The sequence below is a fragment of the Shinella zoogloeoides genome (assembly GCF_033705735.1).
Classification (GTDB): Bacteria; Pseudomonadota; Alphaproteobacteria; order Rhizobiales; family Rhizobiaceae; genus Shinella; species Shinella zoogloeoides_A.
Genome location: NZ_CP131130.1, coordinates 3,297,501 through 3,354,039 on the forward strand (window position 1 = coordinate 3,297,501; position 56,539 = coordinate 3,354,039).

Here is a 56,539-nt window from a genome sequence, read left to right on the forward strand (position 1 = left end):
TGGTAGGCTTGAAGCAGGGACGCCAGTTTCTGTGGAGCCATCCTTGAAATACCACCCTTATCGTCATGGATGTCTAACCGCGGTCCGTTATCCGGATCCGGGACCGTGTATGGTGGGTAGTTTGACTGGGGCGGTCGCCTCCGAAAGAGTAACGGAGGCGCGCGATGGTGGGCTCAGACCGGTCGGAAATCGGTCGTCGAGTGCAATGGCATAAGCCCGCCTGACTGCGAGACTGACAAGTCGAGCAGAGACGAAAGTCGGTCATAGTGATCCGGTGGTCCCGCGTGGAAGGGCCATCGCTCAACGGATAAAAGGTACGCCGGGGATAACAGGCTGATGACCCCCAAGAGTCCATATCGACGGGGTTGTTTGGCACCTCGATGTCGGCTCATCGCATCCTGGGGCTGGAGCAGGTCCCAAGGGTTTGGCTGTTCGCCAATTAAAGCGGTACGTGAGCTGGGTTCAGAACGTCGTGAGACAGTTCGGTCCCTATCTGCCGTGGGTGTAGGAGGATATTGACAGGATCTGTCCCTAGTACGAGAGGACCGGGATGGACATATCTCTGGTGGACCTGTTGTCCTGCCAAGGGCATAGCAGGGTAGCTATATATGGAATGGATAACCGCTGAAGGCATCTAAGCGGGAAACCAACCTGAAAACGAGTATTCCCTTGAGAGCCGTGGAAGACGACCACGTTGATAGGCCGGGTGTGGAAGCGCAGCAATGTGTGAAGCTTACCGGTACTAATAGCTCGATTGGCTTGATCGTTCTCATTGTTCATGCTCATCGGCCCTTTAAAAAGGGCGATGAAGCCAGACGTGTTCACAAAAATAAGACAAACGAAGGCTAAGCCTTCTACCAGCTTCTCAAAAGATTGCCCTTAGCCGACCTGGTGGTTATGGCGGGGTGGCTGCACCCGTTCCCATTCCGAACACGGCCGTGAAACGCCCCAGCGCCAATGGTACTTCGTCTTAAGACGCGGGAGAGTAGGTCGCTGCCAGGTCTGCTAAAGGCAATCAAATCTTCTCAAAACAATCCTCGGCCCAAGCCGAAATCGGGCCGCCCTCAAAGCGGCCCTTTTGCATGCAAAAACATAACGCGGGGTGGAGCAGCCCGGTAGCTCGTCAGGCTCATAACCTGAAGGCCGCAGGTTCAAATCCTGCCCCCGCAACCAATATCAAAAGCCCCGATGACAGAAATGTCTCGGGGCTTTTGGCGTTGCCCACATCAGACCCCAGCCGACCACAGCCTCGATATCGGTAGACGTGCGTGAGGCCGCCAGCTGAAGTGCGCTTTCGTCGTCCCAATTCAGTGACAACGTCATTATGACGCTATTGATATGAAGCGATCCGGATTGATGATTTGACTGTTATGTGAGTTCCGCGCTTCCCTGTGGATCACAGGGAGGATGGCGATTTGCGCGCGAGCGCGCGTTCCGCATCGCCCGCAGAACAGAAAGCAAGGCACGACAATGACATTCAAACCCTCCCCCTGGCCGCGCAAGCTGCGTTCGCAGGAGTGGTACGGCGGCACCTCGCGCGACAACATCTATCACCGCGGCTGGCTGAAGAACCAGGGTTACCCGCACGACCTGTTCGACGGGCGCCCGGTGATCGGCATCCTCAACACCTGGTCGGATCTCACTCCCTGTAACGGCCACCTGCGCGAGCTTGCCGAGAAGGTGAAGGCGGGCGTCTGGGAGGCGGGTGGCTTCCCGCTGGAGGTTCCGGTTTTCTCGGCCTCGGAAAACACCTACCGGCCGACGGCCATGATGTACCGCAACCTCGCCGCGCTCGCGGTGGAGGAGACGATGCGCGCCCAGCCGATCGACGGCGCGGTGCTGCTCGTCGGCTGTGACAAGACCACGCCCTCGCTTCTGATGGGTGCGGCCTCCACCGACATCCCTTCCATCGTCGTCACCGGCGGGCCGATGCTGAACGGCTGGTTCCGCGGTGAGCGCGTCGGTTCGGGCACGGCGCTCTGGCAGATGTCGGAGGCCATCAAGGCCGGCACGATGAGCAAGGAGGACTTTCTCGAGGCCGAGCAGGCGATGAGCCGCTCGTCGGGCACCTGCAACACGATGGGCACGGCCTCCACCATGGCCTCCATGGCGGAAGCCCTCGGCATGGCGCTTTCCGGCAATGCCGCTATCCCCGCCGTCGACAGCCGCCGACGCGTGATGGCGCAGCTCACCGGTCGGAGAATCGTGCAGATGGTCAAGGACGACCTGAAACCCTCCGACATCCTCACCCGCGAAGCCTTCGAGAACGCCATCCGCACCAACGGCGCCATCGGCGGCTCGACCAATGCCGTCGTGCACCTCCTGGCGCTCGCCGGCCGTGTCGGTATCGATCTGACGCTCGACGACTGGGACCGCCTCGGCCGCGACGTGCCGACCATCGTCAACCTCATGCCGTCGGGCAAGTACCTCATGGAGGAGTTCTTCTATGCGGGCGGTCTGCCGGTGGTGCTGAAGCGCCTCGGTGAGGCGGGTCTCCTCCATAAGGAGGCGCTCACCGTTTCCGGCGAGAAGATCTGGGACGAGGTCAAGGACGTCACCAACTGGAACGAGGATGTCATCCTGCCGACGGAGAAGGCGCTGGCGCAAGCCGGCGGTATCGCCGTTCTCAAGGGCAACCTCGCGCCGAAGGGTGCGGTGCTGAAGCCCTCCGCCGCCACCCCCTCGCTGATGGTGCATCGCGGCCGCGCGGTGGTCTTCGAGGATATCGACGACTACAAGCGCAAGATCAACGATCCCGATCTCGACATCGACGAGACCTGCGTGATGGTGCTGAAGAACTGTGGTCCGCGCGGTTATCCGGGCATGGCCGAGGTCGGCAATATGGGCCTGCCGCCCAAGGTGCTGAAGAAGGGCATTACCGACATGGTGCGCATTTCCGATGCACGCATGTCCGGCACTGCCTATGGCACCGTCGTGCTGCACACCAGCCCGGAAGCCGCCGCCGGTGGGCCGCTCGCCATCGTGCGCGACGGGGATTTCATCGAGCTCGACGTGCCCAACCGGCGCCTGCATCTCGATGTGCCGGAGGGTGAGATCGAGCGCCGCCTTGCCGAATGGAAGAGCCCGGTCGAGCGCCCCGCGAGCGGCTACGGCATGCTCTACCATGACCACGTCACCGGGGCCGATACCGGCGCCGACTTCGATTTCCTGCGCGGCGCCCGCGGCAATGCCGTGCCGAAGGATTCGCACTGACCGGCCGGGCGATCCTGTAGGATCGCCCTTTGCCAATGCGGCGGCCACCTCCACCGGCCGCCGCCCCGTTGCAAGCTTTTCGAAGTCGCGTTTTCCCCGCCTTCCGCCGCCCTCCTATACTCGTCCCGAACCGACAGGACTGGAGCCGGACGAAATGGACGCGACCGAAAACCTCAACCTTCCCTATATCCTGCCCGCGCAGGCGCAGAAGCACGTCACCCATAACGAGGCGATCAAGGCGCTGGATGCGATCCTGCATCTCGCTGTCCTGAGCCGCACGCTTTCGAGCCCGCCGGCAAGCCCGGCGGGCGGCGAGCGCTATCTCGTGCCGGCGGGTGCGACGGGCGCCTGGACCGGCCAGGCGAAGGCGGTCGCCGCCTGGCAGGACGATGCCTGGACCTTCTATCCGCCGCGCGCCGGCTGGCTTGCCTATGTCCTCGACGAGAATGTCATGCTGGCCTTCAAGGACGGCGACTGGGCGCCCGCCGGCTTCGATATCGTGCTGCCCGACCGGATCGGCATCAACGCGACGGCGGATGCGACGAACCGGCTGGCCGTCGCCGCGCCGGCCTCCCTCTTCACCAACGAGGGCGCGGGGCACCAGATCAAGGTCAACAAGGCCAGTGCCGGCGATACGGCCTCGCTGCTCTTCCAGACGGGCTGGTCCGGCCGCGCCGAGATGGGGCTTGCCGGCAGCGATGCCTTCCGCGTCAAGGTGAGCGCGGACGGTGCGTCCTTCGTGGATGCCATGGTGGCGGACCCGGCGACCGGGCGCGTCCGCTTTCCCGCGGGCGTGGAAGGCTTTCGCCCGCAGCTTTCCGCAAGCCGCACCTATTACGTCGCGCCCGGCGGCAGCGACGGCAATGACGGCCTGACGCCCGGCACGCCCTTCGCCACCCTGCAGAAGGCGGTGGACGCGGCGCACGCGCTCGATTGCGCCAGCCATGACGTCAGCATCCAGCTTGCCGACGGCAGTTACGCCGGGGCGATGGTCGCCCGGCCGCTCCTCGGCGGCGGCACGCTCTTCATCAAGGGCAACGAGACGACGCCGGCCTCCGTGGTCTTCACGGGCGGCCTCGTCTTTTCCAACGGCGCGCAGGTCCGCGTCTCCGGCATCCGCATCGCCATCGCGACGGACCTCGTGCACGGGCTTTCCGTCGGCAACGGCGTCACCCTTCGGCTCGGCAAGATGGAATTCGGTGCGATCGGGGCGAATGCCGATCACATCTTCTCCGACAATCCGTGCAGGATCGTGCTGGAGGAGAATTACACCATCAACGGCGGTGCGCGCCGGCACATGAACATCGGCGCCGGCCTTCTCACCGGGGAGGGGCGCACCTTCACGCTGACCGGCACCCCCGCCTTCACCCAGTTCGTCGCGGCCCGCAATGCCGGCATCGTGTCGCTGTCGAGCCCGGTGATCGTCGGCAGCGCCACCGGCAGCCGCTACCTTGCCGAGACCAACGGCGTCGTCAACACCTTCGGCAAGGCGGCGACCTTCCTGCCCGGCTCGACGGCGGGCACCACCCCCTCCGGCGGCATCTATGCCTGACGGCACCGACGCGGCGGCTCTTGCATAGGGGCCGCCGGTCTGGTTATGACAGGCCATGTCGCTCGAATCCGTCCGCACCTTCTTCGCCCGGAATGCTCCCGATATCGACGTGCTCGTCACCGAGCAGAGCTCGGCGACCGTGCCGCTCGCCGCCGAGGCGCATGGCGTCGAACCCGCGCAGATCGCCAAGACGATCTGCCTGCGTGTCGGCGAGGAGATCGTGCTCATCGTCGCGGCCGGCACGGCGCGGCTGAGCAACCGCAAGTTCAAGGACCGTTTTTCCGCGAAGCCCCGCATGCTCGGCGCGGAAGAGGTGGTGTCGGCGACCTCCCACCCGGTCGGCGGCGTCTGCCCCTTCGGCCTTCCCTCGGCGCTTCTGGTCTATTGCGATGTGTCGCTGCGCGCCTTCGACGAGGTGGTGCCGGCAGCCGGTGCGACCAATGCGGCGGTTCGCATCGCGCCGGACCGCATGGCGGGTCTCGTCGGCGGGCAATGGGTCGATGTCTGCGATTGAGGCGGTGGCGGGCGCCGCCCGCCGTGAAAGAGTTTCGCTAAAATCCGGGGAAATCCCCGGCTGGCGCGGTTGCACGGGAAATCGCAATATAACGAAGCTGTGATCACCGGTGGCCCGTCTCTTGCGGACCGCCGTGCACAGGCGCGGAAGGAGCCGCGAACGGGCTGCTGGAGGAGCATCTGGCCCGGATCTATCGCACGGCGACGCGACCTGCGTCCGCCAGGGGGAGAAAATATGTTTGAAAAGCTTTTCAAGCTGAGTGAGCACGGCACGTCGGTTCGCACCGAAGTGATCGCGGGTCTGACGACCTTCCTCACCATGTCCTATATCATCTTCGTCAACCCGGACATCCTGTCGACGACGGGCATGGACCGGGACGCCGTCTTTGTCGCGACCTGTCTTGCCGCGGCGCTCGGCTCCATGGTCATGGCGCTCGTCGCCAACTGGCCGATCGGCATGGCGCCCGGCATGGGCCTCAACGCCTTCTTCGCCTTCACCGTCGTGGCGGCGCTCGGCTTCACCTGGCAGCAGGCGCTCGGCGCGGTCTTCATCTCCGGCACCATCTTCGTCATCCTCACGGTGACGGGCGTGCGAAGCTGGCTGATCGAGGGCATCCCGCATTCGCTGAGAAGCGCGATTGCCGCCGGTATCGGCCTCTTCCTCGGCATCATCGCTCTGAAGAGCTCCGGCATCGTCGTCGACAACCCGGCGACCCTCGTCGGCCTCGGCGACCTCAAGCAGACCGGCCCGCTTCTGGCGATCCTCGGCTTCTTCGTCATCGCCGTGCTCGATGCGCTGCGCGTTCGCGGCGCCATCCTCATCGGCATCCTCGTCGTGACGGTCCTCTCCTGGATCTTCGGCGTCAGCGAGTTCCGCGGCATCGTCTCGGCTCCGCCGTCGATCCTGCCGACCTTCCTGCAGCTCGACATCGTCGGCGCGCTGCATGGCGGCCTGCTGCATGTCATCCTCGTCTTCGTGCTGGTCGAGGTCTTCGACGCGACGGGCACGCTGATCGGCGTCGCCAAGCGCGCCGGCCTCATCCAGGAAGGCCAGAAGAGCCGTCTCGGCCGCGCGCTTCTCGCGGACAGCACGGCCATCGTCGCCGGCTCGCTGATGGGCACGAGCAGCACCACCGCCTATGTCGAGAGCGCCTCGGGCGTCCAGGCCGGCGGCCGCACGGGCCTCACCGCCTTCGTCGTCGCCATCCTGTTCCTCGCCGCTCTCTTCATCTCGCCGCTCGCTGCCTCCGTGCCGAGCTACGCGACGGCTCCGGCGCTGCTCTACGTCGCCGGCCTGATGATCCGCGAACTGACGGAAGTCGACTGGGAAGAACTGACGGAAGCGGTTCCGGCCGCGCTCACCGCGCTCGCCATGCCCTTCACCTATTCCATCGCCAACGGCCTTGCCTTCGGCTTCGTCAGCTATGTCGTGCTGAAGCTCTTCACCGGTCAGTGGCGCCAGATTCACCCGGCAACCGCCATCGTCGCCATCCTCTTCGTCATCCGCTTCGCTTTCTTCGCGGAATAGGAAGGGACGCATAAGACGGGAAAGGGCCGCGCGACGAGCGCGGCCCTTTTCGTTTGGGATGTAAGGATAGAAAGATCGCCAGGAGCGGCGATCTCGCCGCACCGTCCTCCGCGCTCTGCACCTGCCCGCCCACCTCCCGTCCGTCATGGTCGGGTTTAACCCGACCACCCACCCCCCGCTCGCGGGTGGGTTCTCGGCCCAAGGCCGAGCATGACGTTGATGGGTAAAGGTCCCCGAACACGAAAGGGCCACGCTCGTCGCGCAGCCCGTTCCTTCATGGTTCACAAAATCCGGATACGAAAAAGCCGGCCCGTGGAGGCGGGCCGGCAGATCCGTGAGGCCGGTGGAAGTCTCAGCGGATCAGAAACGCTTCCTCGTAGAAATGCTCCTCGAGGTTGACGCCTTCGCCGCCGCGGTCGACCACGGCGAAGTCGGAGGGCTTGTCGAGCGGGGTCAGGATGCCGTGCCAGACGTTCCGGCCGATATTGACGCCCTGGCCCGGCGCGGTGCGGAAGGCGATCGGCTCGGCCGGGCCGTTCTCCGTCTCCTCGGCGACGACCACCAGGAAGGTGCTGTCGCTAAGCGGAATGAAGGCCTGGCTGCCGAGCGGATGCCGCTCGACCATGTTGAGTTCCAGCGGCAGCGGATAGGGCTCGCCGCGCAGGAGGCTGATCATCGGCCGCGCCTTCTCGCCGGTCGTCTCGATATGCGCAAGGTCGTGGTAGCGCACGCACTTGCCCGCATTGATCGGGAAATTGTGGGCGCCGTCCTGTTCGATGACCTGGCCGAAAGGCGCGAAAGCCTCGCGGGTCAGCGGTTTGATCTCGATGGTCTTCATGGATTTCCTCCCTCGGCCGGAATGGCCGGATACGCTTGCCGGCGACAGGCCGTGCTGGTGAACGTTGCGGCGGGACAGGGTGGGGAGGCTCCCCGTCTCGCCAAGGTTTATCATATTCCGCTCAGGCGGGAAGCAGCGCCTTCAGCCGGAGCAGGGCGATCCGCTCCACCTGGCGGCAGGCGGTGGCGAATTCGGTGTCGCGGTCGTTCGCGATGCGCTTTTCGAAGGCCGCAAGGATGCTCGCCTTCGTGTTGTCGCGCACCGCGATGATGAACGGGAAACCGAATTTCATGACATAGCGCTCGTTGAGTTCGGTGAAGCGTGTCCGCTCCTCGTCCGTCAGCGCGTCGAGGCCGGCGGAGGCCTGCTCCTCCGTCGAGCTTGCCGTCAGGCGCCTGGCCTCAGCCAGCTTGCCGGCAAGGTCCGGGTGGGCGACGAGGACGCCGAGCCGCTGCTCGTCGCTCGCCGCGCGGAACTGGAAGGTGAGCGCGGCGGCAAGGCCGACGGCCGTGTCGTTCGCCGGCGAGAGCTCGTCCGCCCATGCCCGGCGGGCCACCCAGTCGGAATGCTCGAAGATGCCGCCGAAGCGCTCGACGAAGGCCTCCTCGCTCATCTGCGACGGCCGCTCGGCGGGCAGGCGCGGCGGATGGGTCTTCGCCCAGTGCTCGGCGATGTCGACGCGCCGGGCGATCCAGACCTTCTCGTGGCTCCTGACGTAGTCGATGAAGCGGGCGAGCGCCATGACGCGGCCGGGCCGACCGATCAGGCGGCAATGCAGGCCGATGCTCATCATCTTCGGACTGCCCGACGTGCCTTCGGCATAGAGCGCGTCGAACGAATCCTTCAGGTAGCTGAAGAACTGGTCGCCGGAATTGAAGCCCTGCGGCGTGGCGAAGCGCATGTCGTTGGCATCGAGCGTATAGGGAATGATCAGCTGCTGCCGGCCGCCATGTTCGTACCAGTAGGGCAGGTCGTCCGAATAGGTGTCGGAGATATAGTCGAAGCCGCCGGCCTCGGTGACGAGATCGACCGTGTTGACCGAACAGCGGCCCGTATACCAGCCGCGCGGTCGCTCGCCGGTGACGAGCGTGTGCAGGCGGATCGCCTCGGCGATGGCCTCGCGCTCCTCCTCCGGCTTCATGTCCTTGTGCTCGACCCATTTCAGGCCGTGCGAGGCGATTTCCCAGCCGGCCTCGAGCATCGCGGCGACCTGGGCGGGCGAGCGCCGGAGGGCGGTCGCGACGCCATAGACCGTCACGGGAACGCTCTTTTCCGTCAGCAGCCGGTGCAGGCGCCAGAAGCCGGCGCGGGCGCCGTATTCGTAGATCGATTCCATGTTCCAGTGGCGCTGGCCGGGCCATTGCGCGGCCCCGACGATCTCGGAGAGGAACGCTTCGGATGCCGCATCGCCATGCAGCACGCAGTTCTCCCCACCCTCTTCGTAATTCAGCACGAACTGAACGGCGACGCGCGCTTCGCCCGGCCATGCGGCCTTTGGCGGGGTCTCTCCGTATCCGTGCATGTCACGGCGATATCGCATGGAACGCTCCTCCAAACGTTTTCGATGGCGCATGTCTAACCCGAAAATCGCGTGTGCCATTCCCCCGGAAAATTTGAAAGTCTCGAACGATCTTTCTGCTTTTCAGTGGAAACGGGCTGGCGGATAGTGATTGCAGGCGCATTGTGCTCGGGAGGAAAACATGCAGTCTCATTCGCACGGAGCCGGCCGGCTCACGACCCACGTTCTGGATACCGCCCGCGGCAAGCCGGCGGAGGGTCTGCGCATCGATCTCTACCGGGTCGAAGGCGATGTGTTCCGCCACCTCAAGACCACCGAGACGAACGATGACGGCCGCTGCGACGCGCCGCTGCTGTCGGGCGAGACGATGAAGGCCGGCACCTACGAGCTGCGCTTCCATGCCGGCGACTATCTCGGCCGCACGGGCGACGGCCCGCTCTTCCTCGACATCATCCCAATCCGCTTCGGCCTTGCCGACGAGGGCGCGCATTACCATGTACCGCTTCTCGTCTCGCCCTTCAGCTATTCCACCTACCGCGGGAGCTAAACCATGGCGGCCGTGACGATCCGCTCGGAATTGCGTTTCATCCTCAATGGCAAGGACGTGTCCCTGCGCGACGTCGCGCCGGACCAGACCCTGCTCGACTGGCTGCGCCTCTCCCGCCTGCTGAAAGGCACGAAGGAAGGCTGCGCCGAAGGCGACTGCGGCGCCTGCACCGTGCTGGTGGGACGCCTGACGCCGGAAGGCGGGCTCGTCTATGAGGGCGTCAATGCCTGCATCCGCTTCCTCGGCTCGCTGGACGGCTGTCATGTCGTGACGGTCGAGCATCTGGCCGCCGCCGACGGGCGCCTCCATCCCGTGCAGCAGGCCATGGTGGATTATCACGGCTCGCAATGCGGCTTCTGCACGCCGGGCTTCGTCATGTCGCTCTATGCGCTCTGGATGACGACGCCGAACCCGAGCGACCGCGAGATCGAGACGGCCCTGCAAGGCAATCTCTGTCGCTGCACCGGCTACGAGCCGATCCTGCGCGCCGCTCGCGCCATCTCGTCCTATGGCGGCACGGACAAGGATCCGCTGCTGGCCGAGCGCGAGACCATGATCGCCCGCCTCAAGGACCTGCGCGACGGCGCCCGCGTCGAGATCGGCGAGGGCAAGCACCGCTTCGTCGTTCCCGCCGGCCTCGACGACTTCGCCGCCGTGCTGGAGGCCTCGCCGAACGCGACGGTCGTCGCCGGCTCCACCGATGTCGGCCTCTGGGTGACGAAGCACATGCGCGACATCGCGCCTGCGGTCTTCATCGCCGGCCTCGATGAGCTGAAATCCATCACGGTGAAGGACGGCACGGTCTCCATCGGCGCCGGCGTCACCTATAGCGAGGCGGTCTCGGTCCTCGCGCAGCATATTCCGGTGCTGGAGCCCCTGATCCACCGCATCGGCGGTCAGCAGGTGCGCAACATGGGTACGATCGGCGGCAACATCGCCAACGGCTCGCCCATCGGCGATACGCCCCCCGCGCTCATCGCGCTCGGCAGCACGCTGACCTTGCGCAAGGGCGCCGAACGGCGCACCATCTCCCTGCAGGACTTCTTCATCGCCTATGGCAAGCAGGACCGCCAGCCGGGCGAATTCGTCGAGGCCGTGCATGTGCCGGTGCCTGCGGCCTCCGAGAAGGTGGCCATCTACAAGGTGACCAAGCGCCGCGACGAGGACATTACCGCGACGCTCGGCGCCTTCCGTCTGGCGCTTGCCGACGACGGCACGGTGGCGGCGATCACGATCGCCTATGGCGGCATGGCGGCGACGCCGAAGCGCGCCTTCGCCGTTGAGGCCGCGCTCCTTGGGAAGCCCTGGACCGAGGCGACCGTGGAAGCGGCCATGGAAAAATACGCGGAAGACTACGCGCCGCTGACCGACATGCGTGCGACCGCCGAATATCGTGCGCTGGCGGCGAGAAACCTGCTTCTGCGGTTCTTCGTGGAAACCACATCCGGCGCGGCGAGCGCGCAGGTGCAACGATACGAGGCAGCGTGAGCCATGAACAAGCATACGACCGACCTCAAGGCCGAGAAGATCACCGGCGGCGTGCATTCCAGCCCCCGCCATGACTCCGCCCACAAGCATGTCGCCGGCACCGCCGTCTATATCGACGACATCACCGAGCCCGCCGGCACGCTGCATGGCGGCCTCGGCCTCTCCACCGTCGCCCATGGCGTCCTGAAATCCGTCGACCTCTCGGCGGTGCGCGCCGCCCCCGGCGTCGTCGCGGTGCTGACGCACGAGGACATTCCCGGCGTCAACGACATCTCGCCCTCGGGCATGCATGACGATCCGGTGCTTGCCGCCGGCAAGGTGGAGTTCCACGGCCAGCCGATCTTCTGCGTGATCGCCGAGACGCGCGAGGAAGCCCGCCGCGCCGCCCGGCTCGCGAAGATCGAATATGAGGAACTGCCGGCCGATATCGACATCTGGGATCTCGACCAGTCCACCCACCGCCAGGTCTTTCCGCCGCTGACGCTGAAGCGCGGCGATGCGGCCACCGCGCTCGACGGCGCCCCGCGCCGCGTGAAGGGCCGCATGCGGCTCGGCGGGCAGGACCATTTCTATCTCGAAGGCCAGGTCTCGCTCGCCGTACCGGGCGAGGACGACGAGGTCATGGTCCATTGCTCGACCCAGGGGCCGAGCGAGACGCAGCACATGATCGCCCATGCGCTCGGCGTGCCGAGCCATGCCGTGGCGGTGGAAGTGCGCCGCATGGGCGGCGGCTTCGGCGGCAAGGAAACGCAGGCGAACCAGTGCGCGGCGCTCGCCGCCATCGCCGCCAAGAAGCTGAACCGCGCCGTGAAGGTACGGCTCGACCGCGACGAGGACATGGTCGCCACCGGCAAGCGGCACGACTTCGCCATCGACTACGATGTCGGCTTCGACGAGGAGGGCCGCATCCTCGCCGTGGACTATACCTTCGCGCTTCGTGCCGGCTTTTCGGCCGACCTGTCCGGCCCGGTGGGCGACCGGGCGCTGTTCCACTGCGACAACGCCTATTTCTTCCCGCATGTCCATGCCAAGACGGCGCTGCTGCATACCAACACGGTCTCGAACACCGCCTTCCGCGGCTTTGGCGGCCCGCAGGGCATGGTGGGCGCCGAGCGCGTCATCGACGAGGTGGCCTTCGCCGTCGGCAAGGACCCGCTCGAGATCCGCAAGCTGAATTTCTACGACGAGATCGGCGTCGAGGGCACCCGCAACCTCACGCCCTATCACCAGAAGGTCGAGGACTGCATCATCCAGCGCATCGTCGCCGAGCTGGAGCAGAGCGCCGACTATGCCGGCCGCCGCAAGGCGATCGCCGAATTCAACGCCGGGAGCCGCATCGTCAAGCGCGGCATCGCGCTGACACCGGTCAAGTTCGGCATCTCCTTCACCAAAACCGAATCCAACCAGGCCGGCGCGCTGGTGCATGTCTATACGGACGGCTCCGTGCACATGAACCATGGCGGCACGGAAATGGGCCAGGGCCTGCATCTGAAGGTGGCGCAGGTCGTGGCGGAAGAGTTCCAGATCGATCTCGACCGGGTGAAGATCACCGCGACGACCACCGCCAAGGTGCCCAACACCTCGCCGACCGCCGCCTCCTCGGGCGCCGACCTCAACGGCATGGCGGCGCAGAATGCCGCCCGCCAGATCAAGGACCGGCTGATCGATTTTGCCGCGGAAAGCCATCAGGTCCCGCGCGACCAGGTCGTCTTCCTGCCCAACCGGGTGCGCATCGGCAATGCCGAGATCGCCTTCAACGATCTGGTCAAGCAGGCCTATATGGCGCGCGTCCAGCTCTCGGCGGCCGGCTTCTACAAGACGCCGAAGATCCACTGGGACCGCTCCAAGGGCCGCGGCCACGCCTTCTACTACTACGCCTATGGCGCGGCCTGCTCCGAAGTGTCCGTCGATACGCTGACCGGCGAATATGTCGTCGAGCGCACCGATATCCTGCACGATACCGGCCGCTCGCTGAACCGGATCATCGACATCGGTCAGGTCGAGGGCGGCTTCATCCAGGGCATGGGCTGGCTGACGACGGAGGAATTGTGGTGGGACGGCAAGGGGCGGCTGCGTACCCACGCGCCCTCCACCTACAAGATCCCGCTCGCCTCGGACCGCCCGAAGATCTTCAACGTGGCGCTTACCGACTGGTCGGAAGCCTACGAGCCGACGATCCACCGCTCCAAGGCGGTCGGCGAACCGCCGCTGCCGCTGGGTCTTTCCGTGCTGCATGCCCTGTCGGATGCGGTGGCGAGCGTGGCGGATCACAAGGTCTGCCCGAAGCTCGATGCTCCCGCGACGCCCGAGCGCGTGCTGATGGCCATCGAGCGGCTGAAAGCCGGTAAAAAGGGGTGAAACGATGCCTGTCGCGCGCGAAGATATCAGGGATTTCCTTCGCCGCGAGCGAGCGGTCATCCTTGTCGAGGTGACGGGAGCCGCGGGCTCCACGCCGCGCGACACCGATGCCTGGATGCTCGTCTCCGAGCGGGCGATCTTCGCGACGATCGGCGGCGGGCAGCTTGAATACATGGCCATCGACCAGGCAAGGCGGGCGCTGCGCTCCGGCCTTGCCGCCGAGCCGATGAACGTGCCGCTCGGCCCGGAGATCGGCCAGTGCTGCGGCGGCAGGGTCGGCCTTGCTTTCACCGCGGTCGGGCCTTCGCTGGCAAGCGACCTCGTCGCCCGCAGCGAGCGGGAAATGGCGGCGCGCCCGCATGTCTATGTCTTCGGCGCGGGCCATGTCGGCGATGCGCTCGCCATGGCGCTCTCGCTCGCGCCGCTGCGCGTCATCCTCGTGGATACGCGGGAGGACGAGCTGATGGCCTCCACGGTGCCGCGCATCGAGACGTGCCTCACCCCCATGCCCGAGGCCGTGGTGCGCGATGCGCCCGCCGGCAGCAGCTTCGTGATCCTCACCCATGACCACGCGCTCGATTTCCTCATCGCCGCCGAGGCGCTGAGGCGCACGGATGCCGCCTATGTCGGCATGATCGGCTCGAAGACGAAGCGTGCCACCTTCCGCAACTGGCTGTCGCGCGAAAGCGGTTCGCCCGGCCTCTTCGAAAAGCTCGTCTGCCCCATCGGCGGCACCGCCCTCAAGGACAAGCGCCCCGCCGTCATCGCCACGCTTGCCGCCGCCGAGATCATGACGGCCGCGCTGTCATGGACTGCGGAGCAGGTGAAGGCTGCCGAAACGTTCAGTCGATAGTTTCCTCGAGCGCCGCCGGCTCCTCGTCGAGCAGCCTGCCGATCAGCCGCTGACAGCGCTCGGCCATGAAGTCGATCATCAGGCGGACCTTCGGGTCCTGGAAGCGCTTGTGCGGGTAGATCGCGGCGAGCTGCACGGAGGCGGGCGGGCTGTCCTTCAGGATTTCGATGAGCCTTCCGTCCTTCAGGTGGCTGTTCACCTCGAAGCGCGGCTTGTTGATGATGCCGCGGTCCTCCAGCGCCCATTGGGTGAGCACGTCGCCGTCGTCGCTGTCATAGGGGCCGGCGACCTCGAACTTGCGCGGGCCTTCGGGCGTCACCAGCGTCCAGAAATATTCCTTCGAGCCGGGATAGCGCAGCAGGAGACAGTCGTGCTTGTCGGTGATTAACGCGTCTGCATTCGCGGGCATGCCGCGGCGCGCCAGATAGGCGGGCGAGGCGCAGAGCACGCGCTCGCATTTGAGGATGCCGCGCATGCGCAGGTTCGAATCCTCCAGCACGCCGAGCTTGAAGGCGACATCCACGCCCTCGGCGAGGATGTCGACATTGTGGTCCGACAGGCGCACGCGCACCTCGATGTCGGGATACTTGTCGTGGAATTCGGGAATGCCCGAGGCGATGAGCCGGCGGCCGATGCCGAGCGGAGCGGTGATGCGCAGCGACCCCTTGGGGTTGCGCGAAAGGTCCGCGATGGCCGCTTCCGCCTCGTTCACCGCCTCGATGATCTTCACCGCGCCCTCGTAGAAGACGCGGCCGTGCTCGGTCGGCGAGAGCTTGCGCGTGGTGCGGTTGAAGAGGCGCACGCCGAGATGGCGCTCCAGCTCCTTGATGCGATTGCTGGCGACCGCAGGGGTGACGCGCTGGTCGCGCCCTGCCGCGGAAAGCGTACCGAGTTCGACCACGCGAACGAAGACGCGTACATTATCGAGATAGGACATGGCCCTTTCTACCACATCGGCGTATGGAGCAAAGTGGGCTTCATCTTTTAGTTTTTTTTGAAAGTGTTGGTGATTCACCGGGATTTCCGGGAAAATCACTTGATGGCAAACAAGCCCATGGAAAATGGGAGGAGGTCCCTATGTACGAATACGCCATTGCCTGGGACTGGGTCATGTTCGCCGTCCGCTGGCTGCACGTCATCACGGCGATCGCCTGGATCGGCTCGTCATTCTATTTCGTCGCCCTCGACCTGGGCCTGAAGAAGCATCCCGATCTGCCGCCGGGCGCCCATGGTGAGGAATGGCAGGTCCATGGCGGTGGCTTCTACCACATCCAGAAGTATCTCGTCGCGCCGGCCAAGATGCCCGAGCACCTCGTCTGGTTCAAATGGGAAAGCTACGCCACCTGGCTCTCCGGCTTCGGCATGCTCTGTCTCGTCTATTACGCGGGCGCCGACCTCTACCTCATCGATCCGAACGTGCTGAACGTTTCCAAGCCGGTGGCGATCGCCATCTCGCTCGGCTCGCTCGGCTTCGGCTGGATCATGTACGACCTGATCTGCAAGTCGCCCTTCGGTAACGACAACACGCGGCTCATGGTGGCGCTCTATTTCATCCTGGTCGTCGTCGCCTGGGGCTATACGCAGCTCTTCACGGGCCGCGCGGCGTTCCTGCATCTCGGCGCCTTCACGGCGACGATCATGTCGGCGAACGTCTTCTTCATCATCATGCCGAACCAGCGCATCGTCGTCGCCGACCTCATCGCCGGCCGCACGCCCGATCCGAAATACGGCAAGATCGCCAAGCAGCGCTCCACGCACAACAACTACCTGACGCTGCCGGTGCTGTTCCTCATGCTGTCGAACCACTATCCGCTGGCTTTCGGCACGCAGTTCAACTGGATCATCGCCTCGCTCGTCTTCCTGATGGGCGTCACCATCCGCCATTACTTCAACACCCGCCACGCCAATGCCGGCAACCCGACCTGGACCTGGCTCGCCACGGCCCTGCTCTTCGTCGCCATCATGTGGCTCTCCACGGTGCCGAAGATTCTGACGGGCGAGACGGCCGACGCGAAGGTTTCCGCGACCGCGCAGCCCTTCATGACGGCGGAAGCCTTCCCGAAGGTGCGCGACACGGTGCTCGGCCGCTGCTCCATGTGCCATGCCAAGGAGCCCGGCTGGGAAGGCCTGATCGCGCCGCCGAAGGGCGTGGTTCTCGAAACGGACCACGATATCGCCAACCACGCGCGTGAAATCTACCTGCAGGCCGGCCGCTCGCATGCCATGCCGCCGGCAAACGTCACGCAGGTCTCCGACGAGGAGCGCAAGCTCTTCGTCGCCTGGTACGAAAGCGCCGTCAGCGGGGAGAAGACGCAATGAGCGATCTCCTGATCCGCGGACGGGTGCTGACCTTCGTCGCCGAGCCGCAGGGCATCGACGACACGGCTGCCTACCGCTACTTCGAGGACGGTGCCGTCCTCGTGCGTGGCGGGAAGGTGGTGGACACGGGCGATCATGCTGTCATCAGCAAACTCGCCGGCGCGGATGTCGAGGTGGCCGATCACCGGCCGAACCTCGTTCTGCCGGGCCTTATCGATACGCATCTGCACTTCCCGCAGACCCAGGCCATCGCTTCCTACGGTGCGCAGCTTCTCGAATGGCTGAACACCTACATCTTCGTCGAGGAGCAGAAATTCGCCGACGCCGCCCATGCGGGCGCCGTGGCGGACCGCTTCTTCGACGAGCTTCTGTCGAACGGCACCACCACCGCCGTTGCCTATTGCTCGGTGCATCCCGAGAGCGTCGACGCCTATTTCTCGGCGGCCGAGGCGCGCGGCATGCGCATGGTCGGCGGCAAGGTGATGATGGACCGCAACGCGCCCGACGCGCTGCGAGACACGCCGCAGAAGGGCTATGACGAGACGAAGGCGCTGATCGGGAAATGGCACGGCCGCGGCCGCGCGCATTATGCGATCAGCCCGCGCTTCGCCATCACCTCGACGCCGGAGCAGATGGAGATGAGCCAGGCGCTCGTCGCCGAAAATCCGACCTGCTATGTCCAGACCCACCTTTCGGAAAACCACGACGAGATCGCCTTCGCGACCTCGCTCTATCCGGACGCCAAGGACTATACGGACATCTACGCCCGCTATGGTCTCCTGAACGAGCGCATGCTGCTCGGCCATTGCATCCATCTCAGCGACCGGGAAATCGGCGTGCTCGCCGAGACCGGCAGCGTCGGCGTCTTCTGCCCGACGTCGAACCTCTTCCTGGGGTCCGGCCTCTTCGACCGCGACCGTTTCGACAAGGCCGGCGCGCGCTGGTCGGTGGCGACGGATGTCGGCGCGGGCACCAGCTTCTCCATGCTGGAGACGATGGACGAGGCCTACAAGGTGCTGCACCTTCGCGGCCAGAAGCTGACGCCGTTCAATTCCTTCTACCGCATGACGCTCGGCAATGCCCGCGCGCTCGGGCTGGAGAAGCATATCGGCTCGCTCCATGCCGGGGCGGATGCGGATATCGTCGTGCTCGATTCGAGCGCCAAGACGGCGATGGAATACCGCATGCGCACGGCGAAATCGCTACTGGAGGAGCTCTTCATCCTCCAGACCATGGGCGACGACCGCTGCGTTGCCGAAGTCTATGTCGCCGGCAAGGCGATGAAGGGCAAGGGCGCAAAGCGCGCGGCGGCCGCAAGCCGTCTGCTCGAAACGGCCTGACCGCAGGCCATCGCCGAGCATATCCACGCCGCCGCATTCGAGAGGATGCGGCGGCGTTTCATTTGGTCCCGAGCCGTCCGCCCATCGCCCGCGTCACGCCCTCCGCCGCCGCGCGAACCACGGGGCCGAAGGCGTCCACCTTGCTGTCGGGAAGCCGCACCGCCGGGCCGGACACCGAGATGCCGGCAACCGCCTCGCCATATTCGTCGAAGATCGGCGCCGCCACGCAGCGCATGCCGAGCGTGTGCTCCTCGTCGTCGATCGACCAGCCGCGGGCGCGGATCCTGCCGATATCCTCCAGCAACGTCGGGATCGTATCGCGGGTCTTGTCGGTGAAATGCTGCAGCGTGCGGCCGGTAAGCAGCGCTTCGATCCGGGCGTCGGGCCAGGTCGAGAGAATCGCCTTGCCGATGCCGGAAGCATGGATCGGCCCGCGCCGGCCGGGGCGGAAGAAGGCGCGCATCGGCGCATGGCTTTCGACCTGCGAGATGAAGACGACGTCGCCGTCATCCTCGATGGCGATATTGGCGGTCTCGCCGCAGCCCTCCATCAATTGCTTGAGGAACGGCCGGCTGATCGTGCCGAGCTTGCGGAAGCGCAGATAGGCGGTGCCGATCTCGAAGGCCTTGACGCCGATCGTCCACGCGCCGGTCTCCCCGTCATGCGTCACCATGCCGTGCTGGGCGAGCGAGGTGAGCAGCCGGTGCACGGTGGAGGGCGCCATGCCGGAAGCGTCCGCAAGGTCCGTCAGCGCCGCGCCGTCGGCTGCCGCCACCAGATCGAGCAGCTTCAGGCTCCGGTCGAGCACCTGCACCGAGGACGGCGCCGCATTTTCCGCCGGCTTCCGGCCGGGCCGTCCGCGCGTCTTTTCCTGATGCTCTGCCATGATGGTCTTCTCCTGCCTGCCTTGCCATTCCCATAGCCGGCCCGGAGCGATTGTTCCAGTTTCGTTGAAAATGTTTATTTCCGTATAATGGGATTGATTTCCATTTTATGATTGCGCCGAAACGCGGATGCGCTACCTTCCTTCTCGAGAGACGGAGGAAAACCCATGGCTAAAATGCGTGCTGTCGATGCGGCGGTGCTGGTTCTGGAGAAGGAAGGCATCGATTGTGCCTTCGGCGTTCCGGGCGCTGCGATCAATCCCTTCTATTCGGCGCTGAAGGCGCGCGGCTCGGTCCGCCACATCCTGGCCCGCCATGTCGAGGGCGCAAGCCACATGGCCGAAGGCTATACCCGTGCCCGTGCCGGCAATATCGGCCTTTGCATCGGCACGTCCGGCCCCGCCGGCACTGACATGATCACCGGCCTCTATTCGGCTTCCGCCGATTCGATCCCGATCCTCTGCATCACTGGCCAGGCGCCGCGCGCCCGCCTCGACAAGGAAGACTTCCAGGCGGTCGACATCGCCAAGATCGCTGCGCCCGTCACCAAATGGGCCGTCACGGTCATGGAGCCGGGCCTCGTGCCTTACGTCTTCCAGAAGGCGTTCCATACGATGCGCTCCGGCCGCCCCGGCCCGGTCCTCATCGACCTGCCGATCGATGTCCAGCTTGCGGAGATCGAGTTCGATATCGATGCATACGAGCCTCTGACGCCCTACAAGCCGGCCGCGACCCGCGCCCAGGCCGAGAAGGCGCTCACCATGCTCAATGAATCCGAGCGCCCGCTGCTCGTCGCCGGCGGCGGCATCATCAATGCGGATGCCTCGGACCTTCTGGTCGAGCTTGCGGAAATCACCGGCGTTCCCGTCATCCCGACCCTGATGGGCTGGGGCGTCATCCCGGACGATCACCCGCTGATGGCCGGCATGTGCGGCCTGCAGACCTCGCACCGCTACGGCAATGCCACGCTGCTTGCCTCGGACTTCGTCTTCGGCATCGGCAACCGCTGGGCAAACCGCCACACCGGCAATATCCCGACCTATACGGAAGGCCGCAAGTTCATCCACGTCGACATCGAGCCGACGCAGATTGGCCGCGTCTTCACGCCGGATTTCGGCATCGTCTCCGATGCCGGCGCCGCCCTGCAAGTCTTCGTCGAGGTCGCCACGGAATGGAAGGCGGCGGGCAAGCTGCGCGACTGGTCCGGCTGGGCCGGCGAATGCCGCGAGCGCAAGCGCACCATGCTGCGCAAGACCCATTTCGACCAGATGCCGCTGAAGCCCCAGCGCGTCTACGAGGAGATGAACAAGGCCTTCGACCGCGACACCTGCTACGTCTCGACCATCGGCCTCAGCCAGATCGCCGGCGCGCAGTTCCTGCATGTCTACAAGCCGCGCAACTGGATCAATTGCGGCCAGGCCGGCCCGCTCGGCTGGACGCTGCCGGCAGCGCTCGGCGTGCGCGCCGCCGACCCGGACCGTCCGATCGTCGCGCTGTCGGGTGACTACGACTTCCAGTTCCTCATCGAGGAGCTTGCGGTCGGCGCCCAGCACAAGCTGCCCTACCTGCATGTGGTCGTGAACAACTCGTATCTCGGCCTCATCCGGCAGGCCCAGCGCGGCTTCAACATGGACTTCGAAGTCTCGCTCGCCTTCGACAACATCAACGCGAATGCCGACTCGGAAGCCGGCTACGGCGTCGATCACGTCGCGGTCGCCGAAGGCCTCGGCTGCAAGGCGATCCGTGTCCGCAGCGCCAACGAGTTCCAGGAAGCCTTCAACACGGCGCAGAAGCTGATGAAGGAGCATCAGGTTCCCGTCGTCATCGAGTTCATCCTCGAGCGCGTCACGAATATCGCCATGGGCGCCGATATCAACGCTGTCGTCGAGTTCGAGGAACTGGCAGAACGCGGCGAGGATGCGCCGACGGCAACGCTGGCCGCCCTGCTGGATTGAGTTAGAGGGAGAATACAATGCCGAAATTTGCGGCCAACCTGACCATGCTCTTCAACGAGGTGCCCTTCATGGAGCGCTTCGCCCTGGCCGCCAAGGCCGGCTTCGAGGGGGTCGAGTATCTCTTCCCCTACGATTTCGACAAGGAAGCCCTGCGCGCCGAATTGAAGAAGCACGGCCTCACCCAGGTCCTGCACAACCTGCCGGCCGGCAACTGGGCCGGCGGCGAGCGCGGCATCGCGGTGCTGCCGGATCGCGTCGATGAGTTCCGCCGGGGCGTTGCCTCGGCCATCGACTATGCGATGGCGCTCGGCTGCAAGCAGGTCAACTGCCTGTCGGGCATCGCGCCGGCCGGTGTGCCGGACAGCGTGCTGCGCACCACCTTCGTCTCCAACCTCAAGCTGGCGGCGTCGGAACTCGGTAAGCACGGTATCAAGCTGCTGATCGAGCCGATCAACCATTTCGACATTCCCGGCTTCTATCTCAACACGCCGGATCAGGCGGCCTCGATCATCGCCGAGGTCGGCTCCGACAACCTCTATATCCAGTACGACCTCTACCATCAGCAGCGCACCGAGGGCGAGCTGATCGGTACGTTCAAGAAGCACCAGGCGCAGATCCCCCACGTGCAGCTTGCCGACAATCCGGGCCGCAACGAGCCGGGCACCGGCGAGATCGCCTGGCCCTTCGTGTTCAGGACGCTCGATGCGCTCGGTTACGACGGCTGGATCGGCTGCGAATACAAGCCGCGCACCACCACCGGGGAAGGCCTCGGCTGGCTGGCCGAAGTCGGCCGCTGAGCCTCAAACCATTTCAAGACTGGGAGTTAGATCATGGCAAATATCGGTTTCATCGGCCTCGGCATCATGGGCACGCCCATGGCGCGTCACCTCCAGGATGCCGGCCACACCGTCATCACCTCGAAGTTCTCGATCGCGCCGCGGCAGGAGCTTGTCGATAACGGCCTGAAGATCGTCGACAGCCCGAAGGCGCTCGCCGAGACCGTCGATACGATCATCCTCATGCTGCCGGATACGCCGGAAGTCGAGGACGTGCTCTTCGGCGAGAACGGCGTCTCCTACGGCCTTTCGGCCGGCAAGCTCGTCATCGACATGAGCTCGATCTCGCCGATCGCGACCAAGGAATTCGCCAAGAAGATCCGCGCGACCGGCGCCGAATATGTCGACGGCCCGGTCTCGGGCGGCGAGGTCGGCGCGAAGAACGCCTCGCTCTCCATCATGGCCGGCGGCTCGCAGGAAAGCTTCGACAGGGCGCTGCCGCTCTTCCAGCTCATGGGCAAGAACATCACGCTCGTCGGCGATTGCGGCGACGGTCAGGTGACCAAGGTCGCCAACCAGATCATCGTGGCGCTCACCATCGAGGCCGTCGCCGAAGCCCTCGTCTTCGCCTCCAAGGCCGGCGCCGATCCGGCGCGCGTGCGCGCGGCGCTGATGGGCGGCTTTGCCTCCTCGCGCATCCTCGAAGTGCATGGCGAGCGCATGGTCAAGCGCACCTTCGATCCGGGCTTCCGCATCTCGCTGCACCAGAAGGACCTCAATCTGGCTCTCCAAGGGGCCAAGACGCTTGGCGTCGCGCTGCCCAACACGGCATCCACGCAGGAGCTTTTCAATCAGTGCGCGGCCCACGGCGATGCGGGCCTCGATCACTCCGGTCTCGTCACCGCGCTGGAGCGCATGGCGAACCACGCCGTCGCATGACGGCCTGACCGGGCGGGGAGGGGAGCCCCGCCCGGTCACCCCATCCTGAGGAGGAGAGACAGCCCCTCGTCCCGCCGCGCCGTCTTGGAGGAGAGGGCGCTGGCTTGCGGATGAGGGGCTGTGTTTATATGAGCTACCCGCAGACCCGGAGGAACCCCATGCCCATCATCGCCGACCCGCGCGCCTTTCTCGAACATCTCTTTTCCGTCGCGGTCGATGCGGCAGATCCTGAAAAGGTGCTGGCCGCCAACCTGCCGGAAAAGCCGAAGGGCCGCACGGTGGTGATCGGCGCCGGCAAGGGCGCCGCGCAGATGGCCCGCGCCTTCGAGCGCCTGTGGGACGCGCCGCTGACGGGCGTCGTCGTCACGCGCTACGGCTATGCGGTGCCCTGCGAGCGCATCGAGGTGCTGGAAGCGGCCCATCCGGTGCCGGACGATAGCGGCCTTCTCGCCTCCGGCCGGCTGATGGCCGCCGTGCGGGGCCTCACCGAGGACGACCTCGTCGTCGCCCTCGTCTGTGGCGGCGGCTCGGCGCTCCTGCCCGCGCCCGCCGGCGACCTGACGCTCGCCGACGAGATCGCCGTCAACAAGGCGCTGCTCGCCTCCGGCGCGCCGATCAGCGCCATGAATGCCGTGCGCAAGCAGGTCTCGCGCATCAAGGGCGGCCGGCTGGCCGCGCTCGCCCATCCCGCCCGCGTCGTCTCGCTGGTCGTCTCCGACATTCCGGGCGACAATCCCGCCCTCGTCGCCTCCGGCCCGACCATCGCCGACGAGACGACCCGCGCCGATGCGCTCCGCCTCATCGAGCGCTACCGCCTCGACCTGCCGGAGGCCGTCATGCGCCATATCGAGGGCGGCACGGACGAGCCGCCATTGCCCTCCGATCCGCGCTATGCCCGCAACGAGGTGAGGCTCGTCGCCTCCGCCGCCGTCTCGCTGGAAGCCGCCGCCGCCGCCGCGAAGGAAGCCGGCATCGAGGCCGTCATCCTTTCCGACGCCATCGAGGGCGAAGCCTGCGAAGTCGGCCGCGTGCATGCCGCCATCGCCGCGGAAGTCGTGCGCCGCGACCGGCCGTTCCATAAACCCGTCGTCATCCTCTCGGGGGGCGAAACCACCGTGACGATCAGGGGCAAGGGCAAGGGCGGCCGCAACGGCGAGTTCCTGCTCTCCTTCGCCTGCGCCACTGACGGCCTCGAAGGCCTTTATGCGCTCGCCGCCGATACGGACGGCATCGACGGCTCGGAGGACAATGCGGGCGCCTTCGCCGACGGCACCACGGTCTCGCGCCTCGCCGACAAGGGCAAGGACGCCGCCGAGTTCCTGTCGCGCAACGACAGTTGGACCGCCTTCGACGCCCTCGGCGACCTCTTCGTGCCCGGCCCGACCGGCACCAACGTCAACGATTTCCGGGCGATCCTGATTCAGTAGCCCAGGCGGGAAAGCTCCGGCACGCCGGAGCCTTTAACCTCGCTCCACCCGCTGTCGTCATCCTCGGCCTTGTGCCGAGGATCTGCCAACGCATTGAAATATCGAGACGTTGCAGATGCTCGGGACAGGCCGGGCATGACGGAGGAGAGGTTCGCGGTTCTATTGAACATGCAAAAAAGCCCCGGCGCTGCCGGGGCTTTTCGTTTGTCTCCCAAGGTCTCAGCCTTCGAAGAATTCCTTCATCCGGGCGAAGAAGCCCGCCGATTCCGGATTGTTCTCCTTCGAGGAAATCTCCTCGAATTCCTTGAGCAGCTCGCGCTGGCGCTTGGTGAGCTTCTGCGGCGTCTCGATCTGGATCTGGATGTAGAGATCGCCGACCTGGCTGGAGCGCAGCACCGGCATGCCCTTGCCCTTGAGGCGGAACTGCTTGCCGGCTTGGGTGCCCTCGGGCACCGAGACGCGCGACTTGGTGCCGTCGAGCGTGGCGACGTCGAAGGTGCCGCCCAGCGCCGCCGTCGTCATCGAGATCGGCACGGCGCAGTAGAGGTCCGCCCCGTCGCGCTGGAAGAATTCGTGCGGCTTCACCGACAGGAAGATATAGAGGTCGCCCGCCGGTCCGCCGCGAACGCCGGCCTCGCCCTCGCCGGAAAGGCGGATGCGCGTGCCGTCCTCGATGCCGGCCGGAATGTTGACCGACAGCGAGCGCTCTTCCGTGATGCGGCCATTGCCGTGGCACTTGGTGCAGGGATCGCTGATCGTCTGGCCGCGGCCGTGGCAGGTCGGGCAGGTGCGCTCGATGGAGAAGAAGCCCTGTGCGGCGCGCACGCGGCCGGAGCCCTGGCAGGTGGCGCAGGTCTTGGGGCTGGTGCCCGGCTTGGCGCCGGAGCCGGTACAGACGTCGCAGGTGATCGACGTCGGCACGCGGATCTGCGCGGTCTTGCCGGCATAGGCCTCTTCGAGAGAGATCTCCATGTTGTAGCGAAGGTCGCCGCCGCGCTCGCGTCCACCGGAGGAACGCCGCTGGCGCCCGCCGCCCATCATCTCGCCGAAGATATCCTCGAAGATGTCGGAGAAACCGCCGCCGCCGAAACCGCCACCGCCGAAGCCGCCGCCACCCATGCCGCCGTGTTCGAAGGCCGCATGGCCGTAGCGGTCGTAGGCTGCCCGCTTCTGCGGGTCCTTGAGCATTTCATAGGCTTCGTTGACGTCCTTGAACTTCTGTTCTGCGGAGGCATCGCCCGGATTCTTGTCGGGGTGGTACTTCATCGCCATCTTGCGGAAGGCGCTCTTCAGCTCCTTCTCGTCGGCGGTCCTGGAGACACCCAGCGTCTCGTAAAAATCAGCTTTTGCCATTCGGGTTCACGTCCGTTTCGCGGGAACGGTCTTGTTATTATGGATGGGGAAGCTTGCCTTGGCCTCACGCATGCGAAAGGCGGAAGCCGGGCGAAGGGAAGGCCATGACGTCATCGCCGCGATAAACGGGAGTGATCATGCTGCCTTGTTTCCCTTCGTGCTGACTTCCGCCTTTTCACTATCCGTTGCACCGGCCGCGTCGGACGCGGCCGGCATGTCAGGAGGCTCAGGCCGACTTCTTGTCGTCCTTGACTTCCTCGTAGTCGGCATCGACGACATTGTCGCCGGCCTCATCCGAGGAGGAGGCGGTCTCTTCGGCCTGCTGGGCCTCGTAGATCGCCTGACCGAGCTTCATGGAGACTTCCATGAGCGTGTTGGTCTTGGCCTTGATGTCCTCGGCGTCGGGCTCGGAGGCTTCGACCGAGGTCTTGAGGGCGGCGATCGCCTCCTCGATGGCCTTGCGGTCGTCTTCCGTGACCTTGTCGCCGTATTCCTTGAGGGACTTCTCCGACGAATGGATCAGGCTTTCGGCCTGGTTCTTCGCCTCGACGCCCTCGCGGCGCTTCTTGTCGGCCTCGGCATTGGCCTCGGCATCCTTGACCATCTTCTCGATGTCGGCGTCGGAAAGACCGCCGGAAGCCTGGATGCGGATCTGGTGCTCCTTGCCGGTGCCCTTGTCCTTGGCCGAGACCTGCACGATGCCGTTGGCGTCGATGTCGAAGGTGACTTCGATCTGCGGCATGCCGCGCGGTGCCGGCGGAATGCCGACGAGGTCGAACTGGCCGAGCAGCTTGTTGTCGGCGGCCATTTCACGCTCGCCCTGGCTGACGCGGATGGTCACGGCCGACTGGTTGTCCTCGGCGGTCGAGAAGGTCTGGCTCTTCTTCGTCGGGATCGTCGTGTTGCGCTCGATCAGACGGGTGAAGACGCCGCCCAGCGTTTCGATGCCGAGAGACAGCGGGGTCACGTCGAGGAGGAGAACGTCCTTGACGTCGCCCTGCAGAACGCCGGCCTGGATGGCGGCGCCCATGGCGACCACTTCATCCGGGTTCACGCCCTTGTGCGGTTCCTTGCCGAACAGCTGCTTGACGGTTTCCTGCACCTTCGGCATGCGGCTCATGCCACCGACGAGAACGACTTCGTCGATCTCGGCCGCCGTGACGCCGGCATCCTTGAGGGCTGCCTTGCACGGAGCGACGGTGCGCTGGACGAGGTCGTCGACGAGCGCTTCGAACTTGGCGCGGGTCAGCTTCATCGTCAGGTGCTTCGGGCCGGAAGCGTCCGCCGTGATGAACGGCAGGTTGATTTCGGTCTGCTGCGAGGAGGACAGCTCGATCTTGGCCTTTTCGGCAGCTTCCTTGAGGCGCTGCAGGGCGAGCTTGTCGTTCTTCAGGTCGATGCCCTGGTCCTTCTTGAACTCGTCGGCGAGGTAGTTGACCAGACGCATGTCGAAGTCTTCACCGCCGAGGAAGGTGTCGCCGTTCGTCGACTTCACTTCGAAGACGCCGTCGCCGATTTCGAGGACCGAGATGTCGAACGTGCCGCCGCCAAGGTCGTAGACGGCGATGGTCTTGCCGTCCTTCTTGTCGAGGCCGTAGGCGAGCGCGGCAGCCGTCGGCTCGTTGATGATGCGGAGCACTTCAAGACCCGCGATCTTGCCGGCGTCCTTGGTTGCCTGGCGCTGCGCGTCGTTGAAGTAGGCCGGAACCGTGATGACGGCCTGCGTGATGGTCTCGCCGAGGTAGGATTCGGCGGTTTCCTTCATCTTCTGCAGGATCATCGCGGAGATCTGCGAGGGGGAATAGCCCTTGCCGCGGGCGTCGACCCAGGCGTCGCCGTTGTCGCCCTTGACGATCTTGTAGGGAACGAGCGCCTTGTCCTTCTCGACGAGCTTGTCGTCGTAGCGGCGGCCGATGAGGCGCTTGACGGCGAAGAGGGTGTTTTCCGGGTTGGTGACCGCCTGGCGCTTGGCCGGCTGGCCGGTCAGCCGCTCACCGTCTTCGGTGAAGGCGACCATGGAAGGCGTCGTGCGCGCGCCTTCGGCATTTTCGATGACTTTCGCGTCCTTGCCATCCATGACGGAGACGCAGGAATTGGTCGTTCCGAGGTCGATACCGATTACTTTAGCCATGTCATTCTCTCCTTGAAGCGAACTGCCGGAACCCATTCAGGCATTCTTTTGGCAGCCCCTAATGGTATGGTCTTGTCGAAAGCGCCGGTCTGAACCGAAGCTTTGCGGGGTATATAAGGACCCCTCCAGACGACTGCAAGACATGGACGAGGCGCAAAGCGCGCAAAATCAGCGTGTCCGGCAAGGTGAAAGGGTCGCCGCCGGCAATGTGGTGAGCTTGCCGGCGGGCGTCAAGCCGGCAGAACGGTCCGTACCGCGCGGTGCAGGTTTTACGTGGACGTCAGCCGCCCATCAGGATGTCGAGAAGTGTCGTGCGGTGCGTGGCCGGCCGGCCATCGCCGCCGACCTCGGCCGGCGGGATCATCCCGTCGTCGAGCGGCCCGTCATCGAGCGGCACGGTGCCGGTCTGCTCGTTGGCGACGGCCGCGCCGGTGTCCGTGGGCCGTTCGTCGGTGCCGAGCGTGCGCGAGATGATGTCGAAGAGCTGGTCGCCTTCCGGCGCCGGCTCGGTGGCCTGCAGCGGGTCGCCGCCCGCCGTGCCGAAGAGCGGCGAGGGCGAGAGGCCGGCATGGGCCGCCGTCATGAACTGGCTCCAGGCGCGCGCCGGGAGTCCACCGCCCGTCACCTTCTTCATCGACTTGCCGTCATCGTTGCCGAACCAGACGCCGGTCGTCAGGTTGCTGGTATAACCGACGAAGAGCGCGTCGCGGAAGGACTGCGTCGTGCCGGTCTTGCCGGCGGCTGGCCAGCCGGGAATGCGGGCGTTCTTGCCGGTGCCCTGCGAAATCACGCGCATCATCATGCCGTTCATCATGGAAACGATGTTGGGCTCCAGCACGCGGGGCGGATTATCGTAGGTGTTCTCGTAGAGCACCTTGCCGTCGGCGGTCGAGATGCGGCGGATGATGTGGGGCGTCGCCTTGTAGCCGCCGTTCATGAAGGGCGCATAGGCCGATGTCAGCTCGACGAGCGTCACCTCGGAGGTGCCGAGCGCGATCGAGGCATTGGCCTGCAGGTCCGATTCGATGCCGAGCCGGCGGGCGAGCTTGACCACCTCGTCCGGCCCCACTTCCATGACGAGCTGGGCGGCGATGGTGTTGAGCGATTCGGCGAAGGCGGCGGCCAGCGTCACCTCGCCGCGATATTTCTGGTCGTAGTTCTCCGGCGTCCACTTGCCGATCCTGACCGGCGCGTCGTTGCGCAGCGACAGCGGCGAGCGGCCCGCTTCAAGCGCGGCGGCGTAGACGAAGGGCTTGAAGGCCGAGCCGGGCTGGCGCTTGGCCTTGGAGGCGCGGTCGAACTGGCTTTCGGCATAGTCGCGCCCGCCGACCAGCGCGCGGATCGCGCCCGTGCCGTCGATGGAGACGAGGGCGGCCTGCGAGGCATTGGACTTGGCGCCGTCCTTGTCGAGGATCTTCGAGATCGCCTCGTCGGCCTTCTTCTCGAGGTCGAGATCGATGGTCGTGTCGATGACGAGGTCTTCCTTGATGTCGCCGATCATGCCGGGAAGCTGGGCCATGACCATGTCGGCGGCATAGTGCTCGGCGCCGGACCAGTAGCTCTTCGCCCGCGCCGGGCTCTGCGACATCGCGGTCTTGATCTCCGCGTCGGTGATGTAGCCTTCCTCGCGCATCGCGCCGAGGACGACCTGGGCGCGCGCCTCCGCCGCTTCCGGATCGCGCGCCGGCGAAAGGCGGGAGGGCGCCTTCAGGAGGCCGGCGAGAAGCGCGGCCTCGCCGAGATTGACGTCGCGCGCCGACTTGTTGAAGTAGCGCCGCGAGGCCGCTTCCACGCCGTAGGAATTCGAGCCGAAGAACACGCGGTTGAGATACATCGCAAGGATCTGGTCCTTGGTGTATTTGTGCTCCAGCCAGATCGAGAGCAGCACTTCCTGCACCTTGCGCTCCAGCGTGCGTTCGGGCGAAAGGAACATGTTCTTGGCGAGCTGCTGCGTCAGGGTCGAGCCGCCCTGCACCATGCGGCCGGACGTCACGTTCGTCAGCATCGCGCGGGCAAGGCCGAGCGGGTCGATGCCGAAATGCGAGTAGAAGCGCCGGTCCTCGATGGCGATGACCGCTTGCGGAATGTAGGGCGACATGTTCTCCAGCGACAGCGCCTCGCCGCCGGTCAGGCCCCGGTTGGCGATGATGTCGCCGTTGACCGAGAGGATCTTGACGTTCGGCGGCCGGTCGGGGATCGCCCAGCTCGTGGCGCTCGGCATGCGCGAGCCGTAATAGAGCACGAGCCCGCCGACGCCGATGGCGCCCCACAGGCCGAGCACCAGGCACCAGTAGACGAGCCGTCGGAAGAGGCCGAAGATGCCGAGCGAGGGCTGGCGCCGCCGCTTCTCACCGCGCCGCGCCCTGGCGGCCTTCGGCGGCTTGCCGCGGCCGTTCCGCCCGCCGCCGGCCACACGATCCTCCGCGCCGAGATGGAGATCATCGTCGTCGTCTCGCCCTGCCGCTCCCCGGAAGGACGGTTCGATGCGCTGGGATTTTCGGTTGCCTGCCATAAGCGGTCGGATGAACCCTCTGATATCGCCGGTCGGTGGACCTTAAATGCGGCGATTTAAGGGGTCGTTAAGAAGCGGTGAACGCGCTGGCGTCAATTCGATGGAATCGGGTCGACGGGATCGGGCGGCCCGAAGGCCGCCCGGAAGGTCGTCTCAATAGTAGGGCGAGAGGCACTCGCGGCGCGGGCCGTAATTGGGCTGGAACGTGTTGTCGTAGGCCCGGTACGAGCGATAGCGCGCATAGCACCAGTCGGTGTGGCGCGGATTGATGCCTTCGTAACGCGGACGCGAATAGCCGTCGTTGGCGATCGCGCCGCCGATGATCGCGCCTGCGCCGAAGGCGGCCAGCGGATACCACCAGCCATCCGAATGGCGGCGATAGCCCCGGCGCTCATGACGATAGCCGCGATGGCCGTGATACCAGCCGCCATGTCTCCTGCGATACTGCACCTGCTCGACGTCGCTGCTCTGAGAAACGCCGGCCTTGGGCATCGGAACGGCGAAAGCCTGTGCGGGGACGAACGTCGTGGCGAACATGGCGACGGCCATGGCGGCGGAAAGGCCGGTCTTGATCGTTGTCTTCATGTCGGTCTCCCTTGGTTTTTCATTGCTTCACAATGATCTGGACGGATCAGAGCATGAAACAATTCGACTGAACCGAAGATGAACCGAAACTATTCCTGGTTTCAATCCTCTCCGTTCCTCGCTCGCGCAAGAAAACGTGATCGCTCGAAGACGAGGATGACGACAAGCGCCATGACGAAGGGAACGATGAGGTAGAAGAGGCGGAAGACGGCGAGCGCCGCCAGCACCACGGCCGGATCCATGTCCGGCAGGCCGGCGAGGAAGACGAGCTCGAGCACGCCGATGCCGCCCGGCGCATGGGAGAGGAGCGCGACGGAGAAGGAGGCGAGGAAGATGCCGAGCACGACGAAGAAGCCGGGATTGCCCTCCGCCGGCAGCACGAAATAGATGATCCCCGCCGCGCCGATCAGTTCGATCGGTGCGATGATGAGCTGGCGGAAGACGAGCGAGGGCTTGGGATATTCGAGCTTGAGCCAGCGCGTATCGATCGGCCGGAAGCCGACGAGGCTGCCCACCACGTAGAGCGCGACCACCGCGAGGATGAAGACCCCCGTCGAGAAGGCCGCCTCGATCGGCAGGAAATCGGCGAAGCGCTCGATGATCTCCGGCTCCAGCACGAGCACGAAGCCGAACAGCATGAAGGTGCCGAGCGCGAAGGTGAAGGAGCAGAAGGCGACGAGAACGCCCACCTCCGATCCGGTAAGTCCCTTCGACGTATAGGCGCGATAGCGCACCAGCGCCCCGGAAAACACCGAGGCGCCGATATTGTGCGACAGCGCATAGGTGGTGAAGGAGGTGAGGGTGATGAACCACAGCGAGATGCGGTGGCCGAGATGTTCCAGCGCCAGGTGGTCGTAGCCGGCGAGCGCCGCATAGGCGACAAGCGTCGCCCCGCAGGCGAGGATCCAGCCGGACACCGGAATGGCGTTGATGCTCGCCATGAACTCGTCGAGCGAAAGGCCGCGCAGGTCCTTATAGAGGATATAGACCGACAGGACGATCGCGAGGGTGCTGACGAGCGGCCAGAAGAATTTCCGCAGTCGCTTCATGCCGCCCCGCCTTCGGCCGTCTTCGACAGGCCGTCGTTCGAGCAGCAGGTTGCCTTCGCAGTCCGTGCTGGCGCCATCCTCACCCTTCCCCATCATGGGCCTGTCATCGCGCGGTGCGACGCGGCCATTCTTGTCGTTGGTCGGTTGGCCAGCATTTCCGGTTCGCCCGGTGAATGCCAGCCAGCCGCGTCATCACTTCTGCGTCAACGCGCCGCCAGCGCGGAGAGGATCCGTACCCAGGAGCGGATGCCCTTCTCGAAGGAACGCAGTTCGTATTTCTCGTTCGGCGAATGGATGCGGTCGTCCGACAGCGCAAAGCCGACGAGCAAGGATTCCATGCCGAGCATCTTCTGGAAATCGCCAACGATGGGGATGGACCCGCCCATGCCGATGACGACGGCCGGCTTCGGCCATTCGTCCGACAGCGCGGACTTCGCCTTTTCCAAGAGCGCCGAATCGTAGGGAAGCTGGATGGCCGGCGAGCCGCCATGGGCGTGGAAGGAGACCGAGCAGTCGGCCGGGACCTTCGAGCGGACATAGGCGCGGAAGGCGTCGCGGATCTTCGCGGGATCCTGCTTGCCGACGAGGCGGAAGGAGACCTTCGCCGAGGCTTCCGCCGCGATCACGGTCTTGAAGCCCTCGCCGGTATAGCCGCCGGTGATGCCGTTCACTTCGGCGGTCGGCCGCGCCCAGGTGAGCTCCAGCACGGAGCGGCCCTTCTCGCCGGACGGGATCGACAGGCCGACCTCGCCGAGGAGGCTTTCCGCCGAGCTGCCGAGCTTTTCCCAGGCGGCCTTGATCTGCGTCGGGGTCTCCTCGACGCCCTCGTAGAAGCCGTCGAGCGTCACGCGGCCCGTCTCGTCGTGAAGGCCGGCGAGAATGTCGGAAAGGATGTGGATCGGGTTTGCCGCCGCGCCGCCGAAATAGCCGGAATGCAGGTCCCGGTCGGCCGCCTTGATGACGATCTCCTCGCCGACGAGGCCGCGCAGGCCCGCCGAGATCGCCGGCGTGTCGGCGTCCCACATGCTGGTATCGCACACGAGGGCGAAATCGGCCTTCAGCTCCGCCGCATTGGCTTCGAGGAAGGGCTTCAGCGAGGGCGAGCCGGATTCTTCCTCGCCTTCGAAGAGGATCGTGACGCGGCAGGGCAGCGTGCCGGCCGTTTCCTTGTAGGCGCGGCAGGCTTCGACGAAGGTCAGGAGCTGGCCCTTGTCGTCGGAGGTGCCGCGGCCGGTGATGATGCGGCGGCCGCCTTCGGCATCGCGCACCGCCGGCTCGAAGGGATCGTGGTCCCAGAGATTCAGCGGATCGACCGGCTGGACGTCGTAATGGCCGTAGAACAGCACATGCGGGGCATCGGCACGCGCGCCGTCGTGATGGGCGACGACCATGGGATGGCCGGGGGTGTCGCGCACGGTGGCGTCGAAGCCGAGCGAGCGCAGCTCGGTGACCAGCCATTCGGCCGCCTTGCGGCAGTCGGCCTTGAAGGCCGGGTCTGTGGAAATGGACTTGATGCGCACCAGCTCGAAAAGCCGTTCGAGGCTGGCGGGAATGCCGGCGCTGGCGCGATCGAGGACGGGCAGAATGTTGGTCATGGTCGAATCCCTTGCGAATTGCGCGGCGACATTAGACCGATCGCCTCGGCGAGGGCAAATCGTATGACGGTCTTGCGACGGTCAGACGCGCGGATCGCGGCCGAGATTGGCGAGCACCATGCGCATATATTCCAGAAGCAGCTCCCGCTCGAAGCGCCGGAAGCCCTGGAACAACGCCTCCTCGGTGGCGGATGCGGCGGCCATCGCGGTCTCGCGCAGCGCCTTGCCGCGCGTCGTCAGGAAGACGAGCTGCGCCCGCCGGTCCTTCGGGTGCCGGCGGCGCAAGATCAGTCCGTCGCGCTCCATGCGCGAGAGCGTGTTGGCCATCGTCGCCTGTTCGATGTCGAGCCGGTCGAGGAGTTCGCGCTGGGTCAGGCCGTCGCCGCCCCACAGTTCGAGCAGGACGGGGAACTGGCCGGGCGCGAAGCCCGCGCCGTCCGCCCGCGCATGGAGGGCGCGCGAGGCCGCCTTCGCCAGAAGATTGGCGAGGTAGGCTGCCGACTCCTTGCGATCAAAGTCCATGCGGGAAAGCTATGCCGGTTCGCGGCGGAAGACAATGTCGGATCGCCCGCGATCCGCATGGCCGCGAAAGGCCCGAAATGCGAGAAGCCGCCGGCGACAGGAGGCGTGTCGCGGCGGCTTCTGCGAATTATGGACAAAGGCCCGGAGAGGGGGATGAGGCCTTTGTCCTCGTCTGGCGCGGCGGGGGACAGGCCGTATGCCAGACAACGGCTTTGATCAGGTGCCGATGACCAATATCTGTGGGTCCGAATGTGGCTTTTCAAGGGATTCCAGCCCCGCTGAAAATTACAAATTGGTAACGTTCGCGTGAGGCTTCGCAGGGTGGGGAAACCTCCTCTGCCTGCCGGCATCTCCCCCTTGGGGGAAGGGGTTGGGGAGGGCCTGTATCCGCAATGAGAGATGGACGTGGCAGACGGCCCGCGCTATCCATTCACCCCATGAAAAAAGGTGATCATCTCTTCCTCGTCGACGGCTCCGGCTTCATCTTCCGCGCCTTCCACGCCATCCCGCCGCTCAACCGCAAGTCGGACGGGCTGCCGGTCAATGCCGTCTCGGGTTTCTGCAACATGCTGTGGAAGCTCCTGAAGGATGCGCGCAATACCGACGTAGGCGTGACGCCGACGCATTTCGCCGTCATCTTCGACTATTCCTCGAAGACCTTCCGCAACGAGCTCTACGACCAGTACAAGGCGAACCGCACCGCGCCGCCGGAAGACCTGATCCCGCAGTTCGGCCTGATCCGCCACGCCACCCGCGCCTTCAACCTGCCCTGCATCGAGAAGGAGGGCTTCGAGGCGGACGACCTGATCGCCACCTATGCCCGCCTCGCCGAGGCCGATGGCGCCGACGTCACCATCGTCTCTTCCGACAAGGACCTCATGCAGCTCGTGACGCAGAGCGTCTCGATGTATGACGGCATGAAGGACAAGCAGATCTCCATTCCCGAAGTCATCGAGAAATGGGGCGTGCCGCCGGAAAAGATGATCGACCTGCAATCGCTGACCGGCGATTCGACCGACAACGTGCCGGGTGTGCCCGGCATCGGCCCGAAGACCGCCGCGCAGCTTCTGGAAGAGTATGGCGACCTCGACACGCTGCTCGCCCGCGCCGACGAGATCAAGCAGGTCAAGCGCCGCGAGAACATCATCGCCAACCGCGAGCTCGTGCTGCTCTCGCGCCAGCTCGTGACGCTGAAGACCGACACGCCGCTCGACATGCCGCTGGACGACCTGATCCTGCATCCGCAGGACGGCCCGAAGCTCATCGCCTTCCTGAAGGCGATGGAATTCACCACGCTGACCCGCCGCGTCGCGGAAGCCTGCGACTGCGATGCCGGCGCCATCGAGGCGGCGAGCGTGCCGGTCGAATGGGGCGCCGAGGCGCACGGCCCGGATCTCGACAAGGGCGAGGTCGCCGGTCCCGCGCTCGATCTTGATGGCGACGAGACGGCGGCCGAGGCCGCCGAGACCCTGCTGCCGACCGCAAAGCCCGGCGAAGCCACGCCCGCGGCTCTTGCAAGGTCACGCGCCGAGCGCTTTTCCGCCGGCCCGATCGATCATTCGACCTATGAGACGGTGCGCGACCTCGACGCGCTCGACCGCTGGATCGCCGCGGCGCGCGAGACCGGCCTCGTCGGCTTCGATACCGAGACGACCTCGCTCGACGCCATGCAGGCCGAGCTCTGCGGCTTCTCGCTCGCCATCGCCGACAATTCCAAGGACCCGTCGGGCACCACGATCCGCGCCTGCTATGTGCCGGTCAACCACAAGACCGGCGTCGGGGACCTCCTCGGCGGCGGGCTTGCCGATGGGCAGATCCCGGTCCGCGCCGCGCTGGAGCGGCTGAAGGCGCTGCTGGAGGACCCATCCGTCCTCAAGGTCGCGCAGAACCTCAAATACGACTATCTCGTCATGCGCCGGCACGGCATCACCATGCAGGGCTTCGACGATACGATGCTGATGTCCTATGCGCTCGATGCCGGCGCGGGCAACCATGGCATGGACACGCTTTCCGAGCGCTGGCTCGGCCACAAGCCGATCGCCTACAAGGACGTCGCCGGCTCCGGCAAGGGCGCGCAGACCTTCGACATGGTCGATATCGCTCGCGCCACCGCCTATGCGGCCGAGGATGCCGACGTGACGCTGCGGCTCTGGCATGTCCTGAAGCCGCGGCTTGCGGCCGAGCGCATGACGGCGGTCTACGAGCGGCTGGAGCGCCCGCTGGTGCCCGTGCTCGCCCGCATGGAGGAGCGCGGCATCACCATCGACCGGCAGGTCCTTTCCCGCCTTTCCGGCGAGCTGGCGCAGGGCGCGGCAGGCTTCGAGGAAGAGATCTACGAACTTGCCGGCGAACGATTCAACATAGGCTCACCCAAGCAGCTCGGCGATATCCTCTTCGGCAAGATGGGTCTTCCGGGCGCATCGAAGACCAAGACCGGCCAGTGGTCGACCTCCGCGCAGGTGCTGGAGGACCTTGCGGCACAGGGTATCCCGCTGCCGCGCAAGATCGTCGACTGGCGCCAGCTCACCAAGCTGAAATCCACCTATACCGACGCGCTGCCCGGCTTCGTGCATCCCGAGACGAAGCGCGTGCACACGTCCTACGCGCTCGCCGCGACGACGACCGGGCGCCTCTCTTCCTCGGACCCGAACCTGCAGAACATCCCGGTGCGCACGGCCGAGGGCCGCAAGATCCGCACGGCCTTCATCTCGACGCCCGGCAATAGGCTGGTCTCGGCCGACTACAGCCAGATCGAACTGCGCGTGCTCGCCCATGTCGCCGAGATTCCGCAGCTCAAGCAGGCCTTCGCCGACGGCATCGACATCCATGCCATGACCGCGTCCGAAATGTTCGGCGTGCCGGTGGAAGGCATGCCGGCGGAAATCCGCCGCCGCGCCAAGGCGATCAATTTCGGCATCATCTACGGCATCTCGGCCTTCGGCCTCGCCAACCAGCTCTCCATCGAGCGCTCGGAGGCGGGCGACTACATCAAGAAGTATTTCGAGCGTTTCCCGGGCATCAAGGACTACATGGATAGCACCAAGGCCTTCGCCCGCGAGAACGGCTATGTCGAGACGATCTTCGGCCGCCGCGCCCATTACCCGGAGATCAAATCGTCCAACCCGTCGGTGCGCGCCTTTAACGAGCGCGCCGCGATCAACGCGCCGATCCAGGGCTCGGCCGCCGATATCATCCGCCGCGCCATGGTGAAGATGGAGCCCGCGCTCGCCGCCGCCGGCCTGTCCGCCCGCATGCTGCTGCAGGTGCATGACGAACTGATCTTCGAGGTCGAGGACGGGGAGGTCGACAAGACCATTCCCGTCATCGTCGACATCATGGAAAACGCCTCCATGCCGGCGCTGTCGATGAAGGTGCCGCTGAAGGTGGATGCACGCGCCGCGACCAACTGGGACGAGGCGCACTGACGAAGGCCGCGCGGCCCGCCGGGACGATCTGAGCCGGCAAGGTACGCGCTCCCTGTCCGGCACGATACGGCACGGCGTCAATCGCCGATGCCGTGTCCGGCGGCGCCGTAATCCCCCATTTTGGTGAGCGATTGCGGTTTTCGGGCAGCTTTTCGCCTTATGGTTGATAAAGCTTGAATGGCCCCGATTCGTATCGTTGCGAAACACCTGGCCTTTCGCGCAATCGCCCGAAAATCCGGGCCTTCTCATCTTTTCTTCAGAAATGGCGATAGGCACGCGTTCCAGGCTGGAGCAGCGCTGCGAGGCGGTTCACGAAATCTTATCCATGTCCCTTCAGCCGATCTTATCCGGCCGGGCCTAAGCCATTGGGCAGGATGAATGGCGGCCAGATGTTTGGCCGGACGAGCCCGATGGGAGAAAAGCATGAAGCAGAAAATCCGTGAAATCCTCAGCAAGCACGGCGGCCTTCCGGTTCCGGTCGATCAGCTCGCGGACGATGCCGATCTCTACGCGGCGGGCCTTTCCTCCTTCGCTTCCGTCCAGGTGATGCTCGGCATCGAGGACGCCTTCGACATCGAGTTCCCCGACAGCCTGCTCAACCGCAAGTCCTTCCAGAGCATCGCGGCTATCGCCCGGGCGGTGGAAAGCCTTGTCGGCAGCGCGGAGGCGGCCGAATGACCGTCACCGTCGGGAGAGGCTACACGGAGCGCGCCGAGCGCGTCGCCGCCGTGGCTGCCGCGCATGCCGACGACGTGGACGCCAAGGGCCGCTTCCCCCGGGAAGCGGTCGACGCGATGATCGCCGAACGGCTGCTGTCGATCCAGATCCCCGCCGCGCTCGGCGGCGAGGACGCCTCGCTTTCGGAAATCGCCGAGATCTGCTCGCTGGTCGGCCAGAGCTGCGCGGCCGCCGCCATGGTCTTCGCCATGCACCACATCAAGCTGTCGAGCCTCGTCTCGCACGGCGCGGACGATCCCTGGCACGCCGGCTTCATGCGCCGGATCGCTGCCGGCCAATTGCTGCTCGCCTCGGCGACGACCGAGGGCGGCATCGGCGGGAACCTGCGCAACAGCATCTGCGCCATCGAGGTCGAGGGCGACACCTGCCGCCTCACCAAGGATGCGACGGTGATCTCCTACGGCGCCCATGCCGACGCGATCCTCATCACCTCGCGCGCCCATGCCGAGGCCGCCTCGACCGACCAGGTCATGACCGTCTTCACCAGGGACCAGTACACGATCGAGCGGACCCATGTCTGGGATACGCTTGGCATGCGCGGCACCTGCTCGGATGGCTGGCTCTTCAAGGGCGAGGCGCCGAAGGCGCAAATCCTGCCGAAACCCTTTGCCGAGATCGCTGCCCAGTCGATGCTCGCCACCTCGCACCTCTTGTGGAGCGCGGTCTGGTACGGCATCGCCGTCAACGCGGTCGCCCGGGCGCAGGCCTTCGTGCGCGCCGCCGCCCGCAAGAGCCCCGGCGTCACACCGCCCGGCGCGCTGCGCCTCGCGGAAGCCTCCAACCTTCTCCAGCTCGTCAAGGCGAGCACGGTCGCTGGCCTTCGTGAATACGAGGCGGCCAAGGCGGATGCGGACCGGCTCTCCTCCGTCGGCTTCGCGGTGGCGATGAACAACGTCAAGATCGCCGCCTCGGAGACGATCCTTGCGATCGTCAACCAGGCCATGCTGATCTGCGGCATCATGGGCTACAAGAACGGCACGCCCTTCAGCCTCGGCCGGCACCTGCGCGACGCGCATTCCGCCCAGCTCATGATTTCCAACGACCGCATCCTCGGCAACACGTCGAACCTCCTGCTCGTCCACAAGCAGGACACCAGCCTGATCGGGTGACACCATGGATATGCAGACCTCGCTTCTCGACCGGCTCTTCGATACCGGTCTTCTCATCGATACCGGCGTCGAGGGCCTCTACGGCCGCAGCGGCGCCTTCGAGGACGTCATCGCCCGCTTCGAGCGGCTGATCGACGCCTATGGCGGCGCCGACGGCGCCGAAGCCATGCGCTTTCCCCCCGGCATGAGCCGCGCGCATTTCGAAAGCAGCGGCTACATGAAGAGCTTCCCGCAGCTTGCCGGCACGGTGCACAGCTTCTGCGGCAGCGAGCTCGACCATATGAGCCTCCTGCAATGCATGGAGGTCGGCGACGACTGGACGAAGGACCAGAAGGCGACGGACATCGTGCTGACGCCGGCGGCCTGCTACCCGCTCTATCCGACCATCGCCAAGCGCGGCCGCCTGCCGGCGAAGGGCGGGCTCTACGACCTGCAGTCCTACTGCTTCCGGCACGAGCCCTCCAACGATCCCGCCCGCCAGCAGCTCTTCCGCATGCGCGAATATGTCTGCATGGGCACTGAGGGTCATGTGACGGATTTCCGCCAGAGCTGGATGGACCGTGGCCTCGAGATGATGGGCCGGCTCGGCCTCGACGTGACGATGGATGTCGCCAACGACCCGTTCTTCGGCCGTGCCGGCCGCATGCTCGCCAACAACCAGCGCGACCAGAACCTGAAGTTCGAGCTGCTCATCCCGGTGACCTCGGCCGCCAAGCCGACGGCCTGCATGAGCTTTAACTACCATCAGGACGCCTTCGGCGCGAAATGGGGCCTCCATCTCGAGAACGGCGACGTTGCGCATACCGCCTGCGTCGGTTTCGGCCTGGAGCGCATCGCGCTCGCGCTCTTTGCTCGCCACGGCCTCGACATCGCCGTCTGGCCGGCCGATGTCCGCAAGGTGCTGGGATACCAGGACTGACATGGCCGCCGTCTTCGCCGGGCTCGACCCCGAAACCTACCGGCCGCACGCGCTGCACGACGCGGAACGCATGTGGCCGGAGACGAATTGCTATGTCGATCTGTGGATCGAGGTGCTGAACGCGCTCGGCGCCCCGCCCGAGGCGATGCTCGGCTTCACGCTGGCGCAGGATTTCGAGGGCGACCAGTTCACCTTCTTCAAGGTGCCGCTGGAAGACCTCGAAGCCCTCTACGGCATCCGCAGCACCGAGCTTGCCATCTTCGACCGGGTGGAGGACCACGTCGCGACGCAGATCGCCCGCGGCCGGCTCTGCCTCGTCGAGATGGACAGTTTCTACATGCCGGACACCCGCGGCGTCGCCTACCGGCAGGAGCACGGCAAGACGACCGTCGCGATCAACCGGCTCGACCTTGCGGCGAAGCGGCTCGACTATTTCCACAATGCCGGCTTCTTCCGGCTTGAAGGCGAGGATTTCGACGGCCTGTTCCACCGGAATGACGATCAAGCGGACCTGCCTTTCCTGCCCTATACGGAATTCGCTAAGTTCCCGGAAAGGCTGCCCGACGAGGTCCATCTTCGCCGCGAGGCGCAGCGCCTGCTCGCCGTCCACTTCGCCCGGCGCCCGTCGGAAAACCCGCTCGCGGCCTTCGCCAAGGTGTTCCCGGCGCAGGTCGAGGCCGTGGCGGATCGCCCCTTCGGCTTCTTCCACAAATATGCCTTCAACACGCTGCGCCAGGTCGGCGCCAATTTCGAGCTTGCCGGCAGCCATCTCGACTGGCTTGCGCCCGACGGCCACCTGAAGGACGCCGCCGACGCCGCGCGCAAGGTCTCGGAGACGGCGAAGACGGTGCAGTTCCAGCTTGCCCGCGCCGTGACGCGCCGCCGGTTTGAACCGCTCGCGACCGCGCTCGACCCGGCCGTCGAAGCCTGGGATGGCCTGATGGCGGCGCTCGCCGCGCGGATCGGCTGATGGAGGACGGTGTGCCCGCGACCGGCAGGATGCTCTCTGACGGCTGGCGCATGATCCTGACGCCGGCCGGCGCGATCGCCGATCCGGCAGGGCTCGACGGTCTCTCCGGCTTCATCGACGCCCCCGTGCCCGGCACCGTCGCCGGGGCGCTGGAGCGCGCCGGCCGTTTCGACCGGACCGCGCCCGAGCCGCTCGACCATCTCGACGCCTGGTACGTCCTCGACCTTGCCGGCGAAGCGTCGGGCGAGGCTATGCTGCATTTCGACGGGCTCGCGACCGTGACGGAGGTCTGGTGGAACGGCGCGCCGGCGCTCTCCTGCGACAGCATGTTCGTGCGCCACGATCTGCCCGTCACGCTGACGGGCCGCGACCGTCTCGTCCTCTGCTTCCGCGCCCTGAAGCCGCATCTCGAAAAGCGCGGCCCCCGCGCCCGCTGGCGCCCGCAGATGATCACGCCGCAGGGCCTTCGGCTCGTCCGCACCACCCTTCTCGGCCGCATGCCCGGCTGGTGCCCGGAGGTCCATGCCGCCGGCCCCTGGCGGCCGGTCCGCCTCTTACGGCCCGCGCCCGCGCTGCCGGCCGATGTGCGCATCGCCGCCCGTCTGGAGGAGGACGGTACCGGCCGGCTCGATATCCGCTTCCGCCTCGATGGCGCCGTGTCGCCGCGCGTCGAATGCGCCGGCATGGCCGTTGTCGCCGCGCGGGACGGGGAGGGCCGGTTTGCGGCAAGCCTTTCCATCCCCGGGGTCGCGGCATGGTGGCCGCGCACGCATGGCGCGCCCGTGCTGCACGATGTCCATCTCATTGTGGACGGCGCACGCCACAGGCTCGGCCGCACCGGCTTCCGCCGCATCGATATCGACCGCGGCGCGGACGGCCGGGATTTCGCACTCCATGTCAACGGCACGAGGATCTTCTGCCGCGGCGCGGTCTGGACCAATGCCGACATCGTCGACCTGCCGGGCAGCCGCGAGCGCTATGCGCCGCTCCTGAAACTGGCGGCGGATGCGAACATGAACATGCTGCGCATCGGCGGCACCATGACCTATGAGACGCCGGATTTCTTTGCGCTTTGCGACGAGCTGGGGCTGATGGTCTGGCAGGACTTCCAGTTCGCCAATTTCGATTATCCGGCTAACGATCTCGCATTCATCGGGAATGTCCGCAAAGAAATCGCGCAGTTCCTCAAGGCCAATGCCGCCTCGCCGTCGCTTGCTGTCCTGTGCGGCGGCAGCGAGATCGACCAGCAGGCGGCGATGCTCGGCCTGCCGGAAAGCGCCCGGGCCGGGCCGCTCACCCGCGAGATCCTGCCCGAACTCGTCGCCGCGCACCGGCCGGACGTGCCCTATGTCGAGAATTCGCCGGGCGGCGGCGCCATGCCCTTTGCGCCCAATGCTGGCGTGACGCACTATTACGGCGTCGGCGCCTATTGCCGGCCGCTGGAGGATGCGCGCCGCGCCGAGGTGCGCTTCGCCGCCGAAAGCCTCGCCTTCGCCAATGTGCCGGAACGCGAGACGCTCGACGCGCACCTGCCGGTGCCGGCCGTGCACGATCCGCGCTGGAAGGCTCGCGTGCCGCGCGACCGCGGCGCCTCCTGGGATTTCGAGGACGTGCGCGACCATTATCTCGGCCTGCTCTATGGCGAGGACCCGGCGCGCCTGCGCCGTGAGGATCCCGGCCGCTATCTCGACCTTTCCCGCGCTGTCACCGGCGAGGTGATGGAGGCGACCTTCGCCGAATGGCGCCGGCCGCAATCCACCTGCAACGGCGCGCTGGTCTGGACCTTCCAGGACCTGCTGCCCGGCGCGGGCTGGGGCATCGTCGATGCGACGGGCCTGCCGAAATCCGCATGGCATGCCCTGCGCCGCGCCTTCCGCCCGGTGCAGCTCGTACTTTCCGACGAGGGCACGAACGGGCTCGATGTGCATGTCATCAACGACGGTGCGGAAGAACAGACCTTGACGCTGGAGCTTTCCTGCCTGCGCCACGGCCGCCAGCCGGTCGTCGGCGGGCGGCGGGAGGTCCGGCTCGCCCCGTATTCGGCTAAGACGCTGCCGGCGACCGACCTCTTCGGTGCGTTCTTCGACACGACCTATGCCTTCCGCTTCGGCCCGCCATCGCACGATGTCACGGTCGGCCGGCTGGTCGACGGCAACGGAACGGTGATCGCGGAGGCGTTCCACTTCCCGCGCGGCCGGGCGAAGGCGCTCTGTTCGGCAATGCTGTCGGCCGAGCTTCGGCAGGACGATGGAGAATGGCTGCTGGAGCTTTCCACGGACCGCTTCGTCCAGTCCGTTGCCGTCGAGGCCGAAGGCTTCCTGCCCTCGGACAACTGGTTCCACCTCGCGCCGGGCGGCGTGAAGGTGCTGCGCCTTGCGCCCCGCGCCGGCATGGACCCGGCGACGCGCCCGACCGGCGAAATCCGCGGCATCGGCGCCGATTCCGTCGTCTCCTTCTAGGAGATCGCGGGTGGACTACAGGAAATCACCGATGATTTCCTGTAAGGGTCATCTCAGAAGAAGACGTGCAGCGGCCACTGGACCGGGCGGCGGGAGGAGGAAAGCCGGCTGCCTTCCAGCGGAAGCCTGTCTTCCGTCGCCGCGCCGCGCGCATCGTCGCGATCCGCCTCTTCGGTCTTCGGCTGGAAGCCGACCGGATAGAGGTTGAAGTAGCCGAGCGTCACGCCACCGGGATACATCATGCCATCGCCTCCGCGTTGTTACGATCCGGTCAACATCATGGCGAAAACGTGGCATGTGTCAATAGTCTATAGAATTAGTGATCTATTCCATGCTTGAAACGCCGGGCAGGGAGGGGCTACGAGACGGGCTCGACCGAACCGAAACCGCCGAAGGCTGGCCGTGTACACGCTGGACCGCACCGAACATTTCGAGCAGGAGATCCGCAAGAGCCGGTTCCTGGCGATCGCTTGCCCGGTGGAAAGCGAGGCGGAGGCGAAGGCGCGGCTCGCCGAGGTCTCCGATCCCGCGGCCAACCACAATTGCTGGGCCTTCCGCATCGGCCAGGTCTATCGCTTCAGCGACGACGGCGAGCCGAGCGGCACGGCGGGAAAGCCGATCCTTCAGGCCATCGACGGCCAGGCGCTCGACCGCACGCTCGTCGTCGTCACGCGCTGGTTCGGCGGCATCCTGCTCGGCAGCGGCGGGCTCATCCGCGCCTATGGCGGCACGGCGGCGATGTGCCTGCGCGCGGCGGAGAAGACCGAATATGTCGAGCGTGTCGCGCTCACCGTCTCGCTCGGCTTTTCCGATCTCGCGCTGGTCAAGGCGCGGCTCGGCGCCTTCGCCGGGCTGGTGATGGACGAGGAGGCCTATCACGATACCGGCGCGCGCCTTGCCTTCCGCGTCCCCGCCGAAAAGGCCGAGGAGATCGGCCGGCTGATCGTCGACCTGACGAGCGGGCGGGCCGAAATCGGCGCCTGAGGCCGGAATTTTCCCTCGGGGCGAAATAAAATCGTCTTTCCTCCGCGCGGCCTGCCGGGAGAACGGTTTGGCGCATTCGCAGGGACTTGCCGAACGCTGTCTTGCAAGCCGGCGGATCGGCGCAAACTTGCCCTTCCGCCCGGTTTTCCCGAGGCGCGCGCGGCTATAGGCAAGGCCGGCATTTCGGTCTATCTACCCGGCCTGACTTATCTTCGCGGGCGCATGCCCGCGCTCCCGCATGATCGAATAGAGAGGACGAGACCCATGAGCCTGCGCATCAACGACATCGCTCCGGACTTCACGGCTGAAACCACCGTTGGCCCGATCAGCTTCCACGAATGGATCGGCGACGGCTGGGCCGTGCTCTTCTCACACCCGAAGAACTTCACCCCGGTCTGCACGACCGAGCTCGGCGCCATGGCCGGCATCGAGGGCGAGTTCCGCAAGCGCGGCGTCAAGATCATCGGCATCTCCGTCGATCCGGTCGACAGCCACACCAAGTGGAAGGCTGATATCCGCACGGCGACCGGCTTCGACGTCGAATATCCGCTGATCGGCGACAAGGACCTTCAGGTCGCCAAGCTCTATGACATGCTGCCCGCGGCCGCCGGGGACAGCTCGGAAGGCCGCACGCCCGCCGACAACGCCACGGTGCGCTCGGTCTTCGTCATCGGCCCGGACAAGAAGATCAAGCTGATCCTCACCTATCCGATGACGACGGGCCGCAACTTCGCGGAAATCCTGCGCGCCATCGATTCGATCCAGCTCACCAGCAAGCATCAGGTGGCGACGCCCGCCAACTGGCAGCAGGGCGACGACGTGATCATCACCGCCGCCGTTTCCAACGAAGATGCCATCACGCGCTTCGGCGCCTTCGACACGGTCCTGCCCTATCTGCGCAAGACCCGCCAGCCGGCCGCCTGAGCGCCGCGGCATCTTCGGAAAGCAAGGAAGCCGGGGTCGAAAGACCCCGGCTTTTTCATGCCCCGCGCAGGATGAAGCCGGCGAACCGCTTCTGCACGAAGGGCGAGACGACGAAGACGATGGCGAACACCATGATCGGCGCGATGACCGCCGTGCGCTGCCAGGTCGTCCAGCCCCCGGTGAGCGGCAGGACGAGGTAGAGAAGCGCCGTGATCAGCGGATAGACGGGCAGCAGCATGGCGAGCGCGAAGTGGAATTTCGAGAGCTTGCGGGGGGATGCGGTGTGGGTCATGAGAGCAACCTTTATGGAACGGAACGTTTCGTTTATATAGAAACGAAACGTTCCGTTCAAGTGCCAGCCGTGCTACAAGCGGAAAAAAGGAAAAGGCCATGGCAGAGACAGAGACGACGCCCGCCCGCCGCTCCATCGGCGCGACGCGCAATCCGGCAAGCGAGGCGGCGATCCTCGCGGCGGCGGAAGCGGTGCTGGTGGAAAACGGGATCGGCGGCTTCTCCATCGAGGCGGTAGCGCGGCGCGCGCGCGCCGGCAAGCCGACGATCTATCGCTGGTGGCCCTCGCAGGCCGCCCTCCTGCTCGACGTCTATCACAGCCGCAAGCGCGTGAGCTTCGTCTTCCCGGACAAGGGCAATGTGCGCGACGACCTGCGCACCTATCTTTCCAGCCTGCTGGTGACCTGGCGGGAGGGTACGAGCGGCGCGGTCTTCCGCTCCGTGCTGGCGAAGGCGCAGGGCGAGCCGGATGCGCTGGCCGCGCTCTGCGCCTATATGGCCGAGCGCCGCAGCGAGAGCGGCGGCATCGTCGCCAAGGCACAGGCGCGCGGCGAGGTGCGCCCGGATGTCCGGCCGGAGCTGATCACCGAGCTGCTGTCGAGCTTTGCCTGGGGGCGGCTCTTGACGGAGCGGCTCGACGTTTCCGACGAGGAAGTGGACGCCGTGGTCGACACGGTGCTGGCCGGTATCCTCGCGAAACCGGCCGGCTGACCGCTCAGTCCGCCGTGCGCACCAGCCGCAGCCTGCCGTCGGCGTCCACCTCGGTGGCGACGCCCTCGTAGCTCTTCAGCAGCGGATGGCTGGTGTCGATCGGGTGATGGTGCGTCGCCGTCATCACGACGACCTGCGCGCCCGCGCCCTCGCCGGCGAGGATGCCCGCCGGCACGTCCTCGAAGACCAGGCAATCGGACGAGGCGAAGCCGAGCCGCTCGGCCCCGAGACGGTAACCGTCCGGCGCCGGCTTGCCCTTGGTGACGTCTTCTGCCGTCACGATGACCTTCGGCAGCGGAATGCCGGCGGCGGCAAGGCGGCGATGGGCAAGCGCGACAGGCGCGGAGGTCACGATGCCCCAGCGGTCGGCGGGCAGGGCGGACAGGAACGCGATGGCGCCGGGAATGGGCAGGATGCCGTCGATATCCTCCAGCTCCGCCTGTTCCACCTCCTTCGCCTCCGCGACCGGGTCGACGCCCGGCAGGCCGAGCCGCGTGATCGTGTCGATGCCGCGCACGCCATGCATGGTCGGCAGGAAGGTTGCGACGTCGAGCCCGTGCTTCAGCGCCCACTGCGTCCAGACGCGCTCGGTCGCCGGAATGGAATTGATGATCGTGCCGTCCATGTCGAACAGGAAGGCGGAGAAGCTGCGATCGAAGATGGGACGTGCGGACAAGGAGAGGACCTGCTGGCTGGGAGGGGAGGATGCGAAGCGCGGCGGGAGTTCTGGATTACCCGCTGCGGACCGCGCAGGCAACCGTGCTTGACGCGCTTGCGTCGCCGGGCCCGCCGCCCCATCTTTCTGTTGCTCACCCACGAATGTGCCGCGAAGTGATTCCACTCGGGCGAAAAAAATGCTCTAGCTCTCACGCCATGCCGCACAAGGTCTTTCTTTCCCGCCTCAAGCTCACGGATTTCCGCAATTATGCGGCCCTGTCGCTGCCGCTCGACGGCCGGCATGTCGTGCTGACGGGGCAGAACGGCGCGGGCAAGACCAATCTCATGGAGGCCGTCTCGTTCCTCTCGCCCGGCCGGGGCCTGCGCCGCGCCGCCTATGGCGACGTGCCGCGCGCCGGCAGCGAGGCTGGCTTCTCCGTCTTCGCGACGCTGGAGGGCATGCAGGGCGAGGTGGATATCGGCACCGGCACGGAGGGCGGCGAGGACGGCCAGTCGCGAAAGCTCCGGCTCAACGGCACGCCGGCCCGCACCGTCGATGAGCTTCTCGACCACCTGCGTGTCGTCTGGCTGACGCCCTCCATGGACGGGCTCTTCACCGGCCCTTCCGCCGATCGCCGCCGCTTCCTCGACCGGCTGGTCCTGTCGCTCGATCCCGAGCACGGCCGCCGCGCGGCGGATTTCGAGAAGGCGATGCGCGGCCGCAATCGCCTCCTCTCCGATCACCGGCCCGATCCCGCCTGGCTGACGGCGCTGGAGAAGCAGATGGCCGAACTCGGCATTGCCATGGCCCATGCGCGCCACGAGCTCGTCGGCCTCCTCTCCGGCCTTGTCGAGGCGGCGCGCGACGACGGACCGTTCCCCTCCGCCACGATGCGGCTTTCCGGCTTCCTCGACGGGGAATGGCAGCGCCCGGCCTACGAGATCGAGGAGATCTATCTCGGCATGTTGCAGGAGGGCCGCTACCGCGACGCCGCCGCCGGCCGCACGCTGGACGGCCCGCACCGCGCCGATCTCCTCATCCGCCACCGCGAGAAGGACATGGAGGCCGAGCGCTGCTCGACGGGCGAGCAGAAGGCACTGCTCGTCGGCCTCATCCTCGCCCATGCCGGGCTCGTCGCCGGCATGACCGGCCATGCGCCGGTTCTGCTGCTCGACGAGATCGCCGCCCATCTCGACGAGGGCCGCCGCGCCGCGCTGTTCGACCGGGTCGACGCGCTCGGCGGGCAGGCCTTCATGACCGGCACGGACCGGGCGATGTTCGATGCGCTCGGCGAGCGCGCCCAGTTCCTCACTGTCTCGAACGGAGGCATCCTGCCATGACCGATCCGCTGAGCCCCGAAGAGATCGACCGCTACCGCCGCCACATCGTGCTCGCCGAGATCGGCGGCGCCGGCCAGCAGAAGCTGAAGGCGGCCAATGTGCTGGTCGTCGGGGCGGGCGGCCTCGGCGCGCCGGTCATCCAGTATCTCGCCGCCGCCGGCATCGGCCATATCGGCGTCCTCGACGACGACACGGTCTCGCTCTCCAATCTCCAGCGCCAGGTGATCCACGACACCGCCGGTATCGGCACGGCGAAGGTCGCCAGCGCCGAGGCCGCCGTCGCCCGCCTCAACCCGCATGTCCGCTTCACCGGCATCTCCGAGCGCCTGACGCCGGACAATGCCGCGCGCCTCCTCTCTGGCTACGATCTTCTGGTCGACGGATCGGATAATTTCGATACACGCTATGCCTCGGCGGATGCGGCGGAAGCCGCGCGCATCCCGCTGGTGACGGGTGCGGTCGGCCGCTTCGACGGCTCCGTGACGGTGCTGAAGCCCTATGAGGCGGGACCGGACGGCATGCCTCATCCCGGCTACCGCGACCTCTTCCCCGACGCCCCGCCGCCGGGCGTCGTGCCGGCCTGCGCGGAGGCCGGCATCGTCGGCGCGCTGACGGGGGTTATCGGCACGCTGATGGCGATGGAGGTAATAAAGCTGGTGACGGGCGCGGGCGAGCCGCTGGTCGGGCGGCTTCTGCTCTATGATGGATTGGCGGCGCGGTTCGAGACGCTGAAATACAGGCGACGGAAGAGCGGTTCCTGACGAGGCGTTTGCCGCTCACCCCCCTCTGCCCTGCCGGGCATCTCCCCCACAAGGGGGGAGATCGGCAAGACGCAAAAACCTTGCTCATGCAGGAACGTTAAAGATCGGCGAGACGCTGCCCCATCCAATCTCCCCCCTTGTGGGGGAGATGCCCGGCAGGGCAGAGGGGGTATGCCCGCCGCTCCATCTACACCCTGCTCGGCAACACCCGATCCGGCGGCCGGTGCCCGTCGAAGAAGGTGCGGATGTTGATCACGACCTTCTCGCCCATGTCCACGCGCCCCTCGATGGTGGCCGAGCTCATATGCGGCAGCAGCACCACTTTGCCTTCGGACGCCAGCTTCAGGAGCTTCGGATTGACCGACGGCTCGTTCTCGAAGACGTCGAGGCCGGCGCCGGCGATCCTGCCTTCCCTGAGGCACTTGATCAGCGCCGTCTCGTCGATGATGCCGCCGCGCGCCGTGTTGACGATGTAGCTCGTCGGCTGCATCAGCTCGAGCCGGCGGGCCGAAAGCAGGTGGTAGGTGGCGGGCGTGGAGGGGCAGTTGACCGAGACGATGTCGACGCGGGCGAGCATCTGGTCGAGGCTGTCCCAGTAGGTCGCTTCCAGCGCGTCTTCCGTGTCCGGGCGCACGCGGTTGCGGTTGTGGTAGTGGATGGAGAGGCCGAAGGCCTTGGCGCGCTTGGCGACGGCGGTGCCGATGCGGCCCATGCCGACGATGCCGAGGCGCTTGCCCCAGATGCGCCGGCCGATCATCCAGGTCGGCGACCAGCCGGACCACTCGCCCTTGCGGTCGGTCAGGATGCGCGCACCCTCGGCAAGCCGGCGGGGCACGGCGAGGATGAGCGCCATCGTCATGTCGGCCGTGTCCTCGGTCAGCACGTTCGGCGTGTTGGTGACGGTTATGCCCTTTCGCGCGGCGGCTTCCACGTCGACATTGTCGACGCCGTTGGAAAAGCACGCGATCAATTTGAGCTGCGGCCCCGCCTGCTCGATCAGCGCGGCGTCGATCCGGTCCGTCAGCGTGGGCACCAAGACGTCCGCGCTCTTCACGGCGGCGACGAGTTCGGGCTGTGTGCGCGGGCTGTCGTCGATGTTGAGCTCGGCGTCGAACAGTTCGCGCATCCGGGTCTCCACCACCTCGGGCAGGCGGCGGGTGATGTAGACCTTCGGTTTTTTCTTCTGCGTCATGGGATGTTCCGGCGTGCTGTTGACGGGTCCTTAACCAAGTTGGGCAAGGATTGCTTCATCAGGGGCATTTTCTACCAGACCCGGTCGCGAAGACAATCCGCTCATGGGGCGGTCCGCGCGATTTGCCACTCCGCTCCGGTTCGGCAGCCCGATGCCTTCCTCAGTTTGTGCGGATTTTGCCATGCGTCACCTCGTGCGTTTCAGCCTCGCCGCCCTTGCGGGCATTCTCATTTCCGTCGCCGGCGTGGAGTTCGCCCATGCGCAGGCGGCCAAGGGGCCGAGCGGCCTGCCGCTTCCCCGCTTCGTCAGCCTCAAGGCCAGGAGCGTGAACCTGCGCGTCGGCCCGAGCGTCGATTATGCCGTTTCCTGGCGCTACATGAAATCCGGCGTGCCGGTCGAGATCATCCAGGAATACGACAACTGGCGCCGCATCCGCGATGCCGACGGCACGGAAGGCTGGGTCAACCAGGCGCTGCTGTCCGGCGAGCGCACCGCCGTGACCGCGCCGTGGATGCGCGGCAAGGGCGACGAGATCTTCGTCAACATGCGCCGCGAGGCGCTGGCGAACGCCACGGTCGTCGCCAAGATCCAGCCCGGCGTCGTGGTCAAGGTCGGCGAATGCAACGGCGACTGGTGCCGTGCCGAAGTGGACGGCACGGCCGGCTGGGTCTCGCAGAACGAGATCTGGGGCGCCTATCCCGGCGAAGCCTTCAAATAAGGCCGGCCTTTCGGCCTTCCTCCGCCAGCGACAGCAGCGGGCGGGGGCCGACCTGCTGGATGACGAGCCCGGCGGCAAGGCTGCCGAGCCGGCCGCAATCGGCAAGCGATCGCCCGGCCGTATAGCCGTAGAGGAAGCCGGCGGCATAGAGGTCGCCCGCGCCGGTCGTGTCGACCACGCGCGGAATGCTGATCGCGTCGACCTTCGTCCGCTCGCCCTTCGTCAGGATGACGGAGCCTTCCTCGCTCATCGTGACCGCCGCAAACCGGCAATCCCCGGCGATGCGCCGCAGCGCCTCCTCGAAGTCCTCCGTCTCGTAGAGCGCCAGGGCCTCGGCCTTGTTGGCGAAGACAATGTCGACGGTGCCGGAGCGCATCAGGTCAAGGAATTCGCCGCGGTAGCGGTGCACGCAGAAACTGTCGGAAAGCGTCATCGAGACTTCGCGGCCGTTCGCATGGGCGATGCGCGCGCATTCGCGGATCGCGTCCTTGGCGCGCGGCGGATCCCAGAGATAGCCCTCGAAATAAGTGACCTTGGCGTCCGCGACGACCTGTTCTTCCACGTCCTCGGGGCCGAGCTCGACGCAGGCGCCGAGATAGGTGTTCATCGAGCGTTCGCCGTCCGGCGTCACGAAGATCATCGAGCGGGCGGTCGGCGGCGTGCCGGCGAGCGGCTTCGTCTCGAAATGGACGCCCTGGGCGCGGATGTCGTGGATGAAGATGTCGCCGAGCTGATCGTTTGCGACCTTGCCGAAATAGGCGGCCCTGCCGCCGAAGCTGGCGACGCCCGAGGCGGTGTTGCCGGCGCTGCCGCCGGAGGCTTCGAGCGCGGGGCCCATGCGCGAATAGAGCAGTTCCGCCCGCTCCGCGTCGATGAGGTTCATCGCGCCCTTGATGATGCCGTTGTCGGTGATGAAGTTCTCGTCGCAGCGCGCGATGATGTCGACGATGGCGTTGCCGACCGTCAGCACGTCGTATTTGGTCATGCGGGAAAATCCCTTCCTGAAGGGTGGGGAGACCGGAGCAGCCCCTCATCCCGCTGCCGCGACCTTCTCCCCGCGGGCGGGGAGAAGGGACTTGTGGCGAAGCGTGCATCCTTCCCTTCTCCCCGCTTGCGGGGAGAAGGTGCCGGCAGGCGGATGAGGGGCCGCCCGATCCGGTCCTTGTCAGTCCTTGGCGCGTTCCACGTAGGAACCGTCTTCCGTCGCGATGACGACGCGGGTGCCGGCAGTGATATGCGGCGGGACCAGCGTGCGAACGCCGTTCGACAGCATCGCCGGCTTGTAGGAAGAGGAGGCCGTCTGGCCCTTCACGACCGGTTCGGTCTCGGTGATCTCGAGCGTGACGTGGCGCGGCAGGTCGATGGCGATCGCGACGCCCTCGTGCACGGAAAGAACGACCGTCATGCCTTCCTGCAGGTAGGCCTTGAGGTCGCCGATGTCTTCCTGCGACATGGTGAGCTGGTCGTAGGTTTCCGGGTTCATGAAGTGGTAGCCGTCGCCGTCTTCATAAAGATAGTTGTGCTCGCGATCCTCGACGAAGGCGCGCTCGACCTGCTCGGTCGTGCGGTAGCGCTCGGAAACCTTGGTGCCGTCGGAGATGCGGCGCATGTCGACCTGCGTGACCGGCGTGCCCTTGCCCGGGTGGAAGTTCTGCGCCGTCAGCACGACATAGAGCTTGCCTTCGACCTCGAGGACATTGCCCTTGCGGACGGAAGAGGCGATGATCTTTACCATAAGTCTTCCTTGTAACTGGATGGTTCGCGTCGTAGAGGACCGCCACAAGACGTTTCCGCGAACGCTGAAAATACGTTTTCGGGGCCGCAACTACCCTATATTCCGGCAAAAGACCAGTCTTGCCGCCGGCATCGCCGAAGAAACCTGTCACATGAGCGCCACAAGCCTGAAGCCCTCGCCCTGGTGGACGCCCGACGTCCATGCCGACCGCCGGCCGTTCCTGATGGCGCGAAACCGCATCCAGGCGGCGCTGCGCGGCTGGTTTGCCGCGCGCGACTTCGTCGAGGTGGACACCGCGACATTGCAGGTCTCGCCCGGCAACGAGGCGCATCTGCATGCCTTCGAGACCGCCGCCATCGGCCATGCAGGCACACAGACGCCGCTCTACCTGCACACCTCGCCGGAATTCGCCTGCAAGAAGCTGCTGGCGGCGGGCGAGCGGCGCATCGCCTGCTTCGCCCATGTCTACCGCAACCGCGAGCGCGGCCCGCTGCACCATCCCGAATTCACCATGCTGGAATGGTATCGCGCCGGCGAGACCTATGACGTGCTGATGGCCGATTGCGGCGAGATGCTCGCGCTCGCCGCCGAAACGGCCGGCGTCTCCCTTCTTTCTTATCGCGGCGCGACCTGCGATCCCGCGCGGCCGCCCGAGCGGCTGACGGTGGCCGATGCCTTCACGCGCCACGCCGGCATCGATCTCCTCGCGACGATCCGCGCCGATGGTTCGACGGATCGCGAGACCCTTGCCGCCGCCATGCGGGCCAGGGATCTCCGCGTTGCGGATGACGACACCTGGGCCGATCTCTTCAGCCGCGTGCTGGTGGAAAAGGTCGAGCCGGAACTCGGCTTCGGCCGCGCCACCATCCTCTGCGAATACCCGACGGCGGAAGCAGCGCTGGCGCGACCCGCGCCGCACGATCCGCGCGTCGCCGAGCGCTTCGAGCTCTATGCCTGCGGCGTGGAGCTCGCCAATGCCTTCGGAGAGCTGACGGACGCCGCCGAGCAGCGCCGCCGCTTCGAGCTGGAAATGGCGGAAAAGGCCCGCGTCTATGGCGAGACCTATCCGCTCGACGAGGACTTTCTCGCCGCCCTCGCTCTCATGCCGGAAGCGAGCGGCATCGCGCTCGGCTTCGACCGTCTCGTCATGCTGGCGACCGGCGCGCGCCGAATCGGCCAGGTGCTCTGGGCGCCCGTTGCGGAGACTGCGCCGTGACGGCCGCGCGCAGCCTGACCACGGTTGCCGAACTTGCCGCCGCCGGCCTCCTGCCCGAGGAGAAGCGGCCCGCCGCGACCGCCGTTGCCGAGCGCTACGCCGTCGCCGTCACGCCCGCGCTCGCCGCGTTGATCGACGCGGACGATCCGCTCGATCCCATCGCCCGCCAGTTCATCCCCGATGCCGCCGAGCTCGTCACCCTGCCGGAAGAGCGCGCCGATCCGATCGGCGACCTCGCGCACAGCCCCGTCGAGGGCATCGTGCATCGCTATCCGGATCGCGTGCTGCTCAAGGCCGTGCATGTCTGCCCAGTCTATTGCCGCTTCTGCTTCCGCCGCGAGATGGTCGGCCCGGAAGGGCTCGGTACCCTGTCACCCGGGGCGCTCGATACGGCCATCGCCTATATCGCGGAGCGGCCGGAGATCTGGGAGGTCATCCTGACGGGCGGCGATCCGCTCGTCCTCTCCCCGCGCCGCCTCAAGGCGATCATGGAGCGGCTTGCGGCAATCGAGCATGTTAAGATCGTCCGCTTCCACAGCCGCGTCCCCGTCGTCGATCCCGAGCGCATCGATGCCGCGCTCATCGAAGCCCTGAAGGCCTCCGGCAAGACGACCTATGTGGCGCTCCACGCCAACCATCCGCGCGAATTCACGGCCGAAGCCCGCGCCGCCATCGCCCGCATCGTCGATGCCGGCATGGTGATGATCAGCCAGACGGTGCTTCTCAGGGGCGTCAACGACGATGCAGAGGTGCTGGCGAGCCTGATGCGCACCTTCGTCGAGAACCGCGTGAAACCCTATTACCTGCACCACCCCGACCTCGCCCCCGGCACGGCCCATTTCCGCCTCTCGCTCGCCGAAGGCCGGGCGCTGGTTGAGAGCCTGCGCGGCCGCATCTCCGGCCTCTGCCAGCCGGCCTATATCCTGGATATCCCCGGCGGCCACGGCAAGGTGCGGGCGGATTCCCCGGCGGTGGAGGAAGCCGACGACGGCTGTTTCCGTTTGCGCGATTTCCGCGGGGAGACGCATATCTATCCGCCGGAGGAAGGGCTGGCCTAGCACCGCCCTTTTGTTCCGCGAGCGGGTGCCTCCCTGGGAGGGAGGGCTGTTGCACATGGGAGGAAGACGCTTCCCCATCCCCCTTCTCCCCACTGGGGAAAAGAGAAGAGCAGCAATGCCGAATTCCGTAGGCGATAGCCCTGCCCTGAGGGGAGTGGACTGGGTCAAATCAAGCAAGGAGAGTAAGGGCTTTGAGGGAAAGGAGCGCCTCACGCTCTCGCCTGAACTACGCTCCTCACGTCCGTCTCAAAACTCTTCCCAATCCCCCTCATCGCCCTTCTCCTGCCGCACGCCGAGCGCGCCGGCGAGCTTTTCGCTGAGCGCGAGGGCGGGAGAGGTGACGGGGCGGGATTTCTCCGTCGCGGCCTTGACGTTCCACTGGCCCGGAGACTTGCGGGCGACCTTCTGCTCCGGCGCGGGTGCGGCGGGCGGTGCCGGCGGCGTGGCGGGGACGACGTGGAGATGCGGCGCGTGCATGGTGCGGCCGGCGGCAGCCGAACCGCCGACGTTGAACTGGCCGATAAGCGCGTTCAGCGCCTGCACTTCCGAGGCGAGGCCCTGGGCGGCGGCGGTCGTCTCCTCCACCATGGCGGCGTTCTTCTGCGTGCCCTGGTCCATGGCGTTGACGGCCATGTTGATTTCCTGAAGCCCGACCGCCTGTTCCCGTGCGGCCTCGACGATCGCCTGGACGTGGCCGTTGATCTCCTGCACCTCGGCAACGATGGTCTGGAGCGAGCGCCCCGTATCGCCGACGAGCGAGACGCCGGTGCGCACCTGCACCTCCGACGTGTTGATCAACGTCTTGATCTCCTTGGCGGCCTTGGCTGAACGCTGAGCCAGTTCCCGCACCTCCTGCGCCACGACTGCAAAGCCCTTGCCGGCCTCGCCGGCGCGCGCCGCCTCGACGCCCGCGTTCAAGGCGAGCAGGTTGGTCTGGAAGGCGATCTCGTCGATCACGCCGATGATGCTGGTGATCTCGCTGGAGGATTTTTCGATTTCCTGCATGGCGGCGACGGCGCGGCGCACGATCTCGCCGGACTTTTCCGCCCCCGTGCGGGTGCGGGCGACGAGCGAGCCGGCCTCTTCCGCCCGCCGGGTGGAATCCCTGACGGTCGTGGTGATCTCTTCGAGCGCGGCGGCGGTCTCCTCCACGGAGGCGGTCTGCTGCTCGGTGCGGCGCGACAGGTCTTCCGCCGCAGTGCGGATCTGGCCGGCGCCGGCATCGATGGCGCGCGCATTCTCGCGCGCCTCGCGCATCGCCTCGCCAAGGCGGGCGGCGGCGGCGTTGAACTCGGCGCGCAGGCGCTCGAGGTCGCCGTCGAAGGGTTTTTCGATGCGGCAGGTCATGTCGCCGCCCGCAAGCCTGCCGAGCGCGTCGGCAAGGCTGGTGACGGCTTCCTGCACGCGGCCGCTGTCGCGCGTGCGCTCGGCCTCGCGCGCCTGCCGCTCGCCTTCGGCGCGGCGGCGGTCGTCCTCGTTCCGGCGGTCGAGACGCTGGCGCTCGGCGGCAGTGTCGCGGATGGCTGCAAGGCCGG

General features: G+C 66.2%; 46 protein-coding genes, 1 tRNA gene and 2 rRNA genes (2 of these 49 only partly in view). 31 read left to right on the top strand and 18 right to left on the bottom strand.

Annotation, left to right across the window (positions count from 1 at the left end):
* The 7 genes from ShzoTeo12_RS16255 to ShzoTeo12_RS16285 all read left to right on the top strand — a co-directional run.
* Positions 1-767 (top strand): 23S ribosomal RNA (locus ShzoTeo12_RS16255) (it extends 2,030 nt beyond the left edge of the window).
* A gap of 120 nt (positions 768-887) precedes the next feature.
* Positions 888-1,002: ribosomal RNA gene (gene rrf / locus ShzoTeo12_RS16260) — 5S ribosomal RNA — on the top strand.
* A 94-nt stretch (positions 1,003-1,096) separates the two neighbouring features.
* Positions 1,097-1,173, top strand: a tRNA-Met gene (locus ShzoTeo12_RS16265).
* Between the two features lie 297 nt (positions 1,174-1,470).
* On the top strand, positions 1,471-3,213 hold the full coding sequence (gene araD, locus ShzoTeo12_RS16270; RefSeq protein ID WP_318910421.1) for an L-arabinonate dehydratase: 1,743 nt from the start codon (positions 1,471-1,473) through the stop codon (positions 3,211-3,213).
* A gap of 154 nt (positions 3,214-3,367) precedes the next feature.
* Entirely contained in the window at positions 3,368-4,765 is a 1,398-nt protein-coding gene (locus ShzoTeo12_RS16275) for a DUF2793 domain-containing protein (protein WP_318910422.1), read from the top strand.
* 55 nt (positions 4,766-4,820) lie between these two features.
* A complete protein-coding gene (locus ShzoTeo12_RS16280; protein ID WP_318910424.1) occupies positions 4,821-5,279 on the top strand; it encodes a YbaK/EbsC family protein in 459 nt (152 codons plus the stop codon).
* A 234-nt stretch (positions 5,280-5,513) separates the two neighbouring features.
* On the top strand, positions 5,514-6,806 hold the full coding sequence (locus ShzoTeo12_RS16285) for an NCS2 family permease (RefSeq protein WP_119257195.1): 1,293 nt from the start codon (positions 5,514-5,516) through the stop codon (positions 6,804-6,806).
* Positions 6,807-7,158: 352 nt separating this feature from the next.
* Here ShzoTeo12_RS16285 and ShzoTeo12_RS16290 read toward each other — a convergent pair whose 3' ends face one another.
* Positions 7,159-7,644, bottom strand: a complete 486-nt coding sequence (locus tag ShzoTeo12_RS16290) for an ureidoglycolate lyase (RefSeq protein ID WP_318910425.1) — start codon at positions 7,642-7,644, stop codon at positions 7,159-7,161.
* A 121-nt stretch (positions 7,645-7,765) separates the two neighbouring features.
* Positions 7,766-9,184, bottom strand: a complete 1,419-nt coding sequence (gene puuE, locus ShzoTeo12_RS16295) for an allantoinase PuuE (RefSeq protein WP_318910426.1) — start codon at positions 9,182-9,184, stop codon at positions 7,766-7,768.
* Positions 9,185-9,344: 160 nt separating this feature from the next.
* On the opposite strand from puuE, the gene uraH reads away from it, so the two are divergent.
* Genes uraH through xdhC form a run of 4 tightly spaced genes read left to right on the top strand, consistent with a single transcriptional unit; the run spans position 9,345 to position 14,409 of the window.
* Positions 9,345-9,710: a hydroxyisourate hydrolase gene (gene uraH, locus ShzoTeo12_RS16300; RefSeq protein ID WP_318910427.1), complete on the top strand. Its 366-nt coding sequence runs from the start codon at positions 9,345-9,347 to the stop codon at positions 9,708-9,710.
* A gap of 3 nt (positions 9,711-9,713) precedes the next feature.
* On the top strand, positions 9,714-11,198 hold the full coding sequence (gene xdhA, locus ShzoTeo12_RS16305) for a xanthine dehydrogenase small subunit (RefSeq protein ID WP_318910428.1): 1,485 nt from the start codon (positions 9,714-9,716) through the stop codon (positions 11,196-11,198).
* A 3-nt stretch (positions 11,199-11,201) separates the two neighbouring features.
* Positions 11,202-13,556 (top strand): xanthine dehydrogenase molybdopterin binding subunit, encoded by a 2,355-nt coding sequence (gene xdhB / locus ShzoTeo12_RS16310; RefSeq protein ID WP_318910429.1) that lies wholly within the window; start codon positions 11,202-11,204, stop codon positions 13,554-13,556.
* 4 nt (positions 13,557-13,560) lie between these two features.
* The gene (gene xdhC / locus ShzoTeo12_RS16315) at positions 13,561-14,409 is read left to right on the top strand and encodes a xanthine dehydrogenase accessory protein XdhC (RefSeq protein ID WP_119257201.1); all 849 of its coding nucleotides are present in this window, start codon (positions 13,561-13,563) and stop codon (positions 14,407-14,409) included.
* On the opposite strand, the gene ShzoTeo12_RS16320 is transcribed toward xdhC, so the two are convergent.
* Complete coding sequence (locus ShzoTeo12_RS16320; RefSeq protein ID WP_318910431.1) at positions 14,399-15,346, bottom strand: LysR family transcriptional regulator; 948 nt, start codon at positions 15,344-15,346, stop codon at positions 14,399-14,401. The genes xdhC and ShzoTeo12_RS16320 overlap by 11 nt on opposite strands.
* A 140-nt stretch (positions 15,347-15,486) precedes the next feature.
* Here ShzoTeo12_RS16320 and ShzoTeo12_RS16325 point away from each other — a divergent pair, with 140 nt between their 5' ends.
* Positions 15,487-16,728, top strand: a complete 1,242-nt coding sequence (locus tag ShzoTeo12_RS16325) for a urate hydroxylase PuuD (protein ID WP_119257203.1) — start codon at positions 15,487-15,489, stop codon at positions 16,726-16,728.
* Positions 16,725-18,068 (top strand): guanine deaminase, encoded by a 1,344-nt coding sequence (gene guaD / locus ShzoTeo12_RS16330; protein ID WP_318910432.1) that lies wholly within the window; start codon positions 16,725-16,727, stop codon positions 18,066-18,068. The genes ShzoTeo12_RS16325 and guaD overlap by 4 nt, the downstream gene beginning before the upstream one ends.
* Positions 18,069-18,126: 58 nt before the next feature.
* Here guaD and bhcR read toward each other — a convergent pair whose 3' ends face one another.
* Positions 18,127-18,954: an HTH-type transcriptional regulator BhcR gene (gene bhcR, locus ShzoTeo12_RS16335; protein WP_119257205.1), complete on the bottom strand. Its 828-nt coding sequence runs from the start codon at positions 18,952-18,954 to the stop codon at positions 18,127-18,129.
* A gap of 165 nt (positions 18,955-19,119) precedes the next feature.
* Between bhcR and gcl the strand changes: the two genes are divergently transcribed.
* The 4 genes from gcl to ShzoTeo12_RS16355 all read left to right on the top strand — a co-directional run bounded on the left by gcl (position 19,120) and on the right by ShzoTeo12_RS16355 (position 24,049).
* A complete protein-coding gene (gene gcl, locus ShzoTeo12_RS16340) occupies positions 19,120-20,907 on the top strand; it encodes a glyoxylate carboligase (protein WP_318910433.1) in 1,788 nt (595 codons plus the stop codon).
* 17 nt (positions 20,908-20,924) lie between these two features.
* Complete coding sequence (gene hyi, locus ShzoTeo12_RS16345) at positions 20,925-21,704, top strand: hydroxypyruvate isomerase (protein WP_318910435.1); 780 nt, start codon at positions 20,925-20,927, stop codon at positions 21,702-21,704.
* Positions 21,705-21,737: 33 nt separating this feature from the next.
* Entirely contained in the window at positions 21,738-22,622 is an 885-nt protein-coding gene (locus ShzoTeo12_RS16350; protein WP_119257208.1) for a 2-hydroxy-3-oxopropionate reductase, read from the top strand.
* Positions 22,623-22,780: 158 nt separating this feature from the next.
* On the top strand, positions 22,781-24,049 hold the full coding sequence (locus tag ShzoTeo12_RS16355) for a glycerate kinase (protein WP_318910436.1): 1,269 nt from the start codon (positions 22,781-22,783) through the stop codon (positions 24,047-24,049).
* Positions 24,050-24,268: 219 nt separating this feature from the next.
* Here the strand turns inward: ShzoTeo12_RS16355 and dnaJ are convergent, their stop codons facing one another.
* From dnaJ to ShzoTeo12_RS16390, 7 genes are all read right to left on the bottom strand, one after another.
* Complete coding sequence (gene dnaJ / locus ShzoTeo12_RS16360) at positions 24,269-25,402, bottom strand: molecular chaperone DnaJ (RefSeq protein ID WP_318910438.1); 1,134 nt, start codon at positions 25,400-25,402, stop codon at positions 24,269-24,271.
* Between the two features lie 226 nt (positions 25,403-25,628).
* A complete protein-coding gene (gene dnaK, locus ShzoTeo12_RS16365; protein WP_318910439.1) occupies positions 25,629-27,533 on the bottom strand; it encodes a molecular chaperone DnaK in 1,905 nt (634 codons plus the stop codon).
* A gap of 280 nt (positions 27,534-27,813) precedes the next feature.
* Positions 27,814-30,045, bottom strand: coding sequence for a transglycosylase domain-containing protein (locus ShzoTeo12_RS16370; RefSeq protein ID WP_318910440.1), 2,232 nt, complete (start codon positions 30,043-30,045; stop codon positions 27,814-27,816).
* Between the two features lie 153 nt (positions 30,046-30,198).
* A complete protein-coding gene (locus ShzoTeo12_RS16375) occupies positions 30,199-30,630 on the bottom strand; it encodes a BA14K family protein (protein ID WP_119257213.1) in 432 nt (143 codons plus the stop codon).
* A gap of 101 nt (positions 30,631-30,731) precedes the next feature.
* The gene (locus tag ShzoTeo12_RS16380) at positions 30,732-31,679 is read right to left on the bottom strand and encodes a lysylphosphatidylglycerol synthase transmembrane domain-containing protein (protein WP_119257485.1); all 948 of its coding nucleotides are present in this window, start codon (positions 31,677-31,679) and stop codon (positions 30,732-30,734) included.
* Between the two features lie 203 nt (positions 31,680-31,882).
* Positions 31,883-33,274: a dipeptidase gene (locus ShzoTeo12_RS16385; protein WP_119257214.1), complete on the bottom strand. Its 1,392-nt coding sequence runs from the start codon at positions 33,272-33,274 to the stop codon at positions 31,883-31,885.
* 81 nt (positions 33,275-33,355) lie between these two features.
* On the bottom strand, positions 33,356-33,796 hold the full coding sequence (locus ShzoTeo12_RS16390) for a MarR family winged helix-turn-helix transcriptional regulator (RefSeq protein WP_119257215.1): 441 nt from the start codon (positions 33,794-33,796) through the stop codon (positions 33,356-33,358).
* Between the two features lie 437 nt (positions 33,797-34,233).
* On the opposite strand from ShzoTeo12_RS16390, the gene polA reads away from it, so the two are divergent.
* The 6 genes from polA (at position 34,234) to ShzoTeo12_RS16420 (ending at position 43,416) form a co-directional block, all read left to right on the top strand.
* Complete coding sequence (gene polA / locus ShzoTeo12_RS16395; RefSeq protein WP_318910443.1) at positions 34,234-37,221, top strand: DNA polymerase I; 2,988 nt, start codon at positions 34,234-34,236, stop codon at positions 37,219-37,221.
* Positions 37,222-37,644: 423 nt separating this feature from the next.
* Entirely contained in the window at positions 37,645-37,899 is a 255-nt protein-coding gene (locus ShzoTeo12_RS16400) for an acyl carrier protein (protein WP_119257217.1), read from the top strand.
* A complete protein-coding gene (locus tag ShzoTeo12_RS16405) occupies positions 37,896-39,068 on the top strand; it encodes an acyl-CoA dehydrogenase family protein (RefSeq protein WP_318910444.1) in 1,173 nt (390 codons plus the stop codon). Before ShzoTeo12_RS16400 ends, ShzoTeo12_RS16405 begins: the two co-directional genes overlap by 4 nt.
* A gap of 4 nt (positions 39,069-39,072) precedes the next feature.
* Complete coding sequence (locus ShzoTeo12_RS16410) at positions 39,073-39,987, top strand: amino acid--[acyl-carrier-protein] ligase (RefSeq protein WP_318910446.1); 915 nt, start codon at positions 39,073-39,075, stop codon at positions 39,985-39,987.
* Between the two features lies 1 nt (position 39,988).
* Positions 39,989-40,957: a DUF1839 family protein gene (locus tag ShzoTeo12_RS16415; protein WP_318910448.1), complete on the top strand. Its 969-nt coding sequence runs from the start codon at positions 39,989-39,991 to the stop codon at positions 40,955-40,957.
* Positions 40,957-43,416 carry a glycosyl hydrolase 2 galactose-binding domain-containing protein gene (locus ShzoTeo12_RS16420; protein ID WP_318910449.1) on the top strand — a complete coding sequence of 820 codons (2,460 nt, stop codon included), beginning with the start codon at positions 40,957-40,959 and terminating at the stop codon, positions 43,414-43,416. The genes ShzoTeo12_RS16415 and ShzoTeo12_RS16420 overlap by 1 nt, the downstream gene beginning before the upstream one ends.
* A 53-nt stretch (positions 43,417-43,469) precedes the next feature.
* Here the strand turns inward: ShzoTeo12_RS16420 and ShzoTeo12_RS16425 are convergent, their stop codons facing one another.
* The gene (locus ShzoTeo12_RS16425; RefSeq protein ID WP_318910450.1) at positions 43,470-43,658 is read right to left on the bottom strand and encodes a hypothetical protein; all 189 of its coding nucleotides are present in this window, start codon (positions 43,656-43,658) and stop codon (positions 43,470-43,472) included.
* 160 nt (positions 43,659-43,818) lie between these two features.
* On the opposite strand from ShzoTeo12_RS16425, the gene ShzoTeo12_RS16430 reads away from it, so the two are divergent.
* Both ShzoTeo12_RS16430 and ShzoTeo12_RS16435 read left to right on the top strand, forming a co-directional pair.
* On the top strand, positions 43,819-44,400 hold the full coding sequence (locus ShzoTeo12_RS16430) for a YigZ family protein (protein WP_318910451.1): 582 nt from the start codon (positions 43,819-43,821) through the stop codon (positions 44,398-44,400).
* Between the two features lie 264 nt (positions 44,401-44,664).
* The gene (locus tag ShzoTeo12_RS16435) at positions 44,665-45,324 is read left to right on the top strand and encodes a peroxiredoxin (protein WP_313195646.1); all 660 of its coding nucleotides are present in this window, start codon (positions 44,665-44,667) and stop codon (positions 45,322-45,324) included.
* A 55-nt stretch (positions 45,325-45,379) separates the two neighbouring features.
* Here ShzoTeo12_RS16435 and ShzoTeo12_RS16440 read toward each other — a convergent pair whose 3' ends face one another.
* A complete protein-coding gene (locus ShzoTeo12_RS16440; RefSeq protein WP_119257225.1) occupies positions 45,380-45,616 on the bottom strand; it encodes a hypothetical protein in 237 nt (78 codons plus the stop codon).
* Between the two features lie 98 nt (positions 45,617-45,714).
* Between ShzoTeo12_RS16440 and ShzoTeo12_RS16445 the strand changes: the two genes are divergently transcribed.
* Positions 45,715-46,326, top strand: a complete 612-nt coding sequence (locus tag ShzoTeo12_RS16445) for a TetR/AcrR family transcriptional regulator (RefSeq protein WP_318910453.1) — start codon at positions 45,715-45,717, stop codon at positions 46,324-46,326.
* 4 nt (positions 46,327-46,330) lie between these two features.
* On the opposite strand, the gene ShzoTeo12_RS16450 is transcribed toward ShzoTeo12_RS16445, so the two are convergent.
* Positions 46,331-46,951 carry an HAD-IA family hydrolase gene (locus ShzoTeo12_RS16450; protein WP_318912467.1) on the bottom strand — a complete coding sequence of 207 codons (621 nt, stop codon included), beginning with the start codon at positions 46,949-46,951 and terminating at the stop codon, positions 46,331-46,333.
* 248 nt (positions 46,952-47,199) lie between these two features.
* Here ShzoTeo12_RS16450 and recF point away from each other — a divergent pair, with 248 nt between their 5' ends.
* Positions 47,200-48,324 (top strand): DNA replication/repair protein RecF, encoded by a 1,125-nt coding sequence (recF, locus tag ShzoTeo12_RS16455; RefSeq protein WP_318910455.1) that lies wholly within the window; start codon positions 47,200-47,202, stop codon positions 48,322-48,324.
* Entirely contained in the window at positions 48,321-49,085 is a 765-nt protein-coding gene (locus tag ShzoTeo12_RS16460) for a molybdopterin-synthase adenylyltransferase MoeB (protein ID WP_318910456.1), read from the top strand. Before recF ends, ShzoTeo12_RS16460 begins: the two co-directional genes overlap by 4 nt.
* 187 nt (positions 49,086-49,272) lie before the next feature.
* On the opposite strand, the gene ShzoTeo12_RS16465 is transcribed toward ShzoTeo12_RS16460, so the two are convergent.
* Positions 49,273-50,277 (bottom strand): 2-hydroxyacid dehydrogenase, encoded by a 1,005-nt coding sequence (locus tag ShzoTeo12_RS16465; protein ID WP_119257229.1) that lies wholly within the window; start codon positions 50,275-50,277, stop codon positions 49,273-49,275.
* A gap of 181 nt (positions 50,278-50,458) precedes the next feature.
* On the opposite strand from ShzoTeo12_RS16465, the gene ShzoTeo12_RS16470 reads away from it, so the two are divergent.
* Complete coding sequence (locus ShzoTeo12_RS16470; protein ID WP_318910458.1) at positions 50,459-50,995, top strand: SH3 domain-containing protein; 537 nt, start codon at positions 50,459-50,461, stop codon at positions 50,993-50,995.
* Here the strand turns inward: ShzoTeo12_RS16470 and ShzoTeo12_RS16475 are convergent.
* Complete coding sequence (locus tag ShzoTeo12_RS16475) at positions 50,988-51,980, bottom strand: adenosine kinase (protein WP_318910459.1); 993 nt, start codon at positions 51,978-51,980, stop codon at positions 50,988-50,990. The genes ShzoTeo12_RS16470 and ShzoTeo12_RS16475 overlap by 8 nt on opposite strands.
* 180 nt (positions 51,981-52,160) lie before the next feature.
* The gene (gene efp / locus ShzoTeo12_RS16480; protein ID WP_119257232.1) at positions 52,161-52,730 is read right to left on the bottom strand and encodes an elongation factor P; all 570 of its coding nucleotides are present in this window, start codon (positions 52,728-52,730) and stop codon (positions 52,161-52,163) included.
* A gap of 151 nt (positions 52,731-52,881) precedes the next feature.
* Between efp and epmA the strand changes: the two genes are divergently transcribed.
* The gene (gene epmA, locus ShzoTeo12_RS16485; RefSeq protein WP_318910461.1) at positions 52,882-53,946 is read left to right on the top strand and encodes an EF-P lysine aminoacylase EpmA; all 1,065 of its coding nucleotides are present in this window, start codon (positions 52,882-52,884) and stop codon (positions 53,944-53,946) included.
* A complete protein-coding gene (locus ShzoTeo12_RS16490; protein ID WP_318910462.1) occupies positions 53,943-55,004 on the top strand; it encodes a lysine-2,3-aminomutase-like protein in 1,062 nt (353 codons plus the stop codon). Before epmA ends, ShzoTeo12_RS16490 begins: the two co-directional genes overlap by 4 nt.
* Positions 55,005-55,250: 246 nt before the next feature.
* Here ShzoTeo12_RS16490 and ShzoTeo12_RS16495 read toward each other — a convergent pair whose 3' ends face one another.
* Positions 55,251-56,539, bottom strand: the 3' portion of a protein-coding gene (locus tag ShzoTeo12_RS16495; RefSeq protein WP_413251106.1) for a methyl-accepting chemotaxis protein. The gene runs 274 nt beyond the window's last position; only the last 1,289 of its 1,563 coding nucleotides appear in the window; its start codon lies beyond the right edge, outside the window — the gene reads right to left on this strand; the stop codon is at positions 55,251-55,253.

Excerpts from the sequence above, each read along its gene's own strand:
- araD (WP_318910421.1), top strand. The coding sequence starts at position 1,471 with ATGACATTCAAACCCTCCCCCTGGCCGCGCAAGCTGCGTTCGCAGGAG.
- ShzoTeo12_RS16275 (WP_318910422.1), top strand. The coding sequence starts at position 3,368 with ATGGACGCGACCGAAAACCTCAACCTTCCCTATATCCTGCCCGCGCAG.
- ShzoTeo12_RS16280 (WP_318910424.1), top strand. The coding sequence starts at position 4,821 with ATGTCGCTCGAATCCGTCCGCACCTTCTTCGCCCGGAATGCTCCCGAT.
- ShzoTeo12_RS16285 (WP_119257195.1), top strand. The coding sequence starts at position 5,514 with ATGTTTGAAAAGCTTTTCAAGCTGAGTGAGCACGGCACGTCGGTTCGC.
- ShzoTeo12_RS16290 (WP_318910425.1), bottom strand. The coding sequence starts at position 7,644 with ATGAAGACCATCGAGATCAAACCGCTGACCCGCGAGGCTTTCGCGCCT.
- puuE (WP_318910426.1), bottom strand. The coding sequence starts at position 9,184 with ATGCGATATCGCCGTGACATGCACGGATACGGAGAGACCCCGCCAAAG.
- uraH (WP_318910427.1), top strand. The coding sequence starts at position 9,345 with ATGCAGTCTCATTCGCACGGAGCCGGCCGGCTCACGACCCACGTTCTG.
- xdhA (WP_318910428.1), top strand. The coding sequence starts at position 9,714 with ATGGCGGCCGTGACGATCCGCTCGGAATTGCGTTTCATCCTCAATGGC.
- xdhB (WP_318910429.1), top strand. The coding sequence starts at position 11,202 with ATGAACAAGCATACGACCGACCTCAAGGCCGAGAAGATCACCGGCGGC.
- xdhC (WP_119257201.1), top strand. The coding sequence starts at position 13,561 with ATGCCTGTCGCGCGCGAAGATATCAGGGATTTCCTTCGCCGCGAGCGA.
- ShzoTeo12_RS16320 (WP_318910431.1), bottom strand. The coding sequence starts at position 15,346 with ATGTCCTATCTCGATAATGTACGCGTCTTCGTTCGCGTGGTCGAACTC.
- ShzoTeo12_RS16325 (WP_119257203.1), top strand. The coding sequence starts at position 15,487 with ATGTACGAATACGCCATTGCCTGGGACTGGGTCATGTTCGCCGTCCGC.
- guaD (WP_318910432.1), top strand. The coding sequence starts at position 16,725 with ATGAGCGATCTCCTGATCCGCGGACGGGTGCTGACCTTCGTCGCCGAG.
- bhcR (WP_119257205.1), bottom strand. The coding sequence starts at position 18,954 with ATGGCAGAGCATCAGGAAAAGACGCGCGGACGGCCCGGCCGGAAGCCG.
- gcl (WP_318910433.1), top strand. The coding sequence starts at position 19,120 with ATGGCTAAAATGCGTGCTGTCGATGCGGCGGTGCTGGTTCTGGAGAAG.
- hyi (WP_318910435.1), top strand. The coding sequence starts at position 20,925 with ATGCCGAAATTTGCGGCCAACCTGACCATGCTCTTCAACGAGGTGCCC.
- ShzoTeo12_RS16350 (WP_119257208.1), top strand. The coding sequence starts at position 21,738 with ATGGCAAATATCGGTTTCATCGGCCTCGGCATCATGGGCACGCCCATG.
- ShzoTeo12_RS16355 (WP_318910436.1), top strand. The coding sequence starts at position 22,781 with ATGCCCATCATCGCCGACCCGCGCGCCTTTCTCGAACATCTCTTTTCC.
- dnaJ (WP_318910438.1), bottom strand. The coding sequence starts at position 25,402 with ATGGCAAAAGCTGATTTTTACGAGACGCTGGGTGTCTCCAGGACCGCC.
- dnaK (WP_318910439.1), bottom strand. The coding sequence starts at position 27,533 with ATGGCTAAAGTAATCGGTATCGACCTCGGAACGACCAATTCCTGCGTC.
- ShzoTeo12_RS16370 (WP_318910440.1), bottom strand. The coding sequence starts at position 30,045 with ATGGCAGGCAACCGAAAATCCCAGCGCATCGAACCGTCCTTCCGGGGA.
- ShzoTeo12_RS16375 (WP_119257213.1), bottom strand. The coding sequence starts at position 30,630 with ATGAAGACAACGATCAAGACCGGCCTTTCCGCCGCCATGGCCGTCGCC.
- ShzoTeo12_RS16380 (WP_119257485.1), bottom strand. The coding sequence starts at position 31,679 with ATGAAGCGACTGCGGAAATTCTTCTGGCCGCTCGTCAGCACCCTCGCG.
- ShzoTeo12_RS16385 (WP_119257214.1), bottom strand. The coding sequence starts at position 33,274 with ATGACCAACATTCTGCCCGTCCTCGATCGCGCCAGCGCCGGCATTCCC.
- ShzoTeo12_RS16390 (WP_119257215.1), bottom strand. The coding sequence starts at position 33,796 with ATGGACTTTGATCGCAAGGAGTCGGCAGCCTACCTCGCCAATCTTCTG.
- polA (WP_318910443.1), top strand. The coding sequence starts at position 34,234 with ATGAAAAAAGGTGATCATCTCTTCCTCGTCGACGGCTCCGGCTTCATC.
- ShzoTeo12_RS16400 (WP_119257217.1), top strand. The coding sequence starts at position 37,645 with ATGAAGCAGAAAATCCGTGAAATCCTCAGCAAGCACGGCGGCCTTCCG.
- ShzoTeo12_RS16405 (WP_318910444.1), top strand. The coding sequence starts at position 37,896 with ATGACCGTCACCGTCGGGAGAGGCTACACGGAGCGCGCCGAGCGCGTC.
- ShzoTeo12_RS16410 (WP_318910446.1), top strand. The coding sequence starts at position 39,073 with ATGGATATGCAGACCTCGCTTCTCGACCGGCTCTTCGATACCGGTCTT.
- ShzoTeo12_RS16415 (WP_318910448.1), top strand. The coding sequence starts at position 39,989 with ATGGCCGCCGTCTTCGCCGGGCTCGACCCCGAAACCTACCGGCCGCAC.
- ShzoTeo12_RS16420 (WP_318910449.1), top strand. The coding sequence starts at position 40,957 with ATGGAGGACGGTGTGCCCGCGACCGGCAGGATGCTCTCTGACGGCTGG.
- ShzoTeo12_RS16425 (WP_318910450.1), bottom strand. The coding sequence starts at position 43,658 with ATGATGTATCCCGGTGGCGTGACGCTCGGCTACTTCAACCTCTATCCG.
- ShzoTeo12_RS16435 (WP_313195646.1), top strand. The coding sequence starts at position 44,665 with ATGAGCCTGCGCATCAACGACATCGCTCCGGACTTCACGGCTGAAACC.
- ShzoTeo12_RS16440 (WP_119257225.1), bottom strand. The coding sequence starts at position 45,616 with ATGACCCACACCGCATCCCCCCGCAAGCTCTCGAAATTCCACTTCGCG.
- ShzoTeo12_RS16445 (WP_318910453.1), top strand. The coding sequence starts at position 45,715 with ATGGCAGAGACAGAGACGACGCCCGCCCGCCGCTCCATCGGCGCGACG.
- ShzoTeo12_RS16450 (WP_318912467.1), bottom strand. The coding sequence starts at position 46,951 with ATGGACGGCACGATCATCAATTCCATTCCGGCGACCGAGCGCGTCTGG.
- recF (WP_318910455.1), top strand. The coding sequence starts at position 47,200 with ATGCCGCACAAGGTCTTTCTTTCCCGCCTCAAGCTCACGGATTTCCGC.
- ShzoTeo12_RS16460 (WP_318910456.1), top strand. The coding sequence starts at position 48,321 with ATGACCGATCCGCTGAGCCCCGAAGAGATCGACCGCTACCGCCGCCAC.
- ShzoTeo12_RS16465 (WP_119257229.1), bottom strand. The coding sequence starts at position 50,277 with ATGACGCAGAAGAAAAAACCGAAGGTCTACATCACCCGCCGCCTGCCC.
- ShzoTeo12_RS16470 (WP_318910458.1), top strand. The coding sequence starts at position 50,459 with ATGCGTCACCTCGTGCGTTTCAGCCTCGCCGCCCTTGCGGGCATTCTC.
- ShzoTeo12_RS16475 (WP_318910459.1), bottom strand. The coding sequence starts at position 51,980 with ATGACCAAATACGACGTGCTGACGGTCGGCAACGCCATCGTCGACATC.
- efp (WP_119257232.1), bottom strand. The coding sequence starts at position 52,730 with ATGGTAAAGATCATCGCCTCTTCCGTCCGCAAGGGCAATGTCCTCGAG.
- epmA (WP_318910461.1), top strand. The coding sequence starts at position 52,882 with ATGAGCGCCACAAGCCTGAAGCCCTCGCCCTGGTGGACGCCCGACGTC.